The 55,147-nt window shown below is 53.2% G+C and carries 63 protein-coding genes and 1 tRNA gene (1 of these 64 cut by a window edge); 10 read left to right on the forward strand and 54 right to left on the reverse strand.

Going from position 1 to position 55,147, the window contains the following annotated elements:
* From K9G39_RS06020 to K9G39_RS06040, 5 genes are all read left to right on the forward strand, one after another.
* Window positions 1–125: transposase (locus K9G39_RS06020; RefSeq protein ID WP_292001562.1), on the forward strand; the 125-nt coding region annotated here is incomplete at its 5' end.
* 114 nt (window positions 126–239) lie between these two features.
* On the forward strand, window positions 240–1,262 hold the full coding sequence (gene bchG, locus K9G39_RS06025; protein WP_292004034.1) for a (bacterio)chlorophyll synthase: 1,023 nt from the start codon (window positions 240–242) through the stop codon (window positions 1,260–1,262).
* Window positions 1,263–1,520: 258 nt separating this feature from the next.
* Complete coding sequence (locus K9G39_RS06030) at window positions 1,521–4,613, forward strand: PAS domain S-box protein (protein WP_292004035.1); 3,093 nt, start codon at window positions 1,521–1,523, stop codon at window positions 4,611–4,613.
* Window positions 4,614–4,661: 48 nt separating this feature from the next.
* A complete protein-coding gene (locus tag K9G39_RS06035) occupies window positions 4,662–5,387 on the forward strand; it encodes a response regulator transcription factor (protein ID WP_292004036.1) in 726 nt (241 codons plus the stop codon).
* Between the two features lie 105 nt (window positions 5,388–5,492).
* Window positions 5,493–5,933, forward strand: a complete 441-nt coding sequence (locus tag K9G39_RS06040) for a YidB family protein (protein WP_292004037.1) — start codon at window positions 5,493–5,495, stop codon at window positions 5,931–5,933.
* Window positions 5,934–6,032: 99 nt separating this feature from the next.
* Here the strand turns inward: K9G39_RS06040 and K9G39_RS06045 are convergent, their stop codons facing one another.
* From K9G39_RS06045 to K9G39_RS06105, 13 genes are all read right to left on the reverse strand, one after another.
* Window positions 6,033–6,983 carry a WD40 repeat domain-containing protein gene (locus tag K9G39_RS06045; protein ID WP_292004038.1) on the reverse strand — a complete coding sequence of 317 codons (951 nt, stop codon included), beginning with the start codon at window positions 6,981–6,983 and terminating at the stop codon, window positions 6,033–6,035.
* A 196-nt stretch (window positions 6,984–7,179) separates the two neighbouring features.
* Window positions 7,180–8,340: a glycosyltransferase gene (locus K9G39_RS06050; protein WP_292004039.1), complete on the reverse strand. Its 1,161-nt coding sequence runs from the start codon at window positions 8,338–8,340 to the stop codon at window positions 7,180–7,182.
* A 73-nt stretch (window positions 8,341–8,413) separates the two neighbouring features.
* Window positions 8,414–9,292: an ATP phosphoribosyltransferase gene (hisG, locus tag K9G39_RS06055; protein ID WP_292004040.1), complete on the reverse strand. Its 879-nt coding sequence runs from the start codon at window positions 9,290–9,292 to the stop codon at window positions 8,414–8,416.
* Window positions 9,293–9,319: 27 nt separating this feature from the next.
* The gene (locus K9G39_RS06060) at window positions 9,320–10,072 is read right to left on the reverse strand and encodes a UDP-2,3-diacylglucosamine diphosphatase (protein ID WP_292004041.1); all 753 of its coding nucleotides are present in this window, start codon (window positions 10,070–10,072) and stop codon (window positions 9,320–9,322) included.
* 3 nt (window positions 10,073–10,075) lie between these two features.
* Window positions 10,076–10,789 (reverse strand): phosphatidate cytidylyltransferase, encoded by a 714-nt coding sequence (locus tag K9G39_RS06065; protein ID WP_292004042.1) that lies wholly within the window; start codon window positions 10,787–10,789, stop codon window positions 10,076–10,078.
* Between the two features lie 81 nt (window positions 10,790–10,870).
* On the reverse strand, window positions 10,871–11,872 hold the full coding sequence (gene bchG, locus K9G39_RS06070; RefSeq protein WP_292004043.1) for a (bacterio)chlorophyll synthase: 1,002 nt from the start codon (window positions 11,870–11,872) through the stop codon (window positions 10,871–10,873).
* 109 nt (window positions 11,873–11,981) lie between these two features.
* Entirely contained in the window at window positions 11,982–13,301 is a 1,320-nt protein-coding gene (gene miaB / locus K9G39_RS06075) for a tRNA (N6-isopentenyl adenosine(37)-C2)-methylthiotransferase MiaB (RefSeq protein ID WP_292004044.1), read from the reverse strand.
* Between the two features lie 142 nt (window positions 13,302–13,443).
* Window positions 13,444–14,055 (reverse strand): iron-sulfur cluster assembly scaffold protein, encoded by a 612-nt coding sequence (locus tag K9G39_RS06080; protein ID WP_292004045.1) that lies wholly within the window; start codon window positions 14,053–14,055, stop codon window positions 13,444–13,446.
* On the reverse strand, window positions 14,039–15,235 hold the full coding sequence (locus K9G39_RS06085; RefSeq protein ID WP_292004046.1) for a cysteine desulfurase family protein: 1,197 nt from the start codon (window positions 15,233–15,235) through the stop codon (window positions 14,039–14,041). Before K9G39_RS06085 ends, K9G39_RS06080 begins: the two co-directional genes overlap by 17 nt.
* Window positions 15,236–15,277: 42 nt before the next feature.
* Window positions 15,278–16,207 (reverse strand): cysteine synthase A, encoded by a 930-nt coding sequence (gene cysK / locus K9G39_RS06090; RefSeq protein ID WP_292004047.1) that lies wholly within the window; start codon window positions 16,205–16,207, stop codon window positions 15,278–15,280.
* A 27-nt stretch (window positions 16,208–16,234) separates the two neighbouring features.
* Complete coding sequence (locus tag K9G39_RS06095) at window positions 16,235–16,939, reverse strand: SDR family NAD(P)-dependent oxidoreductase (protein ID WP_292004048.1); 705 nt, start codon at window positions 16,937–16,939, stop codon at window positions 16,235–16,237.
* A 185-nt stretch (window positions 16,940–17,124) separates the two neighbouring features.
* Entirely contained in the window at window positions 17,125–18,036 is a 912-nt protein-coding gene (locus K9G39_RS06100; RefSeq protein WP_292004049.1) for a helix-turn-helix domain-containing protein, read from the reverse strand.
* Window positions 18,037–18,198: 162 nt separating this feature from the next.
* A complete protein-coding gene (locus tag K9G39_RS06105) occupies window positions 18,199–20,271 on the reverse strand; it encodes a hypothetical protein (RefSeq protein ID WP_292004050.1) in 2,073 nt (690 codons plus the stop codon).
* A gap of 177 nt (window positions 20,272–20,448) precedes the next feature.
* Here K9G39_RS06105 and K9G39_RS06110 point away from each other — a divergent pair, with 177 nt between their 5' ends.
* Window positions 20,449–20,871, forward strand: coding sequence for a nucleoside-diphosphate kinase (locus K9G39_RS06110; protein ID WP_292004051.1), 423 nt, complete (start codon window positions 20,449–20,451; stop codon window positions 20,869–20,871).
* A 53-nt stretch (window positions 20,872–20,924) separates the two neighbouring features.
* On the opposite strand, the gene K9G39_RS06115 is transcribed toward K9G39_RS06110, so the two are convergent.
* The 10 genes from K9G39_RS06115 to K9G39_RS06160 all read right to left on the reverse strand — a co-directional run bounded on the left by K9G39_RS06115 (window position 20,925) and on the right by K9G39_RS06160 (window position 31,664).
* Window positions 20,925–21,071 carry a hypothetical protein gene (locus K9G39_RS06115; protein WP_292004052.1) on the reverse strand — a complete coding sequence of 49 codons (147 nt, stop codon included), beginning with the start codon at window positions 21,069–21,071 and terminating at the stop codon, window positions 20,925–20,927.
* 255 nt (window positions 21,072–21,326) lie between these two features.
* On the reverse strand, window positions 21,327–22,430 hold the full coding sequence (locus K9G39_RS06120; RefSeq protein ID WP_292004053.1) for an AI-2E family transporter: 1,104 nt from the start codon (window positions 22,428–22,430) through the stop codon (window positions 21,327–21,329).
* Window positions 22,431–22,475: 45 nt separating this feature from the next.
* On the reverse strand, window positions 22,476–23,222 hold the full coding sequence (locus K9G39_RS06125; RefSeq protein WP_292004054.1) for a 16S rRNA (uracil(1498)-N(3))-methyltransferase: 747 nt from the start codon (window positions 23,220–23,222) through the stop codon (window positions 22,476–22,478).
* A gap of 7 nt (window positions 23,223–23,229) precedes the next feature.
* Window positions 23,230–23,922 (reverse strand): ComF family protein, encoded by a 693-nt coding sequence (locus tag K9G39_RS06130; protein ID WP_292004055.1) that lies wholly within the window; start codon window positions 23,920–23,922, stop codon window positions 23,230–23,232.
* 15 nt (window positions 23,923–23,937) lie between these two features.
* A complete protein-coding gene (locus tag K9G39_RS06135) occupies window positions 23,938–24,924 on the reverse strand; it encodes an ROK family protein (RefSeq protein ID WP_292004056.1) in 987 nt (328 codons plus the stop codon).
* Between the two features lie 21 nt (window positions 24,925–24,945).
* On the reverse strand, window positions 24,946–25,743 hold the full coding sequence (gene lpxA, locus K9G39_RS06140) for an acyl-ACP--UDP-N-acetylglucosamine O-acyltransferase (RefSeq protein ID WP_292004057.1): 798 nt from the start codon (window positions 25,741–25,743) through the stop codon (window positions 24,946–24,948).
* A 4-nt stretch (window positions 25,744–25,747) separates the two neighbouring features.
* Complete coding sequence (locus K9G39_RS06145) at window positions 25,748–28,396, reverse strand: DUF2723 domain-containing protein (RefSeq protein ID WP_292004058.1); 2,649 nt, start codon at window positions 28,394–28,396, stop codon at window positions 25,748–25,750.
* A gap of 37 nt (window positions 28,397–28,433) precedes the next feature.
* Window positions 28,434–29,612 carry a radical SAM family heme chaperone HemW gene (hemW, locus tag K9G39_RS06150; protein ID WP_292004059.1) on the reverse strand — a complete coding sequence of 393 codons (1,179 nt, stop codon included), beginning with the start codon at window positions 29,610–29,612 and terminating at the stop codon, window positions 28,434–28,436.
* The gene (locus K9G39_RS06155; protein WP_292004060.1) at window positions 29,602–30,189 is read right to left on the reverse strand and encodes an HAD family hydrolase; all 588 of its coding nucleotides are present in this window, start codon (window positions 30,187–30,189) and stop codon (window positions 29,602–29,604) included. The genes hemW and K9G39_RS06155 overlap by 11 nt, the downstream gene beginning before the upstream one ends.
* Before the next feature lie 5 nt (window positions 30,190–30,194).
* Entirely contained in the window at window positions 30,195–31,664 is a 1,470-nt protein-coding gene (locus K9G39_RS06160) for a starch synthase (RefSeq protein WP_292004061.1), read from the reverse strand.
* 165 nt (window positions 31,665–31,829) lie between these two features.
* Between K9G39_RS06160 and K9G39_RS06165 the strand changes: the two genes are divergently transcribed.
* Both K9G39_RS06165 and bchJ read left to right on the forward strand, forming a co-directional pair.
* Window positions 31,830–32,876 carry an Ig-like domain-containing protein gene (locus tag K9G39_RS06165; protein WP_292004062.1) on the forward strand — a complete coding sequence of 349 codons (1,047 nt, stop codon included), beginning with the start codon at window positions 31,830–31,832 and terminating at the stop codon, window positions 32,874–32,876.
* A gap of 84 nt (window positions 32,877–32,960) precedes the next feature.
* Window positions 32,961–33,533: a bacteriochlorophyll 4-vinyl reductase gene (bchJ, locus tag K9G39_RS06170; RefSeq protein ID WP_292004063.1), complete on the forward strand. Its 573-nt coding sequence runs from the start codon at window positions 32,961–32,963 to the stop codon at window positions 33,531–33,533.
* A gap of 170 nt (window positions 33,534–33,703) precedes the next feature.
* Here the strand turns inward: bchJ and bchL are convergent, their stop codons facing one another.
* From bchL to yihA, 6 genes are all read right to left on the reverse strand, one after another.
* Window positions 33,704–34,531, reverse strand: a complete 828-nt coding sequence (gene bchL, locus K9G39_RS06175; RefSeq protein WP_292004064.1) for a ferredoxin:protochlorophyllide reductase (ATP-dependent) iron-sulfur ATP-binding protein — start codon at window positions 34,529–34,531, stop codon at window positions 33,704–33,706.
* Window positions 34,532–34,565: 34 nt separating this feature from the next.
* On the reverse strand, window positions 34,566–36,176 hold the full coding sequence (locus K9G39_RS06180) for a ferredoxin:protochlorophyllide reductase (ATP-dependent) subunit B (protein ID WP_292004065.1): 1,611 nt from the start codon (window positions 36,174–36,176) through the stop codon (window positions 34,566–34,568).
* Window positions 36,177–36,215: 39 nt separating this feature from the next.
* Window positions 36,216–37,478: a ferredoxin:protochlorophyllide reductase (ATP-dependent) subunit N gene (bchN, locus tag K9G39_RS06185; RefSeq protein ID WP_292004066.1), complete on the reverse strand. Its 1,263-nt coding sequence runs from the start codon at window positions 37,476–37,478 to the stop codon at window positions 36,216–36,218.
* Between the two features lie 128 nt (window positions 37,479–37,606).
* Window positions 37,607–37,912 (reverse strand): MTH1187 family thiamine-binding protein, encoded by a 306-nt coding sequence (locus K9G39_RS06190; protein WP_292004067.1) that lies wholly within the window; start codon window positions 37,910–37,912, stop codon window positions 37,607–37,609.
* Window positions 37,913–37,930: 18 nt separating this feature from the next.
* The gene (locus tag K9G39_RS06195) at window positions 37,931–39,235 is read right to left on the reverse strand and encodes an adenylosuccinate synthase (protein ID WP_292004068.1); all 1,305 of its coding nucleotides are present in this window, start codon (window positions 39,233–39,235) and stop codon (window positions 37,931–37,933) included.
* Window positions 39,236–39,240: 5 nt separating this feature from the next.
* A complete protein-coding gene (gene yihA, locus K9G39_RS06200; protein ID WP_292004069.1) occupies window positions 39,241–39,825 on the reverse strand; it encodes a ribosome biogenesis GTP-binding protein YihA/YsxC in 585 nt (194 codons plus the stop codon).
* A 150-nt stretch (window positions 39,826–39,975) separates the two neighbouring features.
* On the opposite strand from yihA, the gene cysS reads away from it, so the two are divergent.
* Entirely contained in the window at window positions 39,976–41,424 is a 1,449-nt protein-coding gene (cysS, locus tag K9G39_RS06205) for a cysteine--tRNA ligase (protein ID WP_292004070.1), read from the forward strand.
* A 16-nt stretch (window positions 41,425–41,440) separates the two neighbouring features.
* On the opposite strand, the gene K9G39_RS06210 is transcribed toward cysS, so the two are convergent.
* Window positions 41,441–42,559, reverse strand: coding sequence for a mannose-1-phosphate guanylyltransferase (locus K9G39_RS06210; protein ID WP_292004071.1), 1,119 nt, complete (start codon window positions 42,557–42,559; stop codon window positions 41,441–41,443).
* Between the two features lie 176 nt (window positions 42,560–42,735).
* Between K9G39_RS06210 and rsmG the strand changes: the two genes are divergently transcribed.
* Complete coding sequence (gene rsmG / locus K9G39_RS06215; RefSeq protein ID WP_292004072.1) at window positions 42,736–43,422, forward strand: 16S rRNA (guanine(527)-N(7))-methyltransferase RsmG; 687 nt, start codon at window positions 42,736–42,738, stop codon at window positions 43,420–43,422.
* A gap of 33 nt (window positions 43,423–43,455) precedes the next feature.
* On the opposite strand, the gene rplQ is transcribed toward rsmG, so the two are convergent.
* The 24 genes from rplQ to rpsC all read right to left on the reverse strand — a co-directional run.
* The gene (rplQ, locus tag K9G39_RS06220; protein WP_292004073.1) at window positions 43,456–43,920 is read right to left on the reverse strand and encodes a 50S ribosomal protein L17; all 465 of its coding nucleotides are present in this window, start codon (window positions 43,918–43,920) and stop codon (window positions 43,456–43,458) included.
* Between the two features lie 46 nt (window positions 43,921–43,966).
* A complete protein-coding gene (locus tag K9G39_RS06225) occupies window positions 43,967–44,953 on the reverse strand; it encodes a DNA-directed RNA polymerase subunit alpha (RefSeq protein WP_292004117.1) in 987 nt (328 codons plus the stop codon).
* A gap of 29 nt (window positions 44,954–44,982) precedes the next feature.
* Entirely contained in the window at window positions 44,983–45,594 is a 612-nt protein-coding gene (gene rpsD, locus K9G39_RS06230) for a 30S ribosomal protein S4 (RefSeq protein ID WP_292004074.1), read from the reverse strand.
* Window positions 45,595–45,631: 37 nt separating this feature from the next.
* On the reverse strand, window positions 45,632–46,015 hold the full coding sequence (rpsK, locus tag K9G39_RS06235; RefSeq protein WP_292004075.1) for a 30S ribosomal protein S11: 384 nt from the start codon (window positions 46,013–46,015) through the stop codon (window positions 45,632–45,634).
* A gap of 43 nt (window positions 46,016–46,058) precedes the next feature.
* Window positions 46,059–46,436 (reverse strand): 30S ribosomal protein S13, encoded by a 378-nt coding sequence (gene rpsM / locus K9G39_RS06240; protein ID WP_292004076.1) that lies wholly within the window; start codon window positions 46,434–46,436, stop codon window positions 46,059–46,061.
* A 35-nt stretch (window positions 46,437–46,471) separates the two neighbouring features.
* Entirely contained in the window at window positions 46,472–46,588 is a 117-nt protein-coding gene (rpmJ, locus tag K9G39_RS06245; RefSeq protein WP_010933819.1) for a 50S ribosomal protein L36, read from the reverse strand.
* A 113-nt stretch (window positions 46,589–46,701) separates the two neighbouring features.
* Window positions 46,702–46,920 carry a translation initiation factor IF-1 gene (gene infA, locus K9G39_RS06250; protein ID WP_292001689.1) on the reverse strand — a complete coding sequence of 73 codons (219 nt, stop codon included), beginning with the start codon at window positions 46,918–46,920 and terminating at the stop codon, window positions 46,702–46,704.
* Window positions 46,921–46,959: 39 nt separating this feature from the next.
* Window positions 46,960–47,757 carry a type I methionyl aminopeptidase gene (map, locus tag K9G39_RS06255; RefSeq protein ID WP_292004077.1) on the reverse strand — a complete coding sequence of 266 codons (798 nt, stop codon included), beginning with the start codon at window positions 47,755–47,757 and terminating at the stop codon, window positions 46,960–46,962.
* 12 nt (window positions 47,758–47,769) lie between these two features.
* Entirely contained in the window at window positions 47,770–49,101 is a 1,332-nt protein-coding gene (secY, locus tag K9G39_RS06260) for a preprotein translocase subunit SecY (protein WP_292004078.1), read from the reverse strand.
* Between the two features lie 17 nt (window positions 49,102–49,118).
* Window positions 49,119–49,676 (reverse strand): 50S ribosomal protein L15, encoded by a 558-nt coding sequence (rplO, locus tag K9G39_RS06265; protein ID WP_292004079.1) that lies wholly within the window; start codon window positions 49,674–49,676, stop codon window positions 49,119–49,121.
* A gap of 33 nt (window positions 49,677–49,709) precedes the next feature.
* Window positions 49,710–49,895 (reverse strand): 50S ribosomal protein L30, encoded by a 186-nt coding sequence (gene rpmD / locus K9G39_RS06270; RefSeq protein WP_292004080.1) that lies wholly within the window; start codon window positions 49,893–49,895, stop codon window positions 49,710–49,712.
* 19 nt (window positions 49,896–49,914) lie between these two features.
* Window positions 49,915–50,433, reverse strand: a complete 519-nt coding sequence (gene rpsE / locus K9G39_RS06275; RefSeq protein WP_292004081.1) for a 30S ribosomal protein S5 — start codon at window positions 50,431–50,433, stop codon at window positions 49,915–49,917.
* Between the two features lie 24 nt (window positions 50,434–50,457).
* Window positions 50,458–50,817 carry a 50S ribosomal protein L18 gene (rplR, locus tag K9G39_RS06280; protein ID WP_292004082.1) on the reverse strand — a complete coding sequence of 120 codons (360 nt, stop codon included), beginning with the start codon at window positions 50,815–50,817 and terminating at the stop codon, window positions 50,458–50,460.
* A gap of 55 nt (window positions 50,818–50,872) precedes the next feature.
* Window positions 50,873–51,412, reverse strand: coding sequence for a 50S ribosomal protein L6 (gene rplF, locus K9G39_RS06285; protein WP_292004083.1), 540 nt, complete (start codon window positions 51,410–51,412; stop codon window positions 50,873–50,875).
* A 28-nt stretch (window positions 51,413–51,440) separates the two neighbouring features.
* On the reverse strand, window positions 51,441–51,836 hold the full coding sequence (rpsH, locus tag K9G39_RS06290) for a 30S ribosomal protein S8 (RefSeq protein ID WP_292004084.1): 396 nt from the start codon (window positions 51,834–51,836) through the stop codon (window positions 51,441–51,443).
* 62 nt (window positions 51,837–51,898) lie between these two features.
* Window positions 51,899–52,168, reverse strand: coding sequence for a 30S ribosomal protein S14 (rpsN, locus tag K9G39_RS06295; protein ID WP_292004085.1), 270 nt, complete (start codon window positions 52,166–52,168; stop codon window positions 51,899–51,901).
* A 19-nt stretch (window positions 52,169–52,187) separates the two neighbouring features.
* Entirely contained in the window at window positions 52,188–52,775 is a 588-nt protein-coding gene (gene rplE, locus K9G39_RS06300; protein WP_292004086.1) for a 50S ribosomal protein L5, read from the reverse strand.
* Between the two features lie 60 nt (window positions 52,776–52,835).
* The gene (gene rplX / locus K9G39_RS06305; RefSeq protein WP_363319365.1) at window positions 52,836–53,096 is read right to left on the reverse strand and encodes a 50S ribosomal protein L24; all 261 of its coding nucleotides are present in this window, start codon (window positions 53,094–53,096) and stop codon (window positions 52,836–52,838) included.
* Window positions 53,097–53,130: 34 nt separating this feature from the next.
* A tRNA-Gly gene (locus K9G39_RS06310) sits at window positions 53,131–53,203 on the reverse strand.
* Between the two features lie 9 nt (window positions 53,204–53,212).
* Entirely contained in the window at window positions 53,213–53,581 is a 369-nt protein-coding gene (gene rplN / locus K9G39_RS06315; protein ID WP_292001678.1) for a 50S ribosomal protein L14, read from the reverse strand.
* A 36-nt stretch (window positions 53,582–53,617) separates the two neighbouring features.
* On the reverse strand, window positions 53,618–53,917 hold the full coding sequence (gene rpsQ, locus K9G39_RS06320; protein ID WP_292004087.1) for a 30S ribosomal protein S17: 300 nt from the start codon (window positions 53,915–53,917) through the stop codon (window positions 53,618–53,620).
* 29 nt (window positions 53,918–53,946) lie between these two features.
* Window positions 53,947–54,153, reverse strand: a complete 207-nt coding sequence (rpmC, locus tag K9G39_RS06325; protein ID WP_292004088.1) for a 50S ribosomal protein L29 — start codon at window positions 54,151–54,153, stop codon at window positions 53,947–53,949.
* A gap of 33 nt (window positions 54,154–54,186) precedes the next feature.
* The gene (rplP, locus tag K9G39_RS06330) at window positions 54,187–54,606 is read right to left on the reverse strand and encodes a 50S ribosomal protein L16 (RefSeq protein ID WP_292004089.1); all 420 of its coding nucleotides are present in this window, start codon (window positions 54,604–54,606) and stop codon (window positions 54,187–54,189) included.
* A 42-nt stretch (window positions 54,607–54,648) separates the two neighbouring features.
* Window positions 54,649–55,147, reverse strand: partial view of a 30S ribosomal protein S3 gene (gene rpsC, locus K9G39_RS06335; RefSeq protein ID WP_292004090.1) — the 3' portion only. 254 nt of this gene lie beyond the right edge of the window; the window shows 499 of its 753 coding nt (coding positions 255–753); the start codon falls outside the window, past its right edge — the gene reads right to left on this strand; it ends in the stop codon at window positions 54,649–54,651.

The raw sequence follows: 55,147 nt of genomic DNA on the forward strand, positions 1-55,147 counted from the left end.
TTGAGGGAATCAATAGCCTCATCCAGGCGGCCAAAGCACGGGCACGGGGTTACCGCACTACCAAAAATCTCATCAATATGATCTACCTGATCAGCGGGAAGCTTAATTTTGGCTTACCCACTTGAAATAGCGAGGAGCCGATTTTTATGCCCGGATACTTAAAGAAGGATGTGCAGGTCAGGAACTGGGTGCCCATTCTATGTTTCAATAACACTACCCGGAATTTCGTGAGAACAGTCATGACAACAACAGCAAAGGCAATAACGGCCAAACCGGTCCGCTTTATCGGCAAAGTCAAGGCCCATATCGAAATTCTCGATCCCGTCACCTGGATCAGCGTTTTCCCGTGCCTGGCAGGAGGCGCCATGGCGTCGGGAGCCATGCAGTCGAATGCACACGATTACCTGCTCCTCTTTTTGCTGTTTCTCATCTACGGGCCTCTCGGCACGGGCTTCAGCCAGTCAGTAAACGATTATTACGATCTCGAACTCGACCGGATCAACGAGCCCACAAGACCGATTCCTTCAGGACGGTTGACCAAACAGGAGGCTCTCTGGAACTGGAGTATCGTTCTTGCCATCGCAGTGCTTCTCGGGTCGTGGATCGGCCTGCACATCGGCGGCCAGCGAGGCTTGATCATCTCTCTATCGCTCTTCACCGGCCTGGCGCTCGGCTATATTTATTCGGCTCCCCCGCTCAAGCTGAAAAAGAATATTATTCTGTCGGCACCCGCGGTCGACATCTCCTATGGAGTCATAACCTGGATCTCGGCCAACGCGTTCTTCAGCGAACTGCGTCCAGAGGCGCTATGGATGGCCGGACTCAACTTCTTTATGGCCACAGCACTCATCATCATGAATGATTTCAAGTCCCAGGAAGGCGATGCGAAAGGAGGCATGAAGTCACTGGCCGTGATGATCGGGCCGAAAAACACGTTCCTCGTCGCCTTCACCATCGTCGATCTGGTGTTTGCCGTATTCGCATGGCTCGCATGGAGCTGGGGTTTTCATCTGCTGATGTATTTCCTGCTGATAACGCTCGTTGTCGATATCGTCATCCAGGTGCAACTCTACCGTGACCCCCACAAAGGCCTTTCCTTCATGCAGATCGCCGTAGACGACGGATTCGGGCACACGATCGGCAAAAGCGAAATACACGAGCACAACGCCTTCCTTCGCTTCCAGGTGGTCAACAACATCCTGTTCCTCGTCAACCAGTTTATCGCCGCCGGCCTGATCGGCATGAAATACATGTCGGCATAGGGCTTATACATCCAATAGCCCCCCCCACGTCAAACCATGGCACCTTCGTGAGGGGGCCTGCGGATTCCGGGTATCCTGAATTGGAGCTCCGGTTTCCTGTTACAGATTTTTATAAAAAAATCGTAGATTTTTCTTACAAAATCTTACTAATATCAAAACCTTTCCATGAAAAGCATTCTGTTTTCACGGAAAGGCATCAGGAGCGGCTGTAACGACTCCGGCTGCATCCTGAACTGAAAACAATAGTAATCCAGGGCAATGCACAAGAAAAACATTCCATCCGGCAACAACGAAACCGAGATCGGTGCATTGCTGGAATCCCTTCCCGATGCTTTTTTCATCATTGATGCGGAAGGAATGATACTCCACGCAAACACCCTGTTTGCAGCTCAATTCGACAGAAGTCCGCAAGAGTGCATCGGCGAAAACATCTCCGACCTGCTCTCTGATGTGGTCTCTTTTCCGGAACTTGCGACTCATTTCATGCAAAAGGCAACCGAGGTTTTTCATACCGGAGAACGTCTGACGTTTGAAGATGAGAGGAACTCTTTCAGAGTGGCAATCAATCCCTTCAGGTCAAAAGAAAAAACCGTCACGAAATTACTGATCAGTCTCGAAAATATTTCCAGGCAAAAACAGGTTGAAGAGGAGCTGGAAAAAGAACGTGCACTGAAAACCGCCCTGCTTGAAGCCATGCCGGGCTGCGCCATCATTCTGAACGCCGATGGAAAGCTGATGGTGTGGAACCAGTACGCCCACGACATCATCTTCGGCAAAACCGACGACATCACACAGAGCGTCGATCCGATAGAGACCATATGCGCCGATCAGATTTTTCCGGTTAAAAAGAAGTTTCTGAACATTCTGCACTCCGGCGCCGAGGACAGCAGCGAAGTGAAAATATGCCCACCGGGAAGCCCTGGCCCATTATGGCTGGCTACCAGAGGAAGAAGGGTCATCATTGATGGCGAACCCTGTGTCGTTGCTGTCGGCGTTGATATCAGCAGGCAAAAACAGCTTGAAGAGGATCTTGTCGAGAGCAAGATGCGCTTCAACTATGCCCTTGATGCCGCGCACTCGGGAATCTGGGAATGGGACATCGAAACAGACCGCCTGAGCTGGTCGGAACAGGTATGGGGATTGTACGGTTTGCAGGTGGACAGTGTGCCGTTGAACCATCAGCTCTGTGTCGATACCATCCATCCCGAAGACCGGGAGATGGCGGCATGGATCATAAAGGAGGCAGTGAAAAACCAGAACCCGGCGTCCGTCGAATACCGGGTCCGCCACACCGACGGATCCATCCACTGGCTTACATCACGCAGCATGCCCCTGCACAGCGAAGAAGGCAAGCTGATCCGCTATATCGGCACCATCATCGACATAACGGAGCGCAAGCAGATAGAGCTCGAACTCCTTGAAAGCAAGAGCCGGCTCAACCAGGCACTCGAAGCCGCCCGCGCCGGCGTCTGGGAATGGGATCTGCAAACCAACGAGAATATATGGTCCGACGAAATCTGGGCGCTCTATGGACTGCAAAAAAACGAAGGCAAGCCATCCTTCCAGCTCTGGGCGAACACCATCCATCCCGAAGATCGGGAGATGGCCACCAACAGCGTAACCGAGGCCGCCGAGCACTGCAACGAAATCAATATCCAGTATCGGGTCACGCACTCCGACGGCGCCACACACTGGTTGATGTCGCGCGGCAAACCGGGATGTGACGTGAACGGCAAGATCATCCGTTACCTCGGGATGGCTATCGATATTACCGAAAGCAAACAGATTGAAATGGCGCTCAGTCAGAGCAAGACACGTCTCAATCAGGCTCTGGAAGCCACGAACGCAGGTATCTGGGAATGGAATGTCAAGTCCGATCAGGTCTCCTGGTCGGACCGGGTCTGGCTGCTGTACGGGATGGAGCAGGACAGCATGAAGTCTTCGCACAAGCTCTGTGAAACCAACGTACATCCTGAAGACCGGGATGTAACGTTCCAGACTGTCATGCATGCAGCACTCAATGAAACGGAAATCAATGTTGAATACAGGGTGAGCCATAAAGATGGCTCTACGCACTGGCTCATGTGCCGGGGTATGCCACTGCGTGAGAAGGACGAAGAGGTATCCTGCTATATCGGCACCGTGATCGATATTACGGAACGAAAAAATACGGACCTCGCCCTTACCGAAAGTGAATCGAAATTCCGGAGCATTTTCGACCATGCACCTGTAGCCATAGGAATCTGGGACCTTCAGGATGGCCGTTTGGTCAACGTCAATGTTGCCTGGCTGCAGCTTTTCGGGTTCACGCGCCAGGATGCCATTGAACATCCTGTCACCGACCACTCCCTGTATGTGGATCTGGATGAGTGGAAACAGATCGTCACGGTACTCAAAAACCATGGCCGGCTTTTCAACCGGCCCGTGCAACTGCGGAAAAAAAACGGAGAACAGCTCAACGTCCTTTATTCAGCGGAATTCATCAATCTGAAGGACCGTTCGATCCTGCTCGTCATGATGACGGATGTCACCCTGCAGGAGCTTCAGCAGCAAAGTATCAACCAGCTTGAAAAGGCTGTCGCCGAGCGTACCGGACAATTGCAGCTCGAAATCGAACGACTGGAACGGTTCATAAGCATGGTATCTCACGAATACCGCACACCACTGGCAATTATACGGGGAAATCTCGACCTCATCGAGGTGAAGAACCAGAGCGGCAACCGGCTGATCAAAACGGAAATCAACAAGATACACCGCGCCATCGACCGCCTTGTCGAGGTCATGGAGGTTTCCATGCGTGAGAGTCGCATGATCGAAACCCGGGGAACACTGGAAACAAACCATATCGCGATCGCCCCGCTCATCTACTCGCAGATAGCATCGTTCAAGAACATGTGGCCGGATTTGGACATCCGTTTCTCCGAACGCCTTGATGACTGCAAGGTATTCGGTGAACCATCGCAGCTCAAGCTGGCTATATACAACCTTGTCGATAATGCCCGGAAATATTCTGCCCCGGACACTCCCATCGCGGTGAATTGCCATAAAGAGTCTGACGAGGTAATCATCACTATACGCAATCGGGGAACATCGATTTCCAGGGAGGAATGCGAAACCCTTTTCAACAAGTACCAGCGCGGCAGAAACTCCATGAACACCAGTGGAGCCGGCCTCGGATTGTGGCTTGTGAAAAAAATTATCGAACAACATAACGGAAACGTGACGCTCAGAGGATTCCCCTCGGGTGTCGAGGCAACCGTGCGACTGCCTGTCGCCGATGATGCCGACAGGAACATGCTCGACAGCAACGAGCAGGAAACTATTGACCAGCCTCTCGACATCACCGGGTAAAACGTATATTGGAGGCAGGTTACATCCATAACAATTCATGCTGTTGCAATGTCGGACAAGCAAATCATCATTGTTGAAGACGACCGGGATTTCCGTGAGAGTATTATGGAGTACCTGGTACTTGCGGGGTTTGATGTCACGGGGGCCGCTTCAGCCCTGGAATTCTATCAGAAAATCGCCCAGGATCGTTTTCTCCTGGTGATTCTCGATATAGCACTGCCCGACCAGGATGGCCTTGTGCTTGCCGAATACGTCCGCAAAAATACCGACATGCGCATTATCATGCTTACTGCGCAGTCATCCCAGAAAAGCAAGATAGTCGCTTATGAATCCGGAGCGGATCTCTACCTGACGAAACCGGTTGATTTCCCTGAATTGCTCGCTTCGATCACCAGTATCCTGGGGCGCCTCAGCAACTCCCACTCCGGTGAGCAGCAAGAGGAAAAGACAGAATACGAATCCAACCGGGAAATAAGGCCCTGGGAGCTGTCAAGGAAGGAGTGGGCTCTCTTTACGCCGGATGGGGATAAAATAATTCTGACGGCAAAGGAATTCGATTTTGTTGAAAAGCTCTCATCCTGCCCCTTGAAGGTGGTTGATCGCGAGGAGCTTCTGAAAGCCCTCGATTACGAAAACACCGCGTCAGGCAACCGCTCACTCGATGCGCTGGTACATCGCATGCGGCGAAAAAAAGGAAACACCGAACACTACATACCCATAAAAACCTCCCATGGCTCAGGATACAGTTTTTCCGCACCGATCATCGTCAGATAGGCCGATTATCGGGCCACCCGACAAGAACATTTTCCTGTTTATAACAAAACCCGCATGTCATGGTGAACGTGGAATGGCCGCAAAACCGTTAATCAGCAAAAACCTATGAACATCACCTCACTGATTCAGCTTGGAGCATCGGTCATCCAGGGCAACAGCGACAAGAACACGACAGGCATACCGCTCGACAAACTCACGGCTGCCCTGGGATCGCTTCTGGGAGGCAAAAGCGGAAAACCCGACTTCGGAGCCCTGCTCTCGGGCATGCAGGCAGGAGGTCTCGGGGATATCGCCTCGTCATGGCTCGCAAAAGGATCGAACAAACCGGTTTCGCCCGATGCGGTCGGAGGTATTGTGGGGCAGGACAAACTCAAGGAGTTCGCCGCACAACTCGGTCTGTCGGAAGAGAGTGCCAAAGGTGCGATAGCCGACGCGCTGCCCGAAATGGTCGACAAGGCCAGCCCCGAAGGGTCGCTGCTCGATGACCTTGCAGACAATCTCGGAGGAGTGAAAGGATTGGGCGACATGATCGGAAAGTTCCTCTGAAAAGGACATCCGGGCAACGGAATAAACACAGGAAGCTGAAAAAAAATGCCGGAGGGCATCTCCGGCATCATGAATGGGCTGGAACAGTGAGCCGGAGCTTTATTTGATGCCCCAGAGCTTGATCTTGAAGTCGTCGCTGCCGCTGGCGATAACTCTGCCGTCGGGTGAGATATCGACCGACTGCACCTCGTGGGTGTGACCCCTGTAAGTGTGCAGCAGTGCGCCGCTTTTTACGTCCCACAGCCTGACCGACTCGTCGTTGGCAGCGCTGGCTACCGCCGATCCATCGGGATTGAAGCAGACGCTGCGGACACCGTCTTCGTGGCCGACGAGCACCTTGAGAGTTTGGCCCGTGGCCGCATCGAGAATCTTCACCTTCGCGTCGCGTCCGCAGAAGGCAATACGAGTGTCGTCAGGGCTGAAGACGACGGCGTGCGAAAGAGTATCGCCGGTCTGGTAGTTGGCGACGTTTTTTCCGGACTCGACATCCCAGATTTTAATGACCGGCTCTTCACCACAGCTTGCGATCCTTTTGCCGTCATGGCTCCATGCGAGGCATTCTATATATGATTTATGTCCGAGAAGCTGCCCGGTTTCCTTTCCGGTTTCCACATCCCAGAGGCGGATGGTTGTATCTCTTGAACAGCTTGCAAGCACCCTGCTGTCGGGGCTGAAAGCGACCATGCGCACGGCCGTGTCGTGCCCTTTGCATACATGAACACAGTTTCCGCTCTCGGGGTCCCATAATCTGACGGTGCTGTCGGTGCTTCCGCTGGCCAGCCGTCTGCCATCACGGCTGTAATCGACACACTCCACCCATGTTTCGTGACCTTTCATGGTATGCAGCGGCCTCCCGCTCGCCACGTCCCAGAGCATGACCAGTTCATCGAAGCCGCCGCTGACCAGCCGCTTGCCGTCGGCGCTGAATTTGACTCCGAGCACCCTGTCCTGGTGGCCTTCCATGGTCTTGATGAGATTGACATCCTCCTGCACTTTCGGAAGTTTCAGCTCAACCTCTTTTTTACCGAATACTTTTGATAAGAACCCCATGATTGTTAAATCCTGTTTGAAATATGAGATGCGTATAGTAGTTCAATTTAAGAAAAAATTATAACCTTCCCCGAAGATCGGGCAAAGGGAGAAAAAAGACTCGCAAGATCCGAGCCAGCTACCTGCACACCACCCACCACCCACCGCCCACGGCTCACTGCTCACTGCTCACTGCTCACTGCTCACTGCTCACTGCTCACTGCTCACTGCTCACAAATTTATAATACCTCCCCTTCCATTGCGCTCCTTTTCCGAACCGGGTGATCGCAAAGGAGTTCAATGCGATGGCGACCAGAACCAGCTGGGAGAGCGCATGCAGAAACGCAAAGCCCGCCGGCTGGCGGAACCTCACGGCGATGAGCACCCTGCAGAGCATAGCCAGCGCAATCTGCAGAAGAGGCAGGAGAAAACGGGCGGGGCCGAAGTCGCCCTCGAGCAGCGCCGCCGAAAGGAAGCCGTAAGGGAGCACGTGAAAAACCAGAGTCAGAACGACGAGGCCGAACAGCAGCGTGGAACGGTAGCCGAGTCCGGCAAAAAGGTTTTTCGAAAAACCCCGGATGATTTCACCTTGCGAGCGGTACATCCTGCAGCCCAGAGCATCGACGCCGTTGAAAACGGCGACCCGGCCTCCGGCTTTTTTCACCGCCCTGCAGAGCCAGACGTCCTCTACGATAGCCGTTTTCACTGCCCGGTGCCCTCCGATGCTCAGGTAGGTCTCACGCCGGAAAAGCATGAACTGGCCTATGGCCGAACAGAAGACGCTATTTGGCGATGTCCGAACGAAACGGAGAGGCAGATAGCACATGAGAATGAAGTAGACCAGCGGAATTACCAGTTTTTCGAGAAACCCGACCATCTCCTGATACGGGGTGAGGGTGAGCATGCCGGCTCCAGAGGCATGCAGGGCGGCAACCGAGCGGCTGAGCGATCCCGGTTTGTGCCGGGTATCGGCATCGGTGAAAAGCAGAAGCTCGCCGCCGCCGAAATCGCCGAGCTGGCGGCAGGCCCACGCCTTGCCGTGCCATCCTTCGGGAAGCGGTTCGCCCTCTATAATGCGGAGCCGCGCATCTGAAGAGGCCTCAAGACGCCGGAGAATCTCCAGCGTCCGGTCTTCGGAACCGTCGTCGAGCACAACCACTTCATAGCGGGGATAGTCCTGGGCAAGCAGCGACAGCACACAGGCCTCGATCGAGTGCTCCTCGTTTCTTGCCGGAACCAGAACGGAAACAAAAGGCCGCTCTCCGGAATCGGGCGGGCATTCAGGCAGGTTCTGTAGTTCGATGAGGTTGAAAAGCAGAATACCGGCAAAAACCAGCAGCGACAGGAGTATGATGACCTGATAGGTGAGAAGCAGCATGATGGATCGTAAAAAGGGCTGCCGTTTCAGCAAAGGCAGCCCTTTGATTTCAATAAAAGCGGGAAAAACCGCTTCAGTCGATCAGCTTGTTGATATCGTACTCGACAATGCCTTCGGCTCCGGCGCGCTTCAGCTCGGGAATGAGCTTGCGGACGGTTTTTTCGGTAACGATCACCTCGAGCGCTACCCAACCCTCATCGGCAAGATGCGAAACGGTCGGCTGGCGTAGTGCCGGGATAATGGAGAGAACGGCGTCGAGCGAACTCTTCGGGGCGTTCATCTTCAATCCAACCTTTCCCTGGGCGTTAATGGCTCCCTCGAGCAGCATGGCCATGCTCTCGATCTTTTCCCGTTTCCACGGATCGTTCCAGGATGCCTTGTTGGCGATGAGTTTGGTGTTGGACTCGAGGATGGTATCGACAATCCTGAGCTTGTTAGCCCTGAGAGACGAACCGGTTTCGGTTACCTCGACGATGGCGTCGGCAAGATCGGGAGGCTTCACTTCGGTAGCGCCCCAACTGAACTCCACCGATGCGCTGACTCCGTGCTTTGCCAGATATTTTTTCGTGATGTTGACGACTTCCGTCGCTATATGCTTCCCTTCGAGATCCTTTACCGAATGGATAGACGAGCTCTCGGGAACGGCAAGCACCCAGCGGACGGGGCGCATCGAGGCTTTGGAGTAGACCAGGTCGGCAACCTCCACAACTTCGGCGTCGGTCTCGATGATCCAGTCCTTGCCGGTCAGGCCTACATCGAAAGCTCCGAGTTCCACATAGTGCGCCATTTCCTGGGCGCGAATCAGAATCGCTTCGAGCTCGTCGTCATCTATGGATGGGAAATAAGAGCGGCTCTGAACGGAAAAATGAAAGCCTGCGTGAGCGAAAAGATCAAGGGTCGAATCCTGCAGACTGCCTTTCGGCAAACCAAGCTTCAGTACGGGATTACTCATATCGGAAGTGGACGGTTGTAATTGAGGTTAAAGTTCCTTCAGGTGAAACGAGTCGTGCATAAACACGCCGTAAGGGTAGCTGCCGTCTATCCAGGTACCGAGGTTGATATACCGGCTTGCTCCATCCCGGAGCGGATAGACCCCTTGCGAGTGGTTATGTCCGCAGACAAAATAATCAAATTCCCGGTCTGCGGCTATGGATTCGGCAAAATTTAACAACCGGTTCGATTCCTTCGGAATATCGACCGGTTTGTGGTGGCGGCTGAGATACGACAGCCGCTTCATCAGCGCGATTGCCAGATCGGCGTGAAATGCCGTCAGCAGGCCGAGATTGAAGCGGTTTCTCACGAAACGCGCGAAAAGCTTGTAGCCGAGGTCCCCTTCGCCCAGGCCGTCGCCGTGCGCAAAAAGGAATGCCCGGCCGGCGTATTCGAAGCTGTTGAGGCCATACATGGTTTTCAGGCCGAGTTCACTCTCGAAAAAGGTCCCGAGATGGAAATCGTGGTTGCCCGCCACATAGGTGACCTCGATACCGCTCCGTACCAGGTCGCTGATGAGACAGATATGGCGGCTGAACTCTTTGGGAATGACATGGCGAAACTCCATCCAGTAATCGAAAATATCGCCGAGCATATAGAGCGAACGGCCGTCCGCCTTGACGAGGGCGAAAAGCCGTTCGAGTTTTTCATATTTCAGCATCTCTTCCTCACGGCCCTGCAGACCGAAATGCAGATCGCTGATAAAGTAGATGCCCTCTCTGTCGCTGCCCTTAAGCGTCATGAATCAGAGGAACTGCGCAGCAAGAATGACCGCTGCCGGAATAGTGAGGTTGTCGACCTCTTTGGGGCTCACTCCCTCTACCACGGTTGCGATAAGGGCGATAAGCAGAATTTTTTGTGCATCGAAAGCTTCGGGAACGATCAGCCAGACGAAAAACAGACCGGCGAGCGCGCTTCCAAGCAGAAATGCCAGACTTCCCTCGACGCTCTTGTCGCTGAGAATCCGGTATTTCATTTTTCCCAGGCGGGTGCCGATTATCGGAGCCAGACCGTCGCCCCAGCCGAGCACCGCCATGGCGAGCACTCCTTCGAAGGTCTTGTAGTAAAGGGTGCCGCACAGCATGGCTACAAGCACGAAGTAGAGCGTGCCTTTGAGCAGCTCCCGTTTATCGCCGGTACGGGTCATGGTTTTTACCGCCTGATCGTCATCGGCGGCAAAGAGCCCTTTCTGGATGAGCAGAATGGTCCAGACCGCAAAAACCGTGATGTTCAGGTACTGCGACCAGTCGCCGTCAATAAAGAGAGGGAGAAAGACGATCGCCGAACCCGCACAGATATGGGTTATTTTCCGGCTGATGTCCCGAGGCAGCCCGTGGTTGGTTACCAGATAGTCCATGAGCGGCGGAACGCTGAACACATAGACGAAGGTAAAAAGGGTAACGAGGGCATTATGCCAGACAGGGGGAAGCGAAAAAAAGGTAGCCTGAAGCATGACCATGGCACATGAATGATTAAAGGTTATGGTAACGGCAACGACCCTTCAGCTTTCAGAGAAAAAAATTTTTTGGCGAATGGAACCCTACATGTATTTCGCTCCGATCATGCCTGCGACAATCAGGTTGTTCAGGAGAAAAAGAATATTGTTGGCGACCTGGTAGCGAAGAAAGGCGTTGTGTTCCTGTACTTCGCTTTTCCCGATGGCGTTGCCGAATCCGTCCTCGACGGTGCCTTTCATGAAGGATATGCTGCTTTTCGGGTCGCGCAGCAGCTGTATCTGGATCGTGATGTTGAGGATAAGGCCGATCAGCACCAGCACGACCGCCACGGTGAATCCCCAGTTCCAGGCGAGCACGGCAAGCACGGCGAATACCATGTCGATAATGGTGAAGGATACCAGAAAGGTGTTCCGGGAACCGATCATGACCGCCAGCGATTTCAGGCCCCCCTCCTTGTCGCCTTCGACGGACTTGAAATCGTTGAGAATGATCAGGGCGATCGCCATGAAAAAGTTCAGGCCGGCAAGCCAGATCACTTCAGGCCGGATTTCGCTGAACAGGGCGTTGGCCGACAGAAAGGTGACAAAGCTGTATGAAAATCCCACCGCCGGTGCGGAGGTGATGATGTTTTTCTTGAGTTTTAGCGGCGGAGCCGAATAGATATAGGCAACAAGAAGTGCTGTCAGAATCGAGACAATGATAACCGTTCCCCGCACGCCCCCGATATGAATGCCGAGAAAGACGCCGAGACCAATAGCCAGCAGGAGCACGAAAATACTGTTCCAGAGGGCCTCCTTCACACTCAGGCGACCGGATGGAATCGGGCGTGTCGGCTCGTTGACACGGTCGAGCTCGAGATCGAAATAGTCGTTGACAGACTGGCTGAAACCGGTACCAAGCGGGCCGTAAAGCAGAAAGATCGAGGCAAGAAGCAGATAGTCGTGGGGAGTTGACTGCATGGCTCCTGAAGCCATGACTCCGCCGGCGAGACAGGGAAAAACACTGATCCAGGTTACAGGATCGAGCAGTTCGAGATGGGCTCTGAGTTTATCGGTAAATCCAAGTCGTTGTACGGCAACTGACATGCTGTTTCTGCGTTAAATGATACCTGCATTAAAATTTAAATTTACGAATCGCAGTAAAGATAAAAAAACTCCTGAATGCAGATAAGGTTTTTCGCGTGTTTCAGGATTCTCAGACGGTTTTCCCGCTGAGAGTGGCCGATGTCGAGCCGGTTATGAGCACCCTGACAAGATCTCCGGGTTGAAAGGAGCCCCGGTCGAACACCACCACCCGGTTGGTCGAGGTACGGCCCATGAGCTGTGCTGCGGAGCGGCGACTTTCGGATTCGGCCAGAACTTCGACAACCGTACCGACCGCCTCCCGGAGCAGCTCTCCTGATATGGTGTTCTGGAGATCGATGATCTCCTGCAAACGCCTTTTCTTGTCCTCTTCGGAAACATCGTCCGGCATGGTACGGGCGGCCAGGGTTCCCGGCCTCGGTGAGTAGTGGAACATGAAGGCCGAATCGAAACGAACCTCGCGCATCAGTTCGAGCGTCTGACGGTGATCGCTCTCGCTTTCACCGCAGAAGCCGGCGATAAGATCGGTGGAGATCGCTATGCCGGGAATCCTCTGGCGGATAAGCCTGATCTTTTCGAGGTACGACAGGATGCCGTGACCCCGGTTCATCCGCTCGAGCATGCGGGATGAACCGGACTGCACGGGCAAATGCAGATGCTGGCAGATATCGGGCTGTGAGGCCATAGCGTCCACAAGCGACGGCGACATATCCTTCGGATGGGATGTGGTAAATCGTATGCGCACTCCGGGAGCTTCGCGGCAGACGGCTTCGAGCAGTTGAGGGAAATCAGCACCGGACTGAGGGTCGCAATATGAGTTGACGTTCTGGCCGAGCAGCGTTATCTCGCGGCACCCCCCGAGGCCGAGCTCGCGCACTTCGCGGAGCACCGAACCGAATGGATGACTGCGTTCGCGCCCCCTGGTAAAGGGCACCACACAGAACGCGCACATGTTGTTGCAGCCGCGCATGACCGGCACGAATGACGTCAGCGGCTCAACCCTCGACTGCAGGATCCCCTCGTAGGTCTCGGTGGCATCGAAATCGAGCCGCGATACCCTGCACCCTCCGGAGGCTTCGGCAACCAGCGACGCGATGTCCCGGTAGTTGTCAGGACCGGCAAGAAAATCAAGTACCGGAAAATCGCCGAAGAGCGCTTCGCGGCGATACTGCGCTATGCAGCCTGCAAGGCCGACTATCAGCTCCGGATGCTTCCGCTTGAAACCCTTCACATGCTGGAGATAGTGCCCGATGCGCTCGACGGCGTTCTCCCTGACTGCACAGGTGTTGAGGAGGATGATTCCCGCCTCATCTTCGGATGTGGCGGGTTCGTACCCCTCGTTTTGCAGCAGCGTCGCGATGATGCCGCTGTCCGCCTGATTCATCTGGCACCCAAAGGTGTGAATATGGAATTTTCGACGATCTCTCTTCAAAACAGTAACCCTTTTGCACTGAATCGGACCCTCCGGAGACGGCATGCAACTAAAACGGGGCCCGTTTTTCCGGTCCCCGTTATGGACGGCATTCCACTGCCTGCCGCAGTCGGATTGCTGCGGAAACGGAAACCTGACGTGTTCAGGCTCCGAAATGGATATGCTTGAACTTCTCGAGCAGCGCTTCGGCTTCCGGCTTGCACTGTCCGCAGACCGTTCCGAGCTTTGTGCGCTCCTGCAGTTCGAAATAGGTTCTGGCACCCTCGAGCACGGCATCCTCGATATCATGATCGGTGATGTTCATGCACTGGCATATGGTCTTAACCTGCTCCTGTTTTACCTTGTCTTCCATGCCGTTGCGGACGTAGTAGTCGTTGATGGCAGCCCTTAAAGCCTTGTCACCGAGCACCGAACAGTGAATCTTGTTTTCCGGCAGCCCGCCAAGCTCTTTGGCAACCTCCTTGGGCGAGATGTGAAAGGCCTGGTCGAGCGTCATGCCCTTGACCATTTCGGAAAGAATCGAGGTGCTGGCGATGGCGCTTGCGCAGCCATAGGTCTTCCACTGGCAGTCGGTAATGACCTCACTCTCCTTGTCAACCTTGATAACCACCATCATCTGATCGCCGCACTGAAGGTTTCCTTCCATGCCGACACCGTCGAATTCGTCTGTATTTTCACCCTGCATGATATTTTTCGGGCTCATGAAGTGTTCCTTCAGTTTTTCGGTATATGCCCACTCACCTGCTTGCAGCATGTGTTCCTCCTTTAATGTATGCCGTTGACATGTCTCTTATTCGTTTAATGGTTCTCGGCAGGACGTCGAGCACATATTCGACCTCCTGCATGGTGCTTTCCCTCCCGAGGCTGATACGGATCGAACCGTGCGCACGCTCGGCGTCGACGCCGGTTGCGAGCAGCACATGCGACGGATCCAGAGAGCCCGATGCGCAGGCCGAGCCGGTCGATACAGCGATGCCTTCAAGATCGAGATAAAGCAGGATAGCCTCTCCTTCGGCTCCGGGAAACGATACGTTCAGGGTACCGCTGAGAGAGTCGGTCGGATGCCCGTTGAAATAAATGTCGTCGATACGCTCTTCGATACCCTGCTTGAGTACGGCTTTCAATGCGCCGAGACGTTCTTTTTCACCGGCCATTTCAAGCTGCCGCATTTCAACGGCTTTTCCGAGGCCGAGAATACCGAGCGTATTTTCCGTACCCGCTCTCCGGCCACGCTCCTGATGGCCTCCACGGATAAATGGGCAATAGGGTGTGCCTTTTCTCACATAGAGTGCACCCACGCCTTTTGGCCCGTAGATCTTATGCCCCGAGATGGTGAGAAAGTCTACCCCGAGCGCATTCACGTCCACAGGCACCTTGCCTACCGCCTGAACGGCATCAGTATGCATCAGGGCTCCGCAACCGCGGGTCATTTTCGATATGGTTTCGATATCCTGGAAGGTACCGATCTCGTTGTTGGCCATCATGACCGACACGAGCCCTACATCGTCGCCAAGCATGCCCTCAAGCTGATCGAGATCGATCTTGCCGTAGCGGTCTACGTCGAGATACCTGACCCTGGCCCCACGGTGCGCAAGACATTCCGAGGTTTCAAGTACGCAGGGGTGCTCGATTTTCGTGGTGATGATGGTGCTGCGCATCTTCGTCCCCGGAATGCACTGGTTTGTTGCGCAGATGAAAAGAGAGAGTACGGTATTATTGGCTTCGGAACCGCTGCCTACAAAAACGATTTCATCATCACCGGCACCTATGAAACCTGCAACCCGCTTCCGGGCATCCTCTACGTTGGCCCTGGCCTCGCGGCCCCAGGCATGCATGCTCGAGGGATTGCCGAACATCTCCATCGCTTCGGCCATCTCCTTCTTCACTTCCGGGTGCAGCGGAGTGGTTGCGTTATGATCAAAATAAACCTTCATGGCGGCTTCAGTACTTCAGGGGTCCTTGTTAATTAAAATTCCTCACGGCAGGTCTTCGAAAAGCCAGGTTGAAAGATAGCGTTCCCCACTGTCAGGAAGAAGCACGACAAGTGTTTTTCCTGCCATTTCTTCCCTGCGGGCCACCCCAAGCGCGGCATAGAGTGCCGCACCGGAAGATATGCCGCAGAGAATGCCCTCCTGGCGGGCAAGCTTTCTGGCCGTTTCTCCCGCATCCTGATTGCTGACGGTAACAATTTCGTCGATGATATCCATGTTCAGTATTGCCGGCACGAACCCTGCCCCTATTCCCTGAATTTTGTGCGGGCCCGGCTGACCTCCTGAAAGCACTGGAGAATCGGACGGCTCGACGGCGATGATCCTGACATCGGGCTTGTGCTTCCTGAGCACCTCCCCGACACCCGTTATCGTACCTCCTGTCCCAACGCCGGCAACGAATACATCAACCATGCCGTCGGTATCCTCCCAGATTTCAACCGCGGTGGTTGCCCGGTGAACCGCAGGGTTCGAAGGATTCTGGAACTGCTGCAGTATAAGGCTGCCGGGAATCGAAGCAGCAAGGCGCTCCGCCTCGGAAATGGCAAGCTTCATACCGCCCGAGCCTTCGGTCAGCACCAGTTCCGCACCGAGAATCTGCATAAGCCTTCGCCGTTCCATACTCATGGTATCGGGCATGATCAGCATGAGACGGTAACCTTTTGCCGCACAGGCAAAAGCGAGCCCGATGCCGGTATTGCCGCTGGTGGGCTCGATAATTGTCGTGCCAGGTCCGATTCTGCCGGATTTCTCGGCATCTTCGATCATGGCCACCGCAATCCTGTCCTTCACGCTCGACAGAGGGTTGAACGATTCGATTTTCAGGAGCACATCGGCCCGGCACCCTTCGGCAAGCCTCTGGAGCCTTACCAGAGGAGTCCCTCCGACTGTCTGCAGGATGCTGTCGTATATTTTCATGACGGAATGATTTGTTTTATAACCGTTTCAGCATAAGCCATATACAGGAATCGAAGCCCCATGGATGGCACGCGAGGCATCAGAAGCAAGAAACAAGATCACGTCGGCAAGAGCTGCGGGAGATACCCACGTCGTAAAATCGGCATCAGGCATATCCCTGCGGTTCAGCGGCGTATCGATGATGCTCGGCAGAACACAGTTCACGTTGATGCCGAAAAGCTTGTTCTCTTCGGACATGCTTTCGGTCATACGCATAACCGCGGCTTTCGATGCCGTATAAGAGGCCATCCGGGCTCTGCCTGAAATCGCAGCTCTCGCACCCACGGTAACGATACGCCCCCCTCTCCTCTGGCGCATATGGGGCAACACGGCGTGAGCGATATTGAAAAGCGTTGCGGCATTGAGCTTCATCATGAACTCCCATTCATCGACGGAGGTTTCGTGCAGCGGGCCTCCCATGGAAAATCCTCCGGTCAGCGCGGTCACTGCGTCGATGCGGCCGAACCTGTCGAGCACGGTGCGAACCATAGTTTCGGCAGAATCCGGTTGCGTCAGATCACATTCGAGCACCATTACCCTCGACGAGTCCGCAAAAGCTGATGAAATACTTTCCGTGTGCAGATCAGAAAGAGCAAGATCGGCGCCTGCCTCATAAAAAGCTGAAGCGACGGCTTTCCCAAGATTTCCTGCAGCTCCGCTTACAAGAACTACCCTGTTTTCAAATTTCCACATCCCGGTAACTATGGCAGCATCTGTTTATGTTGTTTTCATATATAATGCAATAACGAATGATCAAACAAATCTATTAATTCCCTCTAAATAGGTTATTTTTTGTCCTATTTAGAGAAACGAACAAAAACATTGCCGGACTGCTTTCATGACGACAGCCTGGAAACAAAGGGGAAACCGATCGGGAACTACCGGTAAATAACAGTTCTTTCGGAAAGTGGGGGCATTTTTTTCCCGTCAAGAAACAGCTCGACATATGAGGGACGACCGATATTCACCCAGAACTTGTTCTGTGCCTCATAGCGGAGCACATCCCCTTTTTTGAACTGTCCACCGGCATAGACCCTGGCACTGTCATCGGCAATGACCTTTACCCAGGTCTCGTCAGTGATAATACGTACTTCAAGCTGCCTGCCTCCTGCAGGACGCGGTTTTTCAGCTTTTGCGGAATCGGCCAGATGCAAGATCTCTTTTGCGATAAGGGCTTCGCGGACTTTATCTTTCGACTTTGCCGACGAAGATTCCGATGCGGCAGAGTCGGAAACGGCGACCAGCACTGGAAGAAATTCCGAATCGATAACCCTCTCGGCAACAGCTGCGGTATCGGCATCGATCAAGGCATCGGGCTGGCCTGAAAAAGGTTGCTCAGAAGATGGGGCACTAAAAAATAACATCCTTACTGTGAAAACAACTATTGCCAGAAAAACAACAGCCCCTGTCAAAACCAGAAGACCTTTCGGCGAAACAAGCTTCCGGAAAAAGGGCTCGTAGGAAAAAGCCGAATCAAGCGGGTGATCGTCGCTCCAGTTGCGGGCTACGGGAGAATCCGCCGAAACACGCTGCGGAGCGATACGACCAAGCAACGCTTCCCTGCATCGCTCGAACGTCTCCGGATTGCCGATTTCGAGCATTCCGGCATATTCCTTGATATAAGCCAGTACATAGACCCCTGGCATGAAGGTGAAATTCCCCGCCTCGATATGCCCGATATAGACCGGATTGATACCGGTATGCCGACTGACATCGTCAATCGACAGATTTCTTCGAACCCTTGCCTTCTGCAGTTCAGCAGCGAGCTGCTCAAGCGATAAATTACTCAACCCACTCTCTTCCATGAAGTTTGTCGTTGCATTGAAGGGGGATTTATAAAAATGGAAGATTAAATGTACGAAAATACCTGTGAGTATGCCAAAACCAACCGTTTAGTTCCATATGAAAACCTCACGAGCGATTAAGATAACATCATCCAAAACCGGAACGGGTTACCTGGATCCATATGCGGAAACGAAAATCCATTTCCCGGTTTCGGAACCTTTCAAGGAGCCTGAAAGCCGATAAAGCGCCTCAGCCGGACTACGCTTGCTGTCTGTCCCCTGTTCAAGAGAGCTGCGCATAAGGGATTCGGACTCTTTGCCCAAAGGTTTCCAGAGCAGAAAAACCCTCTCATGGGGATGAAAAAGCATGCGCAGCTGTGCCATCTTGATCCGCTCTGCCGGATAAAACCTAATCGGACCTCCCCCTGTTTTTACTCCGAAATGGTGAGCGGCATGTACGATTTCCCTGAAAGAAGCGATCATGGATATTTTTTTATCGCCTGCGCCGAGCATATGCAGCGGTAATGCAGGATCGGCGGCGACCAGAATATGGTCGTATCCGCCCGCCATGGCGTTAAGTGGTTCCGCTACCACCCGGATAAACCATTGCGGATCGGACTGCTGGCGAAATGTTTCGACCTCCGAAACTCCCTGCATGGCAAAATCCCTGACAAGACGATGGAGACCCGATGCCGGATCGTAAAGGGAATCGAACGGAACAGGCTTTCCGACAATGCCGAACTCGCGGGTACTGATGGTCATGACGGCATAAAAGGAGTCGGCGGAAACCGGCTGTACCACGAGCTGGCCTCTTTTGAGCGACCGCTGCAGCGTCTGGAGCGTTACCGGCTTCATCTGCAAGACAGAAGCGGCTGCAGGGTCGATTTTTTTCACCTCTTCGAGCAGCTCTATCATTCTTCCGCGTTTGGACTGAAGAGCCGCTTCGGAGGCTCGGTTCATCTCGTAGCCTCTCGCTTTGAGAAAAATATCGGCTTTACGCTGCAGAAGACCGGAAATGTCGCGCCGGAGGATGTTCACCTGTCGTTCAAGGGCCGCATGTTCCTTGCCGAGTCTGAAATAGCCGGAACCATTCTGAAGCGTCCTCTGAAGTTCAAGCATCTCGGACTGCTGCAGGGCGTCAAAAAGTTCGAAAATTCTCGCTTCTCTGACAAGCAGACCCGTAAGCCGACGCCGCGCAGTATCGGCAAGCTGCAGCATCTCCGTTCCGGAATATCGAGGGAGATAGTTTTGATAAAGCAGCAATCCCCTGCGGAGCGCGTCGATCTGTTCGGAAGAATTCAACTCACCGTTGCCCAATGCAAGCCTTAGCAGGGCCGCCGCTTTGGCAAACTGCATATCCTTCATGCCGAAAAAATCACCTGTTTCACGGAAGGGCGCTGGTTTTCGGACAATCACCGCATTGGACTCGTATCGGAGCTGCTGGATGAGGTAGGGATCACGCGTCTTCTCGGCAAGGATGAGCGCACGGAACAGGAGATAACTCGCGTTCCTCTGATGCTTCGGAAGCAGCTGAAGGCTCCGGGAAGATTCACGCAAGGCATGAATTCTTCTTTCCAGGTCGCCTTCAAGAGCGAGCACATCTCCGGATATGGTCGCGATGTTCATGGCAAATTCATCGGCAGCCTTCAGATCGGAATCCAGCATGCGGCACTGCATGAGACCGGCAACCCCTCTCATTCTTGAAACCGGATCACGCTCCTGGCCGGCATACCGGTTGTAAATCGTTTCGGCTTTCCCGACCTCTCCGATACGGAGTTCGAGAGCCGCTAACTCGAAACGCTGATCTTCGGATGGAGAGGGAATTTCCGCAAGCGCTGCAGCAGCACCACGGAAATCGCCAAGCTCGGAAAGCCACATGGCTTTTTCGGCCAGCATCCCGGCGCGAAGAGAATCGGGAAGCAGTACCCCCGCATGCTTTTCAAGAAACCCTGCCGTATGCAGGGCAGCCGAATAATTGCCGGTAAGACCTTCCAGATACCGTTTCCGGTTCATTTCAAGAACCGGCCGCTTCGATAGTCCGCCAAGAGTGTCTGCGGACAACACCTTGTTGTAGAGGGCGATCGCCCGTTCATACTCCCCCTGTCGGGAAAGCTTAGCGGCTTTACGGTAAAGCTCCTGGGGGGCGCCGTCCGTTTCATCCTCGGACGAACAACCCGGCAACATCAGCATGGAACAGAAAGAGACGATAATCACTAAAACAGCCGACCGTAATCTTGGCATAACGAGGACCCTCCGGTTCTGGGGATAACAGTTGGGGAAACAACAGTATACGCTATTCTATGGATGAACCGCCCATATCCTTTCTAAGTTTCAGTCAGCGATATTTCAATTATCCGTGGGGTTTATGTATCTTCGCACGATATTTACTTTACGATAATACTAATTCAGATTGTCACAATGGAAAGAACACTGACCATTCTCAAGCCGGACTGTGTCCGCAAACAGCTCATCGGCGCCGTTATCGATAAAATCGAACGCGCCGGTTTCCGCGTTGTAGCCATGAAAAAAACCAGGCTCACCCAGGAAACTGCAGGCGAATTCTATGCCGTACACCGCGAGCGCCCGTTCTATGGCGAACTGGTGGACTTCATGTCTTCAGGGCCCTGCGTACCGATGATCCTTGAAAAGGAGAATGCCGTCACCGATTTCCGTACCCTGATCGGAGCAACCGATCCTGCACAGGCCGATGCAGGTACCATCCGCCAGCTCTATGCCGACAGCAAGGGTGAAAACATCATCCACGGCTCTGACTCCGCGGAAAATGCCGCAATTGAAGCCGGGTTCTTCTTTTCTGCAGAAGAGGTTGTCAGGGTAAACTGAATCTCCGCCAGGATCACGAAAACGAAAAAAGCGGTCCAAAAGGCCGCTCTTTTTCATGCCCCGTCAACAACGATCGTGCATGCAGTTTCCTGTACCGGATATGACTCCATGACCGTCCCGCGGAACCGGACGCTTACCCTGTCGCCCGATTTCAGACCGAAAACAGCTGCCGCCGAACCCGGCCTGCGTTTGCCGCTCATGCGTATGGTGGTCGCCGGGAATCGACGAGCAAGCCTGCTTTAATAGAACCGGATAGCTCTCAGGAACGCTCCGCCACCATGAGTCGCAGATCACGACCCTGCCACCGGAGATCGGTAATCACTCCCGTGATGCCGTGGTTTCCGGCAACGAACCCCGAAAAAGCAGGTACTGAACTGCAGCCTGAAGGCGGAAGCGCCGTCAGGAGTACGAGAAAAAAAATGGGCAGAAAGGCTTTCTCTGATTTAGCGCTTTGATTATGTGTTCCGCGAAGACCCGGAATCCAGCGGATTTTTCCCTTTCACCTCGTGAAGATATTCGCTGAACGCTTCACCGTACATCTCCCATACGGTGATGAACAAAGCCGCTATGATGGGGCCTACGATGAAACCGAAAATACCGAAAAGGCCCAGACCGCCAAGCGTGCTGAAAAAGATGAGCAGTTCATGCATGCGGGTATCGCGACCGATAAGGATGGGCCGGAGAATGTTGTCGAGCTGGCTGACGATAATGCTGCAGAAAAGGAAAACTCCCGTTGCCTCGGCGTATTGGCCTGTGGCTGCCAGATAGATAACCGCGGGAAACCAGACGAGCGGGGGGCCTATCAGGGGTACCACCGACAGAACCGTCATGATGGTACCCCAGAAGAGCGCACTCGGGATACCGGCAAGGTGCAAGGCGAAACCGGCAAGAGAGCCCTGAATCAGACCGACGACCATGGTACCCTTGATGGTCGCCCTCGTGACCGAAAGAAAGCGGTCGAGAAGACGGTGCTGGTCAACTTCGGCAAGCGGCGTGTAGTACATGATCTTGTCGAGCAGCGAGCGGCCGTCCTTGAGAAAAAAGAACATGGTATAGAGAAAAACGAACATGAGAAAGAGGTCGTTGACCGCGGAAACCGTCATCGAAGAAAGGCTGTTGAAAAGAAAAGCCCCGGCCTTTCCGGCAAGTTCAGCTGCTTTCTGAAGAATTTCCTCGCGGTAGAGCTCGATTTCACGGTAGTAGGAAAAGGATTGCAGCATGTTGTTATAGGCCGAAGGCTCCTGAAGCTGCAGCTGCTGCTGAATCCAGGGAACTGCCGAACTGCTTATATTGAAGGCCTGAACGGCGACGGCTCCGGTGAGTGCCGTAAGCGGAAGAAAAACCATGATGAAAAGCAGAAACATGGTAAGAGCGGAGCTAAGGCTCCTGTGCCCCCGGAAAAGACGCTCAATCCGACTGTAGAGGGGCATGAACAGAGCGGAAAAGATAGCTGCCAGAAAAATAGCCATGAGGAAATAGCGGATCATGGCAAAGAATAACGCCGATATCACAAAAACGATCACAAGAAGAACCGTCCGGCTGGCTATAGATGTATTCATGGTTTCACGATTGTTGGTTACCGGTTCGGGAGTCCCCTGCCGGCTTTAAAGCCACTCCTCGACGCCCTGTTCAAGAAGGCGGGCCCTGACAAGCGAGACTGCAAAAATACCGGCGGTTTCCGCCCTGAGTATCGAGAGCCCGAAAGAGATCTCCGTAAAGCCGGATTTGCGTGCCAGCTCTACCTCCTCGGGAGTAAAACCCCCTTCGCCGCCTATCAGAAAAAGCGTTTTTCCTCCGCAGAAGCCTGCACCTTCGGCCGATTGCACAGAAAGTTCATAGGGTATCAGCCGGCAATCGTAACCCTGAAGTCCGGTAACGTTCCGGAACGGGAGCGGTTCTCTGATAACGGGAAGATAGTATCTTCCGGACTGACGTGCGGCGGAAAGCATGATGGAGCGCCACCGTACCAGTCTTTTTGCGATTCGCTCAGACGGCGGCTGGGCAACCGTCCGGGCCGTAATCATGGGGATCACCGCCGAAACGCCAAGCTCCGTAGCCTTTTCAAGAAAAAACTCGAATCGTTGCGGAGCCTTGAGGAGCGAAATCGCAATCGTAACGGCACTCGAGCGGGGCACAACCTGACGCATTGCAATGATGTCGCCTTCAAGAGCAGCTTTGCCGACATCGGTTATGCACACATCGAGATGAAGCCCGCATCCGTCGGTAACACTGATCCGTTCGCCTTTTTTTTTGCGCAGTACCCTCGACAGGTGATGAAATTCTTCGCCGTCGAGCCTGATGCGTCTTGCGGCCCGGTCGATCTGGCCGGAAGAAGCGTAAAAGAGTTCCATAACTGACCTATTCTTTTGCAGAAAGTGCAAGCGCCGCAACCGAAACGCTTGCGGCTCCTCCCCGTTTCAGCGCTTCGGCAGCAGCAACAACGGTTGCTCCGGTTGTAACTACGTCATCGACCAGCAGAACACGACCGGGCATATCGGGAAGCGGCGTCTGAAAAGCCCCGTCGAGGTTCCGCTTTCTGGCTGTTACCTGCAGACCTGTCTGGGAAACGGTAAAACGACCTCTGAGAAGCAGGTCAGTGCGAACAGGTTTCTGAAAGGTTTCCGCCATGCCGAGCGCGATTTTCTCTGCCTGGTTGAAGGATCGCTCCACATGCTTCAGCCGGTGCAGCGGAACCGGCACAAGACAGTCGATGCTCTCCGGCGGCACGGCATCGATGAGCCAGGCTCCCAGCTCTCTGCCGAAAGCCACTCCGAGATTGTACATGCCCTCATATTTCATGGCATGCAACGCTTTCTGCAACGGTCCGTGACGGTGAAAAACATACCGGCAGTAAGCCCTCTCGAACGAGCATTTTCCCTTGAAATGCGACTCGATAGAGTGCATGAGGGTGTACCCTGCCACAGCGCAGTCGCTGAAAGCGTCGAAGCTGTTCCGGCAGACGCTGCAGCAGCCGTACTCTGAAGGCATCAGCAGTTTTCCGCAGACAATACAGACCTCGGGAAACAGAAAGTGAAAAAACCGCCCGTTCATAAAACGATTGATGGTTCACACAAAACACAACGCCGCCGCGCCGTACATCCCCGCCCTGTTACCGAGCTCTGCAGGAACCAGCTCGACCCCTTCATGCATCGAAGGAAGAGTAGAACAGATGAACTGCCGGTAAGCTGGCTCGAAAATCAGGTTGCCCGCCGCCGAAATGCCCCCTCCGATAACGAATTTCCTGATATCCATGAGCGCGGTAATACTGGCAAAACCCACACCGAGAATGGAACCGACCCGGTCCCACACCGCAAGGGAAATGCGATCGCCCTCCTTTGCCGCCCGCTCGATATGGCGGGGAGAGAGCGCTGAGAAATCATGGCTGCAAAGCTCGGAAAGAGCCGAACCATCTGCCGGATTTTCACGGATCAGCCGACAGGCGTACTCGACGATGCGCTCTTTGCCGATCATCCCTTCAATGGTGCCTCGTATACCTGCATGGATGGAGGAACCTTCAAAATCGACAATCATGAATCCGATCTCGCCGGCGGTACCGCTGGGTCCACGATAGAGTTTCCGGTTCAACACGATGCCCCCTCCCACTCCGGTACCCAGCGTCACCATAAGAAAATCCCGGAAGCCCCTTCCTGCGCCGTAAACCGCTTCACCGTAAGCCGCAGCATTGGCGTCGTTTTCGATGAACACCGGCACTGCAACCCCAAGCCGTTCCTGCAGGGCGCGCTCAAGAGCACCGCGAAGACCGAAGGTTGTCCATCCGGGCAAATTGGGCGGATAGCTCAGCGTGCCTTTTTCAATATCGACGGCTCCCGGCGCCCCGAGCCCGATTCCCGAGAAGTCGTGACGAAAAAGACCAGCCGGAGCTTCCGCATGAAGTGCTGCGATGAGATCGGAAAGCTGTGCGACAATACCTTCAGGTCCCGATGCGGTATCGGTCGGAACCGCCCGGTCCAGAACGATGCCCTCCTGCAGGCTGACTATCGCCGCCTTTACGGCGGTACCGCCGAGATCAATACCGATTGCCCAGGGAGACATGGCTCTTGAGGGTTGCACCGTTTAACTGTTGAATGGTCTGATGAATTTTCTGCCGTGTGTACCCGATGTGAAAAAATCGAGAATTTCAAGCACTTTCGGCTCGGGAGCGCACTCCTCTTTCACTTTTTCGAGCGCGTTGGCAAGCAGCAGCCCTGACTGGAAGATAATACGGTAAGCGTCCCTGATCTGCGTGATGGTTTCGGCGGAAAACCCACGCCGTTTAAGACCTATTGCATTGAGCCCCTCATAGCGGAACGAGCTGTGCCCTCCGGCCATTACAAACGGAGGCACATCGAGCGAGGCACGTGCGATGCCTCCAACCATGCTGTAGCGACCAATCCTGACAAACTGGTGGACACCGGTCAGTCCACCGATAACGGCGTAGTCGCCCACTTCACAATGGCCGCCGAACTGCACGGAATTGGCGATAACCACATGACTGCCGATAACACAGTCGTGACCGGCATGCACATATGCCATAATCAGGTTGTCGGAACCCACGACGGTTTTACCGCTCGCCTTTGTGCCCCGATTCAGGGTAACGCATTCCCGGATGACGGTGCGGTCGCCTATATAGAGCTCGGTTTTTTCTCCGGAAAATTTCAGATCCTGAGGTTCTCCGCCAAGCACTGCTCCGGTGTGAATACTGCAGTCGCTGCCGATATGGGTACCTGAAGCGATATGTACCTGCGGACCGATCGTGGTGCCCCTGCCGATGGACACATCATCCTCGATAACGCTGTATGGCCCTACTGAAACGCCTTCGCCCAGAACGGCTCCGGGACTGACGATGGCGGTCGTATGAATAGTTCTGTTCATAGATTTATGGTTCCTTCTGTTGTTCAAACGCCTCTTTTATGCGGGGCTCCTGCAGCTCCCGTGCAAGTGCGTCAATGATCCGCCGGGCGTCTTTCGGTCTTCCGGCATCGCGGTAAGCTCCGGCAAGCACAAAAAACAGTTTGGGATCGGAACGGTAGCTGATACCGGAAGCAAGGCTTTCAAGATACGAAATATACTGCACAGCTTTCGATTTCGCTCCAAGACGGTTGTAGAGCGAGACAAAGGTCCCGGCAAGTTCCGGGTTTACGGGGTATCGGTCCGGCGGAAGCACCTTCGACGAGGTGTCGAGCACCTCAAGGGCAAGCGCTCCTCGCCGGGCCGTGCGCAGCGACCCGGACGGCCCGGCGAGCCGGATGGTTCCATCGGGTTCAGAAGCAAGCTCGAAGGCAAGCCGCACAAAGAGTGGCGTGTAGTTCGCGCAAAGCCTTCGGGAAGTCTCCTCAAGCGTCACGGATGTGTCGTCGAGGTTGCGGAAGCGGTAGACCTCCATCAGCGAAAGGTAGAGCCGTGCCGGGTCAATAAAGCTCATCGGATCGGGGCTCTCCAGAGGAACAACCTTGTACACAAGGCCGTCGAGCCTCAGATGGCGTTGAAGGCCGATCATGCTCTCCTGATCGACCGTGAGTGCGAAGCAGATGGGACGGTCGGGAAAATTGTTCGTGACGATTTCATACACCGCAATATCCTGCGGGCGCAGATAACCCTGACCGTCGTAGGAAAAACCGGGCTTCATCACCCATTTCAGGCTATCGGGAGGCATCGAGGGCAGGGAAAAACCATGACGGGCTGCCTGCCGCTGCAGCAGGGTACCGGCATTTCCGGCAGGAATGGCAACATCCATCGAATCGATGGGTACGTAGGTGATGGAGCCGAGTTCCCCATCGCCCGCACTGAAAGCCACCGGCCTGGCCCCGCGGGGACTGGTATTTTTCAACTGCAAGAGGTACCATCCGGTATTGGCCAGGCTGAGATTCACCACCCGGACATCTGTTCTGATCCGCTCGACCTCCTGCAGGTACCAGAGCGGAAAGGTATCGTTGTCACCGTTGGTAAAGAGAATTGCATCTTTTTCGCAGCTCTGCAGCATGTTCCATGCCCAGTCCCACGGCACATAGTTGCCCGAACGGTCATGTACACGGTAGTTAGCCTGCAGCATACGTCCGTTGAGCAGCAGAAGGGCCACTGTTACCAGCACTCCGGCAAGAACGTTCTCGGGCATGCCTTTCGGAACGGAAAATCGCTCCTTTAGAAAGCTCCAGATGCTTTCGACGCCGATACCGATCCAGATGGCAAAAGCGAAAAAACTTCCGGCATAGCTGTAATCCCGCTCGCGGGGCTGCGGTTCGGTCTGGTTGAGATAGATCACCAGCGCCGCCCCGGTCAGCACGAAAAGCGCCGTGACGACCAGCCCCATCTTCCAGTGCCGCCTGAAATGCGCTACCGCTCCAACGAGTCCGACAAGAAACGGAACTCCCCAGAGCACCGACCAGTCGACGCCGGCTCCCTCCATATCGTGCTCACGCCCGATGAACTGCCAGCCGAAATAGCGAAGGTACATACGGTTGAGCTGGTAGCTCACGAAGTAATCGAGATCGCTGTGATACTGCTGATAGAAATACTGGTGCACCGGCTCCGGAGACCACCTCCGTGGCCAGATGGGCATATCGCCGTACTGCTCGCGGTTCAGGTAGGAGAAAAACGCTTCGGGTGTGGACGGGTTGTTTTCGTTGATGGGAGGAGCGGCCTGCGCACGCACGTAAATCATGCCGTAGGAGGTGTAGCCGATAATGATAAGGAGCAGCGAAACCATGATGGTGTTGGCAGTCGCCAGCCTGCCCCGCTGGGTATACCAAATTCCCCAGGCAAGCAGGGCGCAGAGAAGCATGAACCCCCACCATGATGCGAACTGGAAAAGAACGGGAAGACCCTTGATGATCACCTGGTAGATCAGGAAAAAAAGTGCCGATGAACCGGCGACAAGCAGGGCGAATGATTTAAGGGTAAGCTCATACCTCCGGAAATAGTAGATCAGGGCCGCGGCAAAAACCGCAAGAAGGCTCAGAAGATGGACACCGATGGAAAGGCCCACCATGTACATCACCAGCATCAACCACCGTTCATGACCGGGACCGGGATATTCGTCGTGCCAGCGGAGCATCAGCCATACGACCATTGCCGTAAAGAACGACGAGAGCGCATAGACTTCGGTTTCAACAGCATTGAACCAGAAACTGTCCGAAAAAGCCAGCGCCAGCGCGGCTACCACGGCACTGCCGTATGCGGAGAACTTTTCCGCGAGGCTCCAGCCGTCGGGATCGCTCTTGCGGTAGAGAACAATGAAGCGGAGGGTTATGAGATAGGTCAGCATCACCGTCGCCGAACTTGCAAGCGTGCTGATAAGGTTGACCCTCGCTCCCGTATCGCTGAAAAAGGGAATCATCGAAAAGAGCCGTCCGAGCATAAGAAAAAGCGGGGCTCCGGGCGGATGGGGCACCCCGAGCGTGTATGCCGTGGCAATAAACTCGCCACAATCCCAGAATGAGAGTGTGGGTGCCATGGTCATGAGGTAGAGCAGTTCGGCTGCGGCAAACAGCAGCAAGGCCAGAATACGGTTGAGTGCCCGATGTGTCATACGTCTCGTCGTTCGCGTCGTTATTTCGGTGTCATGGTTATAAGGAAATCAGCTCTCCGGCAATATGGTCGGCAAACAGAAATCCTTTGGCAGTAAGCAGAAGTTGGCCATTTTCGATCACAATCCATTCTTTTGCAATAAAGCGTTCGGTCACCTCCGGAAGGCTGAGCCCTAATTTATTGTGTTTTCGCAAAAACTCAACATCAAGACCCCGGTTTATGCGCAGCGAAAGAAAAACATGCTCGACAAAGCGCTCATCTTCGGAAAGCACCTCTTCGAAGGCAGCGCTTTCCGCAGGATTATCGAAATAGCGAAGCAGGCTTGGGGCATTCGCCCTGCGCCTCTCGATGCCACCTTCAGTCATGAAGCTGTGGGCGGAGGGGCCGAAGCCGAGATAGGGCTCACGCATCCAGCAGGCCAGATTGTAACGGGAGTGGTGGCCGGGAAACGCAAAATTCGACACCTCGTAGTGGTGGTATCCCCCTGCAGAGAGCCTGTCGATGGCAGCGGCGTACATGGAGGCCTGAACCCCTTCATCAGGGACCTTCACAAGCCCCCTGGCGATTCTGCGCTCCAGCAGGGTTTTCGGTTCGACGGAGAGCATATAGACCGAAATGTGGGGTGCAGCAAGGGCCAGTGCAGCCTGAAGGTCTCCGAGCCACTCCCCCGTGGATTCCCCCGGCACACCGCAGATCAGGTCGATACTGACACTGTCGAACCGGCTCACGGCCTCTGTGGTTATGCGCATGGCATCTTCGGCCGAATGCCGACGGCCGAGAGCGGAAAGCTTCCGCTGCCGGTAGGACTGCACACCAAGACTGATCCGGTTTATTCCCGCGGCCTTCAGCTCCTCCATCGCATCTCCCGAAAGATCCTCAGGATTGGCTTCGAGCGCAATTTCAATGCCGGAAGAGAAGGTGCAGAGCGAAGCCGCAAGCTCGAGCCATCCGGCAAGAAAGCGGACCGGCACCAGCGAAGGAGTTCCTCCACCGAAATGCACCGACTTGATGGAGCGGCCCCGAAACAGCGGACCGGCAGCACATGTTTCGATGGCAAGCGCCCGAAAAAAAGCTTCGATGTGGTCAAGGCGGGTGACAAGAAAAAAGTCGCAGTAGCTGCACCGTGAGCTGCAGAAAGGAACGTGAACATAGAGGCTGAGCGGCCGCCCTTCATCCTGCCGGAGTTCCCCTGCGGTGACGGAAGGGTCAGGAGGCAAGGATATGGCCGGTAACGGCCCGGTAGAGATCATCGGCGACAAATTCAGGCATGATGCCCCGTTCGAGGCAGAGGCGCTCCTCGTTATGACCGGTCCGTACCAGTATCGGACGCAGCCCGGCTCGAAGCCCGCACTCGACATCGACGGTTTTATCTCCTATGAAAAATGAGGCGCTCCGGTCTACAGAAAGGCCTTCGGCAAGAAAATCCGCGATGGCCCGTTCCACCATCCCTGTTGCCGGCTTGCGGCAATCCTCGAAACGGTCGTAGCCGGGATCCGGATAGTCCGGATGGGAGGGACAGAAGTAGCAGCGGTCGTAGGAGGTATGCCAGCGGGCAAGCAGTTCGTTCAGATAGCGGTTTATGTCCTCTACCTGCTCGACGGTGGTAATGCCCCGTGCAATTCCGGCCTGGTTGGTGACGACGACAATCCGGTACCCTGCCGCCCGGGCAAGGGAAACCGCCTCGCCGGCACCGGCGATAAGCCTGAACTGCTCCCGCGAGGTAATGTAAGAGCCGGCATCCTCGTTGATCGTACCGTCGCGATCGAGAAAAAGCACCCTGATGGTTTCAACCATGCCCTTTACTCTCCAAGCAGTTTACGATAAAGCTGATCGTACTCCTCAGCGGAACTCTTCCAGGCAAAATCCCGGCCCATGGCTTCGAGGACAAGCGGCTGCCAGCGTTCGTCATCGTCAAAGCAGGCGACAGCCTCCTGAAGCTTGCCGATAAACGCATCAACGCTGTAATCGCGGAAAAGAAAGCCCGAACCGCTCTCGCCGGAAACCTCATCGATGGTTTCCACTATGCCGCCTCCGGCATAGGCAACAGGAATCGTTCCATAGCTCATGGCGAACATCTGCAGCATGCCGCACGCTTCTATCCTGCCCGGCATCAGAAGAATATCGAGGCCTGCGATCATCAGATGCAGAAGGGTGTCGGCGTAATCGGTAAGCACCGCAACATGGTCGGGATGGGCGACGGCGAACTCCTGAAAATACTTTTCATACTCCTTGTCGCCTGAACCGCAGATAATGAGCTGCAGATCGAGCTCGACAATACGCTCGAGACTCTCCTTGAGCAGTTCGGCGCCCTGGAACCGGTCGAAGCCCATAATGACCCCCACAAGCGGACGTCCCTCACTGAACGGCAGTCCCGCCTCTTCGAGCAGCGCCTTCTTGTTGTCCAGCTTGCCGTCCATCCTGTCGCTGCCATACCGCTTCTTGATCAGCTTGTCGGTCGAAGGGTTCCACTGACGGGTATCGATACCGTTCAGAATTCCGTGGAACGTCTCCTTGCGATCCTCGACAACGCGCCCCAGCCCATAGGCATCCTCTCCGTTCCTGACAATCTCGTCGGCATAACGCCTTGAGGTCGTCGTCAGCAGATCGGCGTTCTCAACTCCCGTGTAGAGCATGTTCACATCGTCCCCGCTGCGGTGCAGCGCACTGCTTACCTCTTCGGGCAGAAGCTTCTGAAACACCTTGAACGGCAAAACACCCTGACGATAGACATTGTGAATGGTAAGCACCGTTTTTATATCGCTGAAAAAGCTGTTCGAGGCATACACCGTCTTCAGAAGCAGCGGAATCATGCCGGCGTACCAGTCGTGACAGTGAATGATATCGGGTTTCCAGCCCAGGCGCTGCAGGGTTTCGAGCACACCGACATTGAAAAAAATCACCTTTTCGGTATTGCTCTTCTGATCACCACCGTTCTGCATATCGGTAAAAAGACCATTGCGCTTGAAATACTTCTCGTTATAGAGAAAGTAGGTCTGAATCTTGCTTGAAGGCAGAGCAGTAACCTTGACATGCAACAGTTCGGTTTTATCTCTCAGGTTCACCTCGATATCAGAAAGCCGCAGCACATCATGCAACCGGAATTTCCGGTCGTTGATAGTGCCGTATTTCGGCATCATGATACGGGCCTCAAAACCTTCTTCTTCAAGTGCCTGGGGGAACGATGCCATGAAGTCAGCGAGCGCGCTGATTCTTACAAAAGGGGAAACTTCACCAGAGACATAAAGAACCTTGAAATTTCTTCTGGCCATCTATATATCAATCGATCTATAATTTTTCATCAAAAACTTTCATAGAACTACATTAGTTTTTAATTTACGAATTTTTAAAGACAGATACAATCCGAGCAAAGGCAACCCGCTCAGGGGAGAAAAACGCTGAAACGCAATAAGTACTACATAACCCTTTTTCTGGCTTTGCTGTTGTGGGGCGTAGCAGGCGGTTGCGCCTCCGACCGGCCGCCCTCAGGAGGCCCTGTAGACAACACTCCGCTCCGGATACTTTCCTCGGATACCCGGCATTCGAACGGCGGACTCCCCGTCACCACCGTTCATATCACGTTCAGCCACCCCGTCAGCGGACGTGAACTCCTCAAATCCCTCGTTTTTTCTCCATCAATCGACAACTACGATCTGTCCGTCAGGGCAAGAACCGCTGAAATCCGAATATATGAGCCACTGAAACCGGCCGCCACCTACAGGGTTATCCTTAACAAGTACATGCGCGACGCCAGAGGAAAAAACCTCGACAATACCGGCTTGATAGCCTTCTCGGCCGGTACGGTATTCGACCGGGGGGTGATTGCCGGCAGGGTGTACCACCACAATCTGAAGCCTGCTCCTGAAGCCCTGTTACTCGCATATGCTGCGAACCGCGGAACCGAACCCGACTATCTGGTTCAGGCGGGCGCGGACGGATCCTTCATACTCGAAAATCTTGCCGAAGGGCACTACCTCGTTTTTGCCGTCAACGACACGAACAGGAACCTGCGCTTCGAGCAGGCATCGGAAGCAGTTGCCGTGGCTGACAGGGTGGGCGTCTCTGTCGGCACCACATCGCTCATGCTCCGTTTCGCTCCCGACGGAACAACTCCGGACATTCAGCCGACACCGGCTGAAGAAACAGAACCCGAAAAGACGGGAACTCTTTCCGGCAGTTGCAGGGCAGATGCGCAGGCACTCACCATCGAGGCCCGTCGCCACAAGGACAATGCATCGTTCCTGACGGCGGCGATGCGAGCCGCAAAAGGAGTTTTCCATTACTCCTTCTCCGCTCTGCCTCCCGGAACATACACCATCAGCGCCTCCATACCTTCGGCTCCGAAACGAAGCGGGGTTGCGCAGGCATGGAAACCCGGAAGCCTCGATCCCTTCACAGCATCGGAAACGTTCGGAGTCTATCCCGATACCGTGAGAATTCGCCCCGGATGGATTACCGATGCCATTGATTTCACCCTCAGGTAATGACCGTTGCAAGCATGCCTTTTTCTTCCGTATCTTCAGCCGGAAACCAATTGCCTGAAAAAAACCACTGATATAACTCCTGACATGAACTCTCCGTCGAAAATTGGCCCCAATTCCATTATACAAACCGTAGCCGCGCTTGAAGAGAGCTTCGGAAAAAACGAAGCTGAAACCCTGCTTCGACGCATAGGACAGGGGCACTGGATTGGCAATCTTCCCAGTGAAATGACCGAGGAATCGAAATTCCACAGCCTGGTTAGTGCAATCGAAAAAGAGATCGGCGAAAGAAAAACCGCAGCGATCCTCGAAGAATCGGGCCGCAGAACCGCCGCCTACCTGCTCAGGGTACGCATTCCTGAATTTTTCCAGAAAATTCTCAAACCGCTTCCTTCGGGAATCGCATTCAGACTCTTTCTTTTCGCCATCAGCAAGAACGCATGGACCTTCGCCGGCAGCGGCGAGTTCAGCTACACCGCCGGCAAAAACCCGGAGATCAAGGTGAGGGTGACGCACCCGAGCAAACCTGTTGTGGGTAACTTCTACCTCGGCACCTTCGAAGCCTTGCTCGAAGAGCTGGTAAACCCGAACACAAAAATCAAGGCCACGATCAAACAGCAGGAGAGCAGCATCCTCTGCAGCTACCGCTGCACTATCTGAGAACACCCGGTTCAAGGGACTTATAGGACTTATGGGGCTTATTGAAGAATTAATACGGTATTTTCGGGAATTGCAAAAACAATATTCGTCCCATACTCCGGTCTTCCGATAAAAGCAAAAGCGGGCATTTCGCCCGCTTTTGCACTATTGAAGTCCGACAGAGCCACATCTTACTGCCAGCCACCTACCATACTGAATATCTCGCGGTCGCCGATAGGGACAGGTACGGTTGCCGGAGGATTTTCCTGCATGAGGAAATCGGCGATTTCGTTGTAGGGCACAAGACAGTCATCCTTGCCCGCCTGGTCTTCCATGGCGAAGAGTGTTTTTCCGGCAAACCGGCTCTTGCGGATGAGTTCGTGATAGGGCACTTTGGCAAGCAGGCGTGTACCGACTTTTTCGGCAAACTGATCGAGCATATTGGTGCCGCCTCCGGTAGTGTAATCGACCCGGTTAGCGACAATGCCGGCAAGCTTGACCTTGTAGCGGACGCTTTTCTGCTGGATGGCCATGCAGAGGCGGTTCGCTGCGAAAATGCTGTCGAAGTCGTTGGTGGCGATGATGATGGCATAGTCCGCATAGTTCAGCGGTGCGCTGAATCCACCGCAAACCACGTCGCCAAGCACGTCGAAGAGAATAACATCGTATTTGTCGTAGAGACCGAGCTCCTGCAGAAGGGTAACCGATTCGCCGACCACGTAACCGCCGCAGCCGCTGCCTGCTGGAGGGCCGCCGGCCTCGAGACCGTCGATACCGGCGAAACCGGTTTCGATAACATCCTCCGCAGTCAGTTCCTCGTGATGAAAATCAACCTCTTCAAGAGCTTCGATAACGGTTTTCTGCAGCTTCCCCGTAATGGGAAAGGTGCTGTCGTGCTTGGGATCGCAGCCGATCTGCAGAACTTTGGCGCCCTTAAGGGCCAGAGCTGCCGAAATGTTGGCACTTGTGGTGCTTTTTCCGATGCCGCCCTTGCCGTATACCGCTAAGACTAAACTCATAATGAAAAGGAAAAAATGTGGTTGAATAAAATCTTTATCCGCCAAGCGACTCTTTCGCCTGCCTGAAGACATCCGCCGTAACCGTGCTTTCGCCCTGATCGCGGGCAAAGTTTTCGGTATTTTTTCTCACCTTTTTGCGCACGAAGAACGGAACCTTTTTCAGCATGTTCTCGGCCTCGTCGGTCCAGCTCATACCGTCGGCATCCATTGCGGAATGTGCCGGAGACGATGGAACGGGACTTCCGGGAGCGCCACTGTTGTCGTGCCCGTTCGAAGCGTGCGGCGCACCTTCGGACGCTGAAGCTTCATCCTCATATTCAAGACCGGCATCGCCGAAGAAGTCGATAAGATGTTTTTCGAGACCGAGTTTGCATGAAAGGTAAACCCTGTCGGCAATAACATCGGCCCCGTCAAACCCGAAAAAGGGGTAGTACCCGAGCAGATGGTTTTCGATATGGGTAGGAGGACAGATCACCATGCAGGGCACATCGAGCTTGCGGCAACTGTGGCGTTCCATCTGGGTACCGCAGACGAGATCCGGCATTTCATCTTCGATGACTTTCGAAACGTCCTGAAACTTGTCGGTAACCATAAGCTCGCCGGGGAGGTATCCTTCAAGCTCCTTGCGTACCGCATCCGCATGGCGGTGCATGTAGGTTCCGGCTCCGATGATCTGCATGCCGAGTTCGTCGCGCAGAAACTTCACGATGCTGACCGTATGGGTTGCGTCGCCGAATACAAAGGCACGTTTGTTGCTGAAACTCTCCATATCTGCGGTTCTGGCAAACCAGGGCACGCCGCTTGGCGCGCTCATGCCGTCAAGCGAAAAAGCGTTGAGTTTCGGCATGCTGACAGGAGGAACCCCCCGTTCAGCGCCTACGGCGTTGATTTTTTCAATGACAGATGCAAGCCATGCCAGAGTGGGTTCCACGCCTATCGGAGCTTCAAAAATTGCCGGCATACCGAACGTTTCTCCGAGGTAGCTGGCAGCCGTTGCCCCGATCTCCCGATAGGGAGCGATATTGAGCCAGGCGGCTGGCAATTTCCGAAGATCCTCGATGCCTGCACCCCAGGGTGCGACGACATTGACGGAAACACCGAGTGTCTGAAGCATGCGCCGGAGGCTTGTAAGGTTGGCGCGAAGATGAAAACCCAGCGAAGTAAACCCGAGAAGGTTGACCGAAGGACGGGACGTTTTTTCCTGTGCGACGGCAAACCGTTTCACCAGTTCGACGAGAAGACCGTCGGCGGCCTCGTTTTCGGACACTCTGAAGGGATTGAGTGCATAGACCAGGAGCTTCTCTTCCGGAACGCCGGAATGGGCGGCAAGCTGATGAAGGTCCTCCTGAAGAAGCGCCGTGCTGCAGCTCGGGGCGATAACCGTAAGATCAGGACTGTAGTGATGGGCCACCTGCTGCAGGGTTCCGGGAAGTCTCGATACGCCCTGCGCAAGATCTCTTCCCCGAACCACGCTGATCGAGAGGCCGGGAAAATCGGGAGTTCGTTCAAGCATGCTGTAGGTCGCAGTAATGTAATCGTCGCCCTGAGGAGCATGATAAACGGTATGAACCCCTTTCATGCTGTTGGTGATTCGGCTGATACCATGAAGGGCGGTGCCCTCATAGAGCCAGAAAGCTAAGCGCATACTCTAATGACGTTTGTTATTGCATTTCTTTACGGAGAATTATTCAGCGCTCGGCATGACCCCTTCAAGCCATACCTCCTTGTCGAACGCCGGCAGTTTGCTGCGGCGCTGGAGAGGTGAAACAAAAAGGTTGGCCAGAGATATTACTCCCGACCAGCTGTGAATGGGCATAAGCATGAACTCCATGCTCCACTTGACGACAAAGCCGTGACCGGCAAACGGATTGGCCGTCATCAGGGAGGTAACGATCAGATCGGGCTGTATGCGCTCGACATCCTCAAGCTGGCGGTGAAAATTGGGCTGCTCGACGACGCGCACGCCGGCAAGAGCCTCGAGTTCACGTCCGAGAAATTTCTTGTTGATATAGGCACTGCTGCACTCAACCACATCGGCTCCGGCACTTTTCAGAAAGCGTGCAAGCGGCAGTTCCATCATGGTATCGGCGGTCAGAAAAACTTTTTTGGCGCGAAGAAGCTCCGTCTGTTTGCTGATCTTCTCCCATGCGGCTTTTTCGCGGTCGCGAAGATCGACGGAAATACCGAATTCCTTTGCGAGATCTTCCCAGAAAACCCTGGTGCCGTCAGGACCAAAAGGAAAAAGGGAGTGGAGTGTGCGGGCTCCCCGTTCACGCTCCAGCTTGACTGCAACCCTTGAAAGATAGGGCTGGATCGGAGCAAGCACGGTATCGGGGCCGATTGCAGGCATCCTGTCGAAACGGGATTCAGGAAGGAACCCTCCTACCGGTATACCGAGAGCTTCCGCCTCCGCCCTGAGATCGTCGGCCGTGGAGTCGTTCACCGAACCGAGGAAAACCACATTTTTACTACCGGCAGGAGCTTCGGGGCAGAAGGGTACCAGTGCATGCAGCACCGAGTCCTCTGCCTGCGTGAAATTGTAGACCAGACCGCTGGCCGGCACGAAAAGCACCGGGACGTCCGGAGTGCTGAGATGGTGGGCAAGACCCTTGAAATCGACCTTCATGACCTCGGGAGTACACGAGGAAAGAAGAAAGATAACCGACGGATTGTGGTCGGCCTTGATTTCACTGATAATCTCTTCGAGAGTCGGCTCCTGCTTTGCGAGATCACCCTCCTCGATCAGGGCGATGCCGAAACGGGGTTTTGCAAAAATCATCATGCCGAGCGCGTTCTGCAGAAAATGCGCACAGGTATGGGTGCCGAGAATCAGAAAAAAACTGTCCTTGATTTTCTGATACATCCATCCGACACAGGCAAGGCCGCAGAAACTGTGCGTAACGTTATCTTCCTTGATTATCGGAAATTCGCCGGGAACCTGCATCATGAAGTTTTTCCTCCTGAAATCGTTACCGACCGCTCCCGCTTCCTCTGGGGAACGACGCTGAAACTGCGCCTGATACGGTCAAACTTTTAGAAACTGAAGATAAAATATTTTTCGTTAATCCTGTACTCTCAGGGCACGGCTATTTTCGCCTGAACCGAGGCGATTTTATCGCCGAGATGTACCTCCCTGTCGCGTCGGTCGTCGATTTTCATGACCGTATAGACCCGCTGGACTCCCGTCCCGAATGCCTGCTCATGCAGGCGTTCGGCAAGCGCAAAAAGTTCGGATGCTGGCCCTTCTACCGTGGTACCCATGTCGTGCAGCCGATAGCTGCAACCGCCGCCAGCAAGCAGTTCGTGCAGTCCGGCGACGAATGAGCTGAAACCGGAACACCTTCCGTCGAGAGGAATTACGGTAATGTCAAGAAGTGCCATAACGGTAACTGGAAACCCTTAACGAAAAACCGTCTCTTCGCGGCCCGGTCCGACGGAAACGAAGGTGACCGGAACCTCGAGAGCGTCCTCGAGAAAGGAAACATAGTTCCGGGCGTCTTGATGCATCTCTTCGAAAGTCCGGGCGTGAGCGTTCGAAGAGAGCCAACCTTTCAGGGTTTTGTAGACGGGCTTTACCCTGGAAAGGGTCTCGTGGTCTGTGGGGAAATCGTTGATCTCTCTGCCGTCGAGCATGTAAGCGGTGCATACATTCACCTCCTCGAAGGTATCGAGCACGTCAAGTTTGGTGAGCGCGATTTCGGTGACGCCGTTCAGCGTGAGAGAGTAACGAAGCGCCACCAGATCGATCCAGCCACAACGGCGTTTCCGTCCGGTGGTTGCACCGAACTCGTGGCCGATGCGCCCAAGACGTTCTCCGGTTTCATCGAACAGTTCCGAGGGGAAGGCGCCGTTTCCGACACGGGTCATATAGGCCTTGACGACGCCGATCACCTTGCCGACATAGTTCGGAGCAATTCCCGATCCGGTGCAGGCCCCGCCGGATGTGGGGTTCGACGAGGTCACATAGGGATAGGTGCCGTGATCGACGTCAAGCAGACACCCCTGGGCGCCTTCGAGAAGAACGGTTTTTCCCGCCTTGAGCTGACGATTGAGATAGAGCTGGGTATTGGTGATATAGGGATCGATGATCTTGTCGAATTCGAAGTGTTCGCGCACCATCTCCTCGACGTCGAACTCCTCTTTTTCGTATATGCTCCTGAACAGCTTGTTTTTGGCTGCAAGGTTCTCCCTGAGCTTCTCCTGAAGTACGTGGGGGTTCAGAAGATCGACAACCCGAATTCCTTTGCGGGCAAACTTGTCTTCATAGCTCGGACCGATACCTCTGCCTGTCGTGCCGATTTTCTGATCTCCCTGTGCATCCTCATGCAGCGAATCGAGCCGTTTGTGATAAGGCATGATGAGATGGGCGTTATGGCTGATGAACAGGCGCCCTTTTACATCGTAGCCAAGCTCCTCGACCTTCTTGATCTCCGCGAGCAGGGCGACGGGGTCGATAACGACACCATTGCCGATAACGCAGACGCACCCTTCGTTAAAAATGCCGGAAGGGATGAGGTGGAGCACAACCGATTTGTTGTCGAAACAGATTGTATGGCCTGCATTGGCACCACCCTGGTAACGGACTACAATGTCGTATTTTTCGGAAAGGTAGTCAACAAGCTTTCCCTTTCCTTCATCGCCGAACTGTGTTCCGACAATGACGGTAGCGTTACGAGCCGGCTTAGTGAATGTTTTTGATTCCACGTCGTTTATTTTATACCGATATAGTGTTCGAAACGGGAAAGAAGCTCGTTTTTCCCCTTCCCGGAAAAAGATGAATAATTTACAATAAATTCGGCTTTCGCCGAGAAACTTTCCACGGCTCTTCTTGCCAGGTGACGCTCTTTCTGGGAGAGCTTGTCGTCCTTGGTCATGATAATGCCGTAAGTCCTCTGGTGGTAGTCGAGAAAAGCCATCATCTCGCGGTCGGAAGGCATGGAGGGATGACGAGCATCGATCAGCAGAAGCACGAGAGCCACCGAACGTCGTCTTTCGATATAGGCCGACAGCAGCTTTCCCCAATGAGCTTTCTCTTCATGGCCTACAGCCGCATAACCGTAGCCGGGCAGATCGACGAAATGGATCCGGTCGTTGATTGTGAAAAAATTGATCAGCCGCGTTTTGCCGGGAGTCGAGCTGGTTTTGGCAAGACCCTTGACTCCGGTAAGGGAGTTCAGAAGGGATGATTTTCCGACATTGGAGCGTCCGACAAAAACAATTTCCGGAAACGTCTCCTCAGGAAGACCGGAGGGGTCTGCAATACTTTTGTAAAAAACCGCGCTGTTAATTTTCATTCAATGATTGGACAAAACGGTCAGGCATAGCATTTGCCTGGCCTGAAAAGCTGCAGGAAAAAGGAAGCTAAAAAACCTTGCGTTAAAAACCCAAATGTTTAACTTTCGTGAGGTTTTCCGAAGACACCAGCATATCACTTAAGGGGCACCATGGCATTACAGATCTACAACTCTCTTTCCCGGGAAAAGGAAACATTCGTACCGGTTCATCCCGGAGTGGTCGGCATGTATGTCTGCGGCCCAACCGTTTACGGGCATGCCCATCTCGGTCATGCAAAAAGCTATGTTTCGTTCGATGTCGTTGCCCGCTGGCTTCGCCACAGCGGATACCGGGTACGGTATGTGCAGAACATTACCGACGTCGGCCACCTCACCGATGATGCCGACCAGGGAGAGGACAAGATCGCACGCCAGGCCCTGCTCGAGAAAACCGACCCGATGGAGATAGCGCAGTACTATACCCGCAGCTTTTATGACGATATGGACCGCCTGGGGGTGGAGCGCCCCAATATAGCACCAACCGCTACGGGACATATTCCGGAACAGATTGCCCTGATCGAACGACTGGTCGAATCCGGACATGCCTACGTGGTTGACGGCAATGTCTATTTCTCGGTTCAATCTTTTCCCGGATATGGCCGGCTTTCCGGCAGAACCGATCAGGAAGCCCTGCAGTCGGGCACGAGGGTAGAGGTAAGAAGCGAAAAACGCCACCCCTCCGATTTTGCCCTCTGGAAAAAAGCAGGCGATGAGCATCTCATGAAATGGCAGTCGCCCTGGGGAACGGGTTTTCCCGGCTGGCATGTGGAATGTTCGGCCATGTCGATGAAATACCTTGGGCAGACCGTCGATATCCATGGCGGAGGCATGGAAAACAAGTTTCCCCACCACGACTGTGAAATCGCCCAGTCGGAAGCCGCTACCGGCAAGCCTTATGTCCGTTACTGGATGCACAACAACATGGTGACCGTGGGCGGCATCAAAATGGGCAAGTCCCTGAAAAACTCGGTCAATCTCAAGGATCTGTTCCGCGATACTCCACCGATGGTTATCCGCTTTTTCATCCTGCAGTCGCACTACCGTTCGCCTCTTGATTACTCCGGGACAGCTATCAGGGCATCCTCTTCGGGACTCGAAAAGCTGCAGGATACCCGCAAAAGGCTGTTCGAAACCGCACCGGGAAGCGGCAACTGCGATATCGCGGCGTTCTCCGGAAGATTTAGCGAAGCCATGGACGATGATTTCAATACACCGCTGGCGATTTCAGTGCTCTTTGATTTTTCGAAAACCATCAACGCCGCCCTCGATAAACCGGAGGGACTTTCTGCATCGGTGATAGCCGATGCGACGGCATTTCTGGAGACCTTTGCGGGAACGGTTCTGGGTATCATGAATTCCGGAGGAGAAAAAAGCGCCCCGGCTTCGGAACAGAGCCGACTGGTACTGGAAAAAACGGTTGCCATTCTGCTCGACATACGGCTCGAAGCCAGAAAAAACAAGGATTTCACCCTGAGTGACCGTATAAGGGACCGTCTGCTTGAAGCCGGTATCGAGGTGAAGGATACCAAAGAAGGCTCCAGCTGGTCGCTTACACCCTGAGGGCTCACCAACTTCCCTACAGGTATTCCTCTCCATTCTCCCGCCTCAACTGGTCGACAGCCGCGGGAACCTTGTGCGACTCCCCTTTACCGCAGATCAGGAGAGCATCGCCGGTATCGACGACGATAAGGTCGTTGACCCCTATCAGGCAGACCGCTTTTCCCTGCGGTGTCCTGAGATACACTCCGGAGCTCTCCTCGCGCACCACGTCGAGCTCACAGGCATCCCGGAGGCTCTCGATGCCCGAAGCTACCTTTACAACCTCGTCCCAGTTGACGAGATCCGTCCAGCCGAAATCGCCGGCAAGCATATAAACCGGATCGGCTTTTTCCATAATCCCGTAATCGATCGATATGGGATGGACCCAGCTGTAGACATCCTCGATAACCGCATCCTCGGCCCCGGTACCGAGAACCCCGTAGATGGCAACCAGGTCCCTGTAGAGCTCAGGCATGGAACGCTGGAACTCCCGACAGATCGCATCGATATGCCAGATGAAAACCCCGCTGTTCCAGTAAAAGTCCCTGCTTTCAAGAAACTGTACGGCTGTGGCATAATCTGGCTTTTCCGCAAAGGTTTTCACACGGAAAAGGCTGAAACCGGAACTTCCCTCAGCACAATCCGCTCCCTCAAGGAGCTCCGCTGACTGAATATAGCCGTAATCGGTTTCCGGACAGACCGGCACGACCCCTATGGTTACAAGTCCCGTTTTCTTGGCGGCCACCTTGATACCTGCCTGTAAAAGACGAGAAAAGGCCCCGATATCCTGCACATGATGGTCCAGAGGAAGCACCACGCTTATAGCGTCAGGATCCCTCTTTTTGATATGTGCCGTTGCCAGAGCGATACAGAGAGCCGTATTTCGGGCGGCTGGTTCTGCAATGATATTTTCCGGGCTGATTTCAAGACCGGAGGCCACCAGACACTCCCTGCCCTCCCTGCTGGTAATCACCAGAGTACGCTCCGGGGAGACCACCCCGGCTATACTCCTGAGGGTCCGGGCAATCATGCTACCCTCATGAAACAGGTCGAGACACGCTACAGGCGTTTTTCGCCTGACGACCGGCCAGAGAGCCTTGGCCGGCCCTCCGGCCATGATAACAGCGTAAACGGAGCAGTTCGCTATAGTGTTCATGGATGTACGGCTCAGGTATCAGAGGAATCTTTTGTTTTCTTTACCGATAACGCCCACCGGCATGCTCATCGTTCATCCGTCCGGCTGAAATGGATAGAGAACAACGGGTATTTGTCATTGAGCTTAAAAAGTCTTTTTTTCCAGTTACCAATAATGGTAATCAATAATCCGTTACTATGAAACGACACACAGAGGAGCTCGAAGCGCTGAAAAAACTCTGCCTGCAAGAGAACATGGAGTTGACCCCCCTGCAGTATGAACTGCTTGCTGGTTATGCTGTGCTTCTCGAGCAGTGGAATAAAAAAATCAATCTCATCAGCCGGAAGGAGGATGCCCCTGTTGTCGTCAAGCATATTTTTCACTCACTTCTTATGGGGCTCTTTCACCCTTTCGGTGCGGGTGAAAAGGTTCTCGATCTGGGTACAGGCGGTGGATTACCTGGAATTCCCCTGGCCATAGCGTGGCCTGAAACCCGCTTTCTGCTTGTTGATTCCACGGGGAAAAAAATAGCCGCCTGCCAGGCTATGCTCAAAGAGCTCGGTATCAGCAACGCCGTAGCCGTGCATTCGAGAGTGGAGGAGCTTAAAGGGCTCTCTTTCGATACGGTGCTGAGCCGTCAGGTTGCGCAACTGGAGCAGCTTTGCGCCTATGCCTGCCGTTTTCTCAAGCCCGAAGGGGTGCTGATATGTCTTAAAGGAGGAAACCTCGAGGAGGAAATCAGGACGGCGCTCGATAGCAGGCATATCCATCATGGATTTCCGGCAAGTATCGAACATTTCCCGATAAGCGGATTCAGCCCGTTTTTTGCTGAAAAAGAGATAGTCATTGCCCGGAGGCAAAATAACCTTCCAGGCAATGACTAATAACATTTCTATAAACGGAGACTGAGCTCCCGATTACTCTCCGGCGGAACTCGATACTGCTGCTGCTTCGGTTTTTTTCGAACCTTTGACGCGCTTTGCACGATCCTGCTTGCCCGACTGCGGCTGCTTTGAAGGTGCTTCGGCATAATCAACCAGCTCGATAACCGCCATTTTGGCAGCATCGCCGAAACGTGGCGCAAGTTTTATGATTCGGGTATATCCTCCATTGCGCTCACCGATTTTGGAAACGATCTCCTCGAAAAGCATTTTTACGGCTTCCTTGTCACGGATGCTTTTAAAAATCTCGCGCTGGGCGTGAACGGTTCCCTTGCGGGCTTTCGTGATAATCTTTTCTATGACCTTTCTGGTCTCCTTGGCTTTCGCTTCCGTCGTTTCGATACGTTTGTAAACCAGCAGCTGGGTAGACAGATTGGCCAGGGTTGCCTTTCTATGAGCTGCGGTTCTTCCGAGTTTTCTTGCCGGCTTGACTTTACGCATGACTGATTCCTGATCTCAAAAATTCAAAAATAATCCAGTTAATTAGTTACCCTTTCATCTGATACTTGGTAATGTCCATACCAAACTTCAGATCGAACTTCTCGAGCTGCTCTTTCAGCTCCGTCAGGGATTTCTTGCCGAAGTTCTTGTAGTTCAGCAGTTCATCCTCCTTGCGCGACACAAGGTCGCCAATGGTATCGATCTCAGCCAGACGAAGACAGTTGTGTGAACGTACCGAAAGATCGAGATCCTCGATTTTGGTGTTGAGCAGCTTGCGCATGTTCTCGAACTCGTCGTCCTGCTGCTTGTATTCCTCTTCGGTGAACTCTTCTTCTGTCGGTGAGAAGTTGGCAAAAAAGGTGACATGCTCGTTGATGATCTTGCCGGCAAGACTGATAGAGTCATCCGGAGTGATCGAACCATCGGTTTCGACGTCGAGAATCATTTTCTCGTAATCGGTACGCTGACCGACGCGAGTATTCTCTACCGTGAATTTCACATTCCTTATAGGGGTGAAAATGGCGTCAATGGCAATGAAACCAATCGGCATACCGTCTGGACGATTCTCTTCGGAGGGAAGATAACCCCGCCCTCTACCGACGAAAACATCTATTTTCAGGGTCGCCCCCTCGTTGACGGTAGCAATATGAAGATCCTTGTTGAGTACCTCGAATTCACCCTCCTGGGCGACAATATCTCCGGCAGTAAACTCTCTGGGTCCTACAAGCACAAGCGATGTCTTGCAGTTTCTTTTGCAGCTTGAACGAAACCGTACTTTTTTAAGATTCAGCACGATCTCCGGGACATCTTCCCTGACACCATCTATTGTAGAGAATTCATGAAAAACACCATCTACCTTGAGACCCGTAATTGCAGTTCCGGGAAGCGAGGCAAGCAACACGCGGCGCATCACATTACCGAGCGTCACCCCGTATCCTCTCTCGAGAGGCTGCGCAATGAACCGTCCGTAATTGTCCGTATGTGTAGCTTCGTCAACCTCTATCTTAGCAGGCATCTGCATCTGGTATATCATAGTCATTTATACCTTGGGGTTCATTAAAATCACTTGGAGTATAACTCAACAACAAGCTGCTCGTTAAATGGCTCCTGAATATCCTCACGCTCGGGAACACTCAGAAAAACGGCTTTCTGGTTTGCCTTGTCTACCTGTACCCACGAAGGAAAACGCGATTCCGGAGCTTTGCTGAGAGAATCGGTAACTGCACCCATATTGCGGCTTTTCTGACGGAACTCGATCAGGTCTCCAGGGGCTACCAGATAGGAAGGAATATTGACTTTCTTTCCGTTGATGAGAAGATGGCCATGCGAAACCAGCTGACGTGCAGCAGCGCGTGAAGCTGCAAAACCGGAACGGTAGACCACATTATCGAATCGTCTTTCAAGAAGCTTGACAAGGTTATCACCGGTAACACCCCTCTGGGATACAGCTTTCTTGTAGTAGTTTCTGAACTGCTTCTCAAGAATACCGTACAGGTATTTCATCTTCTGCTTTTCTCTGAGCTGCAGCGCATACTCCGAAACCTTTCCTTTTCTGGACTGTCCGTGCTGACCCGGCGCGAAAGGCCTTCTTTCAAGATATTTTTCAGCTTTCGGCGAAAGCGCAATACCTAACCTGCGGGATACTTTTGTTATTGAGCCTCTAAATCTTGCCATATCAATTGCTTCATTGAAATTCTATAAATAAATAAAATCAGACCCTTCTGCGTTTGGGAGGTCTGCAGCCGTTGTGAGGCAACGGGGTGATATCCTTGATGGAACGGACTTCGAGGCCGGCTCCCTGCAGGGCCCTGATTGCAGCGTCTCTTCCGGCACCTGGCCCCTTGATGAATACCTGGACATTTCTCATGCCGAGATCGAACGCCTCTTTTGCAGCGGCTTCCGAGGTCACCTGGGATGCGTAGGGGGTGTTCTTTTTGGAACCCCTGAAACCATTCTTGCCTGCGCTTGACCAGGAGACCGTATTGCCCAGCACGTCGGTAATCGTCACCATGATATTGTTGAACGATGCCTTGATATGGACGACGCCTTCCGGGGTAACCTTTACTTTTTTCTTTTTCCTGCTTACTGTTGCCATGAGCTTACACTCTTATAGTATCAATGTTGATGTATTGCTGCTACTACTTCTTCGTCGCCTTCTTCTTGCCTGCGACAGTCTTGCGCTTGCCTTTTCTGGTCCTTGCATTGGTCTGCGTCCGCTGTCCGCGAACGGGAAGCGATCTCCGGTGGCGAAGCCCCCTGTAGCAGCCGATATCCATCAACCGCTTGATAGCAAGCTGCTGCTCGCCTCGGGCCTGACCCTCAACCTTGTAATCCTCGGCAATAATCTCTCTTATTGCATGCGCCTCTTCGTCGTTCAGCTCGGAAATCTTCCTTTCGGGAGCAATACCCGCCCTCTGCAGAATATTTTCGGCAGAAGTTCTTCCGATACCATAAACATGCGTTAAAGCAATGACCGCGTGTTTGTTCAGCGGCAAATTTACCCCAGCTATCCTCATATGCTCTTTGTAGTTCTATTGATTATTTCTGAAGATCAACCCTGGCGCTGCTTGTGGCTCGGATTAACTTTGCAGATCACGAAACGCTTTCCTTTACGTTTGATGATACGGCAGTGCTCACAACGCTTTTTGATGGAAGAATATATTTTCATATTTGACCCCGCATGCAATAATTAACTCGTCTGTCTATCGAAAAATCTGAAAGGCTTGTAATGTAAAAAAAATAGTCCAAACTATCAACAGATGAGTGTTGATTTTTCATCACTTATTTGTACCGGTAGGTAATGCGGCCTTTGCTGATGTCGTAGGGAGATATCTGTACTTTGACCTTGTCGCCCGGAAGGATCCTGATGTAGTGCATCCTTATCTTTCCCGATACATGCGCAAGCACCTCAAGCCCGTTTTCAAGCTTTACCTTGAACTGGGCATTGGGGAGCGCATCCACGATCACGCCTTCAATCTCGATTGCTTCTTCTTTGGCCAACAGTATACTCCTTTGAATTCAATGATTGTTCGAGAGCCGTCAGGACAATTTCTTTTCGAGTAACGACCGAGTCAACACCTCGGCTTTTTCCGGCCTGACAATAACCGTATGCTCAAAATGCGCCGACGGTTTCCCGTCTTCGGTAACTGCAACCCATCCGCCTCTTTTGCTGACCGCCCTGCGGGAACGACCCATGGCGATCATCGGTTCAATGGCAAGCGCCATTCCTGTTCTCAGTTTAACACCGGTATTGCGTTTGCCGTAATTGGGAACGGCAGGGTCTTCATGAAGTTCACTGCCGATTCCATGGCCCACCATATTTTCGATAACACTGAAACCGAAAGAACGCGCATGATTTTCCACTGCAGCAGAAATATCGTGCAGACGGTTTCCTTCGATGGCCTGTGCAATGCCCAGTTCGAGAGACGCTCTGGTAACATCGACGAGAAGCTGTACTTTTTCGTCAACGGTGCCGAGTACGAATGTCCGGGCCGCATCACCGTGATATCCGCCTTTGTAAACACCGCAATCGACCGAAACGATATCCCCTTCGCGAACGATACGTTTGGCGCTCGGCACACCGTGCACAACCTCTTCATTGATGGAGACGCAGAGCGTTGCCGGATAGGGCGTGACATCGGGATCCCCTTTAGGCGCGTAATTCAGAAAGCTCGGTACAGCCTGATGATCCCTTATGAACTCTTCAGCCATCCGGTCGAGCTGCATTGTCGTCATTCCCGGCCTGATCTCCTGTTCGAGCAGATCGAGAACCATTGCCGTCAAGGCCCCGGACTCCCTCATAAGCTCGATTTCACGCTCGCTTTTTATGGTGATCATAAAGCGTTTCCGTTAGGGCCTCTGACGGCTCCTTGTTTTACCCGACTTCATGAATCCATCGTAGTGACGCATGAGCAGGTGACTTTCGACCTGCTGCAGGGTATCGAGACCGACCCCGACAATGATAAGCAAGCTGGTTCCACCGAAGAATTGCGCAAAACCCGGAGTCACATTTGCAAACTTGGTAAGAAAGGTTGGCAACACGGCGATGATCGCCAGCGAAATCGCCCCCGGAAGGGTTATGCGTGTAAGAATGTTGTCGATGAAATCCGCAGTGCTTTTGCCGGGTCGAACACCCGGGATGAAACCTCCCTGGCGCCGCATGGTATCGGCAACCTCTTTCGGATTGAAGGCGATTGCGGTATAAAAATAGGTAAAGAAGACGATCATGGTGCCGAATATCAGCGCATACCACCAGGAATCATAGGCCAATGCTCCCGAAACGCTCTGCATCACCTCGTTTTCAGGGAAAAAGGAAAGAAAGGTTCCAGGAAGGAACATGATTGACTGTGCGAAAATGATGGGCATGACTCCCGCTGTATTGATGCGCATGGGAATGTACTGGGTACTTCCACCATACACTTTCCTGCCGACGACACGTTTGGCATGCTGAACGGGAATCCTGCGGGTACCGACGGTCAGCACGACCACAAAGGCAACAATAGCAACCATCATTGCGATGATGATAATCTCGACGATCCAGTTCTTGCTTCCCAGCGAAACTGAACGGAACTCTGCTACCAGTGACTGGGGAAAACGGGCAAGAATACCGATCATGATAATGAGCGAAATGCCGTTGCCTATACCCCGCTCGGTAATACGCTCACCAAGCCACATGACGAACACCGTCGATGCCGTAAGCATGATAACGGCCGTAAAGGTGAAAAACCATCCCGGATCAGGAACTACAGCCGTTCCGAACGAAGCCGGACTGGCAAGACTCACGCTTACCCCCCATGCCTGAAGAGCAGCGATAAGCACGGTTCCGTACCTGGTCATCTGGTTGATCCGCTGGCGACCCTCTTCACCCTCTTTCTGCAGCTTCTGCACATAAGGTGTAACCGCACCGAGCAACTGAACGATGATGGAGGCTGAAATGTAGGGCATGATACCGAGAGAAAAAATCGAAGCCCTTGCAAAAGCGCCTCCAACAAACAGATCAAAAAGCCCGAAAAGGTCATTGGAGTGGGCAGGAGATGCGCCCGCTACGGCAGACGCATCGACACCCGGTATCGTAATGTGGGAACCAAGCCTGTAGATAAACAGGAGAAGTAGGGTATAGAGTATCCGCTGCCGAAGCTCAGGGATTTTATTGATATTGCGTATACTTTCGGTAAGCTTCATAACGGCTCAGGCGATATTCAGGACTTTGCTGATTTCTTGACTCTCTTGACAAGCGGAGCTTTTGGTTTCAAGAGAGCTTCCTCAACCGTGAGATCCACAATTTTCGAAGCCTCTTCGAGGGTACGGTAAGCTTTGGTAACCGAGCCGCCAGCCTTGACAATCTTTTCTTCTGCGCTCTTGCTGAAGAAATGAGCAGTTATCTTGACCGGTCTGGTGATCTCACCGTTTCCGAGAATCTTGAAATAATCCGCATAACTTGCATTGCAAAGCGCCTTGAGATCGAGTACGGAGATCTCCGTTCCGTCAATCAGACCTTCCTCGATCCATGCTTCGATCTGGGAGACATTGAGCGTCCTGACCGATTTTCTGTCCGGAGGTGTAAAGCCGAACTTCGGAAGTCTGCGATAAACCGGAATCTGACCGCCTTCATTGATTGGCTTCTGATAACCGCTTCTCGACTGCTGGCCTTTGTTACCCTTGCCGGCAGTGGTACCGTTACCGGAACCCTGTCCGCGACCAACACGTTTTCTGTTTTTTACCGCGCCTTTTGCAGGACGGAGTGAACTTAAATCCATGATCTCAATTCCCTACTTGCTATTAGTAAAATCTTAAAGCTCTTCAACCTTTACAAGATGCTGCACAACCCTGATCTGACCGCGCAGGCAAGGGTTATCCTGCCTTTCAACACGGTAGTTCGGACGGCCGAGACCGAGCGCCTTGATCGTCGCTTTCTGTTTTTTCGTACACCCAATCACGCTGCGAACCTGGGTTATCCGTAATGTTTTATCACTCATGTCTCTACTTTCTTTCTTTTTAGCTTTCAAAAACCTCTTTAAGGCTCTTCGACCGTCTTTCAGCAACATCCATTGCATCCGACATGCTCTGCAATCCCTTTATTGCTGCTTTGACGACATTGTGCGGGTTTGAAGAACCAAGCGACTTGGTAAGCACATCGTGAATTCCGGCCATCTCGAGTACAGCTCTGACGGCACCACCGGCAATCAGTCCGGTACCGGGGGTTGCGGGCTTCATAAGCACTTTGGCAGAACCGTATTTTGCAATAACCTGATGCGGAATGGTTCCCTTGATGATCGGAACCTTGATGACGTTTTTCTTGCCGTCCTCCACACCCTTGGCTATAGCGTCCTGAACCTCGTTGGCTTTACCGAGACCGTATCCGACATGACCTTCCTTGTCCCCGACAACAACGATCGCATTGAAGCCGAACCGTTTACCGCCTTTTACAACCTTTGCCGTTCTGTTGATGTGAACCAGCTTTTCCTTCAGATTCAATTCTCCGGGCCTGATATTCTTAGCAGATATTTTCGACATGTAACTTTCTCTATTGAAAGGTTTTTAAAAGACAAGACCGGCTTCCCGTGCACCATCGGCCAAAGCCTTCACCCTGCCGTGATAGCGGAACCCGTTTCTGTCGAATACGACGTTCGTTATACCCCTGGCCCCGGCCTTTTCGCCAATCTGCATTCCAACAAGACGGCAAACCTCGGTTTTTGTGCCTTCAAGAGCCTTGTTTTCCTTTGACATGCTCGATACGGCCACAATGGTCTTGCCGTTATCGTCATCAATCAGCTGCGCATAGATCTGCGACAGGCTACGGTAGACACAAAGTCTCGGTTTAGACTCGGTACCATGGACCTGCGCCCTGCTTCTGTCCTTGATTTTCTGCCTGCGAGAGGCCTTATCGATTTGACTCATTCTCTTCAACCCTAAAAATGTTATTGCCTGACTGTTATAGCTTTCTTTCCGGCTATTACTTACCGGCCGCCTTGCCTTCCTTGCGGCGGATTACCTCACCTTCGTATTTGATACCTTTTCCGCGGTACGGTTCAGGCTTCCTGAACGAACGAATCTTGGAGGCGACCTGACCGACAAGAGCCTTGTCTATGCCGCTGATAAGAATGGTCGTCTGATCGGGAACCTCAATCCGGATACCTTCGGGAGCCTTGAAATAGATCATGTGAGAATAGCCGAGAGTAAGTGCCAGCAGATCGTTTTTCATCTCTGCACGGTAACCGACACCGGCGATTTCGAGTTTTCTGGTAAATCCTTTCGTTACGCCCTCGACCATGTTGCTGATAAGCATCCGGTAAAGGCCGTGCATCGCTCTTGATTTTTTGGTGTCATCGACTCTCTGCACCGTAACAACGCCGTTCTCTTCCTGCACGTTGACCTGCGGGGTCAGCTCCTGCTCAAGCGCGCCTTTCGGCCCGGTCACCTTGATGCTCGCATCACTGATCTCTATCCTGGCCTGACCAGCCAGGGGAATCGGCATTTTTCCTATTCTTGACATGATATTCTTGTACGCTTTGGCTTATGAATTAATAGATGCGGAAGAGTATTTCACCACCTACTCCCTTCTCACGGGCCTCTTTATCGGTAATGATACCCTTTGACGACGAAAGGATATAGAGTCCGAGTCCGCCAAGGTATTTTCTTATATCCTTTCCCTGGTACACCCTTCTTCCGGGCTTGCTTACCCTGGTGATCTCACGGATAGCCGGCTCGCCTGCCGCCGAATATTTCAGCTCGACGCGAATAAACGGAAACTGCTCGGTCGTGATGACCGTAAAGTTTTTTATGTACCCTTTTTCCACAAGCAGTTGAGAGATATTCTCCCTGAGCTTCGAATACGGAATATCGGTAGTCTTGTTATTTGCTCTCCCCGCGTTTCTGATGCGGGTGATATAATCTGCAATAGAATCCGTTACAGGCATAGCTAACGTTGGTTACTTTCAAAAATGAACAAATCTCTCTCTTGTCTGTAATACTGAACAACTTACCAGCTTGCCTTCCTGACTCCCGGAAGCTTTCCTTCAAGAGCAAGCTTGCGGAACATCTGGCGGCAAAGCCCGAATTTTTCATAAACACCTCTTCCACGGCCTGTAAGGACACAACGGGTTCTCACTCTGGTTGCAGAACTGTCTCTCGGCAGCTTGCGGAGTGCTTCGTAATCACCGGCTTTAAGCAGCTCCTCACGCTTTGCAGCATATTTCTCTACAAGCTTTTTCCTTTTTTCATTCCGTGCAATAACGCTTTTCTTGGCCATCTCGGGTTTCCTGAATAAGTTAGTTGTTCTTCTTTTTGAACGGCATACCAAGCTCGGAAAGCAGTACATACGCCTCTTCATCGGTTGCTGCCGACGTCACGAAAGTGACATCCATACCTGAAATCCTCGGTACCTTATCGATATCGATTTCCGGGAAAATAATCTGCTCCCTTATACCGGTGGTATAGTTGCCGCGCCCATCGAAACTGGTATCGTTGAGTCCGCGGAAATCCCGGATTCTCGGAACGGCAAGACTTACAAAACGGTCTAAAAACTCATACATGGTCTTTCTGCGGAGCGTAACCCGGCAACCGATGGCCTGGTTCTCGCGCAGCTTGAAATTCGAAATGGCCTTTCTCGACTTGCGTATCTGCGGCCTCTGTCCGGTGATCTGGGCAAGTTCTGCCATGGCGGTCTCGAGCAGTTTCGGTTCGGCAGCAGCCTCTCCGATACCGATATTGATGGCGATCTTCTGCAGTCTGGGCACCATCATGATATTCTTGTACTGGAAGCGCTCCATGAGTTTGGGAACAACGTTTTCCCTGTAGAAGGTTTCGAGGCGGGCTTCGATGGTTTCGACGGGTGCGTTTTCTTTGTTTTTCGTCATTATTTTCTTTCAGTTACCGGGATGGTCTTGGTCATCCTTTCTTGTAAAATACAGATACTTTTAGCTCTTCTTCACATTGGAAGCATGAATCGGGAACTCTCGCTCGATAATCGAACCCTGCGGGTGGCTCTGTGTCGGCTTCATATGGCGTTTTCTGATGTTGACGCCCTCGACGATAACCCGGCATTTCTGCGGATATACCTTCAGTATCTTTCCAGCCTTGCCCTTGTCGTTACCGCTGATGACAACGACGTTGTCGTCTTTCCTGACATGCAGCTTCACGTTATGCAGCTTTGCCTTTCTATTGATCCCTGTTTTCATTTTTCACTGATATGATAGTATTCATAAAATCCTGAGCGGGAGACGAGACTCGAACTCGCGACCAACAGCTTGGAAGGCTGTGACTCTACCAACTGAGTTACTCCCGCTTGAAGCTTTCACAGAACTTCAGGCGCCAAAGATACGATTTTCATATATTTTCTGTCGCGTAATTCTCTGGCAACAGGTCCGAAAATTCGCGTACCTCTCGGTTCTCCCTGTGCGTTGAGCAGTACAACGGCGTTCTCATCGAATCTGATGTAGGAACCGTCCTTTCTTCTCTGCTCTTTTACGCAGCGGACAACAACCGCTTTGCAGACATCTTTTTTCTTGACAACACCGCCCGGCACAGCCGCCTTAACCGATACGATGACCTGGTCACCCAGTCCGGCATAACGCCTTCCCGTACCGCCGAACACATGGATACAACGAACTTTTTTCGCTCCGCTGTTATCTGCAACAACCAGATTAGTTTCTTTCTGGATCATCCTGTTTCAAACTTTTTAATGTATAAAGAATCCCTCTTACCTGGCCTTCTCAATGATTTCGACGAGACGGCAGCTTTTCCGTTTGCTCAGCGGCCTGCATTCGACAACCTTGACCAGATCACCGATACCGGCTTCGTTGTTCTCGTCATGTGCCATCAGCCTGGTCGTCTTCTTGAAGTACTTCTTGTAGACCGGATGCTGAACCCTGCGCTCTACAGCAACAACGATCGCCTTGTCCATCTTGTCGCTGATAACCTTTCCCTGCCAGCTCTTCTTGCGTCCCCTTGCTGCAGCTTTCTGTTCCAATGCGGCAGCGCCTGTTTTGTTTTCTTCCATGTATCGTAAACCGTTTGTTGTTGCCTTGTTCAGTTCTGCCCGGGTTCTGCAGCGTTGAGTTTATGGAGCTGTGTTTTCATGCGGGCGATATCGCGGCGTGAATTGCGGAACACCATCGGGTTCTGCGGCAGCTCTATCACCTTGAAGAAATTGATATCGGCAAGCCTGTCCTCAAGCTGGCGGATCCTGTCGATGAGCTCCTGGCGGCTCATTGCAGCGACTTCATACTTTTTCATAGTTATAATCCTCTTCTGGAATTTGTTGTTCGGTTATCCCTCATAATCAGGACGGACAATAAACTTCGTCTTGATCGGCAGCTTCTGCGCTGCGAGCCTGAAGGCTTCGGTCGCAATCTCTTTCGACACGCCTTCGGCTTCGAACATGACTCTTCCCGGCTTGACGACGGCTACCCAGAATTCAGGAGAACCTTTACCTGAACCCATTCGGGTTTCGGCAGCCTTCTTTGTCACCGGTTTGTCGGGAAATATCCTGATCCAGATCTTGCCATCTCTTTTCATGTACCTGTTCATGGCCACACGTGCCGCTTCGATCTGGCGACTGGTGATCCACGCAGGCTCAAGAGCCTTCAAACCGAAAGAACCGAAAGACACCATCGTTCCGCGTCCGGCATTGCCTTTCATGCGGCCCCGCTGTGTCTTTCTATATTTAACTCTCTTTGGCATTAACATACCGACAACTCCATTCTGTTTCTGATTATAATGTATATGTCATTATGCGCGCTTGGTGCGGCGACGGCGTTTGCTTCGCGGGTCGCGAGGCCTGGATTTCGAATCCTGCCGGCGATCCTTCATTCGCTTCATCTCGTCTTCTTCGATAGCATCGATACGCTGAACGAGTACTTCACCCTTGTACACCCATACCTTGATGCCGATCGTGCCGGCAATGGTATGCGCGGTGACGCTTGCATAGTCAACGTTGGCGCGGATGGTGTGAAGAGGAATCTTGCCCTCCTTGTACTGCTCTGCCCTGGCGATCTCTGCACCGCCGAGACGGCCGGCACATCTGATCCTGACGCCTTCGGCTCCGGCACGCATAGCCTGCTGAATGGCCTGTTTCATGGCTCTTCTGAAAGATACACGATTCTCGAGCTGGTAGGCGATGTTGTCGCCGATCAGCTGCGCTTCGATTTCCGGCTTCACAACCTCGACAACATCGATCTTCACCTCTTTGCCGGTAATGCGGGTAAGCTCCTGGGAGAGATTGTTGATC

The organism is Chlorobium sp. (genome assembly GCF_021740465.1).
GTDB lineage: Bacteria > Bacteroidota > Chlorobiia > Chlorobiales > Chlorobiaceae > Chlorobium.

What these genes read in the sequence shown, in the direction of transcription:
- secY (WP_292004078.1), bottom strand. Translation starts at nt 49,101, where the DNA reads ATGAAGCTTACCGAAAGTATACGCAATATCAATAAAATCCCTGAGCTT.
- rplQ (WP_292004073.1), bottom strand. Translation starts at nt 43,920, where the DNA reads ATGCGTAAAGTCAAGCCGGCAAGAAAACTCGGAAGAACCGCAGCTCAT.
- rplX (WP_363319365.1), bottom strand. Translation starts at nt 53,096, where the DNA reads ATGAAAACAGGGATCAATAGAAAGGCAAAGCTGCATAACGTGAAGCTG.
- K9G39_RS06045 (WP_292004038.1), bottom strand. Translation starts at nt 6,983, where the DNA reads ATGGGGTTCTTATCAAAAGTATTCGGTAAAAAAGAGGTTGAGCTGAAA.
- K9G39_RS06155 (WP_292004060.1), bottom strand. Translation starts at nt 30,189, where the DNA reads ATGGTTGAAACCATCAGGGTGCTTTTTCTCGATCGCGACGGTACGATC.
- rpsN (WP_292004085.1), bottom strand. Translation starts at nt 52,168, where the DNA reads ATGGCCAAGAAAAGCGTTATTGCACGGAATGAAAAAAGGAAAAAGCTT.
- K9G39_RS06035 (WP_292004036.1), top strand. Translation starts at nt 4,662, where the DNA reads ATGTCGGACAAGCAAATCATCATTGTTGAAGACGACCGGGATTTCCGT.
- K9G39_RS06105 (WP_292004050.1), bottom strand. Translation starts at nt 20,271, where the DNA reads ATGCCAAGATTACGGTCGGCTGTTTTAGTGATTATCGTCTCTTTCTGT.
- yihA (WP_292004069.1), bottom strand. Translation starts at nt 39,825, where the DNA reads ATGAAAATTAACAGCGCGGTTTTTTACAAAAGTATTGCAGACCCCTCC.
- K9G39_RS06190 (WP_292004067.1), bottom strand. Translation starts at nt 37,912, where the DNA reads ATGGCACTTCTTGACATTACCGTAATTCCTCTCGACGGAAGGTGTTCC.
- K9G39_RS06095 (WP_292004048.1), bottom strand. Translation starts at nt 16,939, where the DNA reads ATGTGGAAATTTGAAAACAGGGTAGTTCTTGTAAGCGGAGCTGCAGGA.
- rplR (WP_292004082.1), bottom strand. Translation starts at nt 50,817, where the DNA reads ATGAGTCAAATCGATAAGGCCTCTCGCAGGCAGAAAATCAAGGACAGA.
- K9G39_RS06130 (WP_292004055.1), bottom strand. Translation starts at nt 23,922, where the DNA reads ATGAACGGGCGGTTTTTTCACTTTCTGTTTCCCGAGGTCTGTATTGTC.
- K9G39_RS06160 (WP_292004061.1), bottom strand. Translation starts at nt 31,664, where the DNA reads ATGGCCAGAAGAAATTTCAAGGTTCTTTATGTCTCTGGTGAAGTTTCC.
- rpsK (WP_292004075.1), bottom strand. Translation starts at nt 46,015, where the DNA reads ATGGCAACAGTAAGCAGGAAAAAGAAAAAAGTAAAGGTTACCCCGGAA.
- bchG (WP_292004034.1), top strand. Translation starts at nt 240, where the DNA reads ATGACAACAACAGCAAAGGCAATAACGGCCAAACCGGTCCGCTTTATC.
- K9G39_RS06085 (WP_292004046.1), bottom strand. Translation starts at nt 15,235, where the DNA reads ATGAAGGTTTATTTTGATCATAACGCAACCACTCCGCTGCACCCGGAA.
- bchG (WP_292004043.1), bottom strand. Translation starts at nt 11,872, where the DNA reads ATGTCAGTTGCCGTACAACGACTTGGATTTACCGATAAACTCAGAGCC.
- rpsH (WP_292004084.1), bottom strand. Translation starts at nt 51,836, where the DNA reads ATGCCTGTAACGGATTCTATTGCAGATTATATCACCCGCATCAGAAAC.
- lpxA (WP_292004057.1), bottom strand. Translation starts at nt 25,743, where the DNA reads ATGAACAGAACTATTCATACGACCGCCATCGTCAGTCCCGGAGCCGTT.
- bchN (WP_292004066.1), bottom strand. Translation starts at nt 37,478, where the DNA reads ATGATGCAGGTTCCCGGCGAATTTCCGATAATCAAGGAAGATAACGTT.
- K9G39_RS06050 (WP_292004039.1), bottom strand. Translation starts at nt 8,340, where the DNA reads ATGCTGCTTCTCACCTATCAGGTCATCATACTCCTGTCGCTGCTGGTT.
- rpsD (WP_292004074.1), bottom strand. Translation starts at nt 45,594, where the DNA reads ATGGCAAGATTTAGAGGCTCAATAACAAAAGTATCCCGCAGGTTAGGT.
- K9G39_RS06145 (WP_292004058.1), bottom strand. Translation starts at nt 28,396, where the DNA reads ATGACACATCGGGCACTCAACCGTATTCTGGCCTTGCTGCTGTTTGCC.
- K9G39_RS06125 (WP_292004054.1), bottom strand. Translation starts at nt 23,222, where the DNA reads ATGGAACTCTTTTACGCTTCTTCCGGCCAGATCGACCGGGCCGCAAGA.
- rpsE (WP_292004081.1), bottom strand. Translation starts at nt 50,433, where the DNA reads ATGTCGAAAATATCTGCTAAGAATATCAGGCCCGGAGAATTGAATCTG.
- rplN (WP_292001678.1), bottom strand. Translation starts at nt 53,581, where the DNA reads ATGATCCAGAAAGAAACTAATCTGGTTGTTGCAGATAACAGCGGAGCG.
- bchJ (WP_292004063.1), top strand. Translation starts at nt 32,961, where the DNA reads ATGAACTCTCCGTCGAAAATTGGCCCCAATTCCATTATACAAACCGTA.
- rpsQ (WP_292004087.1), bottom strand. Translation starts at nt 53,917, where the DNA reads ATGGAAGAAAACAAAACAGGCGCTGCCGCATTGGAACAGAAAGCTGCA.
- K9G39_RS06115 (WP_292004052.1), bottom strand. Translation starts at nt 21,071, where the DNA reads ATGAGCGGCAAACGCAGGCCGGGTTCGGCGGCAGCTGTTTTCGGTCTG.
- K9G39_RS06080 (WP_292004045.1), bottom strand. Translation starts at nt 14,055, where the DNA reads ATGCTGCAAGCAGGTGAGTGGGCATATACCGAAAAACTGAAGGAACAC.
- rpmD (WP_292004080.1), bottom strand. Translation starts at nt 49,895, where the DNA reads ATGAGTGATAAAACATTACGGATAACCCAGGTTCGCAGCGTGATTGGG.
- K9G39_RS06110 (WP_292004051.1), top strand. Translation starts at nt 20,449, where the DNA reads ATGGAAAGAACACTGACCATTCTCAAGCCGGACTGTGTCCGCAAACAG.
- cysS (WP_292004070.1), top strand. Translation starts at nt 39,976, where the DNA reads ATGGCATTACAGATCTACAACTCTCTTTCCCGGGAAAAGGAAACATTC.
- rplO (WP_292004079.1), bottom strand. Translation starts at nt 49,676, where the DNA reads ATGGATTTAAGTTCACTCCGTCCTGCAAAAGGCGCGGTAAAAAACAGA.
- rpmJ (WP_010933819.1), bottom strand. Translation starts at nt 46,588, where the DNA reads ATGAAAATATATTCTTCCATCAAAAAGCGTTGTGAGCACTGCCGTATC.
- K9G39_RS06060 (WP_292004041.1), bottom strand. Translation starts at nt 10,072, where the DNA reads ATGACGCTTAAGGGCAGCGACAGAGAGGGCATCTACTTTATCAGCGAT.
- K9G39_RS06065 (WP_292004042.1), bottom strand. Translation starts at nt 10,789, where the DNA reads ATGGTCATGCTTCAGGCTACCTTTTTTTCGCTTCCCCCTGTCTGGCAT.
- rplE (WP_292004086.1), bottom strand. Translation starts at nt 52,775, where the DNA reads ATGACGAAAAACAAAGAAAACGCACCCGTCGAAACCATCGAAGCCCGC.
- rplP (WP_292004089.1), bottom strand. Translation starts at nt 54,606, where the DNA reads ATGTTAATGCCAAAGAGAGTTAAATATAGAAAGACACAGCGGGGCCGC.
- K9G39_RS06135 (WP_292004056.1), bottom strand. Translation starts at nt 24,924, where the DNA reads ATGTCTCCCTGGGCAATCGGTATTGATCTCGGCGGTACCGCCGTAAAG.
- rplF (WP_292004083.1), bottom strand. Translation starts at nt 51,412, where the DNA reads ATGTCAAGAATAGGAAAAATGCCGATTCCCCTGGCTGGTCAGGCCAGG.
- K9G39_RS06120 (WP_292004053.1), bottom strand. Translation starts at nt 22,430, where the DNA reads ATGAATACATCTATAGCCAGCCGGACGGTTCTTCTTGTGATCGTTTTT.
- bchL (WP_292004064.1), bottom strand. Translation starts at nt 34,531, where the DNA reads ATGAGTTTAGTCTTAGCGGTATACGGCAAGGGCGGCATCGGAAAAAGC.
- K9G39_RS06210 (WP_292004071.1), bottom strand. Translation starts at nt 42,559, where the DNA reads ATGAACACTATAGCGAACTGCTCCGTTTACGCTGTTATCATGGCCGGA.
- K9G39_RS06225 (WP_292004117.1), bottom strand. Translation starts at nt 44,953, where the DNA reads ATGATATACCAGATGCAGATGCCTGCTAAGATAGAGGTTGACGAAGCT.
- hisG (WP_292004040.1), bottom strand. Translation starts at nt 9,292, where the DNA reads ATGAGTAATCCCGTACTGAAGCTTGGTTTGCCGAAAGGCAGTCTGCAG.
- rpsM (WP_292004076.1), bottom strand. Translation starts at nt 46,436, where the DNA reads ATGAGGATAGCTGGGGTAAATTTGCCGCTGAACAAACACGCGGTCATT.
- rpmC (WP_292004088.1), bottom strand. Translation starts at nt 54,153, where the DNA reads ATGAAAAAGTATGAAGTCGCTGCAATGAGCCGCCAGGAGCTCATCGAC.
- K9G39_RS06030 (WP_292004035.1), top strand. Translation starts at nt 1,521, where the DNA reads ATGCACAAGAAAAACATTCCATCCGGCAACAACGAAACCGAGATCGGT.
- K9G39_RS06040 (WP_292004037.1), top strand. Translation starts at nt 5,493, where the DNA reads ATGAACATCACCTCACTGATTCAGCTTGGAGCATCGGTCATCCAGGGC.
- map (WP_292004077.1), bottom strand. Translation starts at nt 47,757, where the DNA reads ATGATCACCATAAAAAGCGAGCGTGAAATCGAGCTTATGAGGGAGTCC.
- rsmG (WP_292004072.1), top strand. Translation starts at nt 42,736, where the DNA reads ATGAAACGACACACAGAGGAGCTCGAAGCGCTGAAAAAACTCTGCCTG.
- K9G39_RS06180 (WP_292004065.1), bottom strand. Translation starts at nt 36,176, where the DNA reads ATGCGCTTAGCTTTCTGGCTCTATGAGGGCACCGCCCTTCATGGTATC.
- cysK (WP_292004047.1), bottom strand. Translation starts at nt 16,207, where the DNA reads ATGAAAATATACGACAGCATCCTGCAGACAGTCGGAGGGACTCCTCTG.